This window comes from Moorena sp. SIO1G6 (genome assembly GCF_010672795.1).
Taxonomy (GTDB): domain Bacteria; phylum Cyanobacteriota; class Cyanobacteriia; order Cyanobacteriales; family Coleofasciculaceae; genus Moorena; species Moorena producens.
In genome coordinates this window covers 309,666-367,336 of record NZ_JAAHFZ010000008.1, presented here as the reverse complement: position 1 = coordinate 367,336, position 57,671 = coordinate 309,666, and the positions used below count along the sequence as shown (strand labels likewise).

Here is a 57,671-nt window from a genome sequence, read left to right as displayed (position 1 = left end):
TGATCCCGTTTTTTTATCAATAAGCCACAGCTTATTGATTCTTGCGCTTACCCTGCTAAAGCCACCTAGTAAGCTAACCGTGATGAGGATCGTTAATGTACCTTTGAATGGTTTCAGTACTTACTTTCCCCGCTGCCCTTAAAAAAATAACTGTTTGTCCAGAAAGATGGAAGTTTATTAAGATCGGTAAACTCTTTTATTAAGTAGTTAGCACTTCTCCCTTTCAAATCTACCTTTCAAAGCTATGACTACCTGGTGAATCGCATTTTTATGATATATTTATACAGATAAATTTTTAATATTTTTCTACTTACAATTACCATATATTTCTGTAAATAATTTTGAAAAAATGTGGCTAAATTATCTTTATTTTTGCAGATAAATACTTTATCCAAAAGTTTTATTTTCTAGGACAAATGGACTATATAAGTAAATTTTAAGTTTAATTTTTATAGCTTTTTTAAAAAAAAACAAGTTTATCGGAATTTAATGTCGCTACCAGTGTAGATTCTAATCGATATAACGAGAATAATTAACGATATATAATGGCTCAAGCTAATAAGAGCATAGGAGTACAGCAAATAATGCTGTACCCGGATAAAGAAACAAAGGCAATCTTGGAATATTTATGTGAACAGTCAGGAAAGCTTTATAATATGGGGGTGTATTTTGCTCGTAAAACATTTTTCAAGACAGGTTTAATATTGACTGGAAAATTTGACTTAATCTATGAACCAAGTGTAGGAAAAACAAAGATATCTAAGTCACTTCCTTCGACTCCAGCCCAACAAACACTATTAAGTGTCACGGAAGCATTTAAGTCTTACAAAAAACTAAGAGACCTATGGTTCAAGGGAAAGTTGCAACATAGACCAAAACCTCCCAGCTACTTAAAAGGCTCAAAGATGTTCAAGGTTACTTATCCAAATTCAGGTGGTCAAAAGCCAAAACTAGTTAATGGACAGGTTAAATTTTATCTTGGTTTGACTGTTAGGCGCTGGTTTGGGATTAAGAATTTTACCTTGCCTTTTCCAAGTAATTTAAAAGGAAGAAAAATAAAGGAATGGACTATACTCCCCAAAAATGGCGTCTTCTATCTAGAAGTGTCTTATGAAATCCCAGTTCAGAACAACCAGAGAAATTTAGCCAGCAATGAAGCATTAGGTATAGATGTTGGAACCGCTGATAATTTAGCAGCGTGTGTTGACACCCTAGGCAATTCGTTTTTGATTGATGCCCGTGCAATGAAGGCTTTTAACCAATACTGGAACAAGCAGGTGTCAACCAGAAAAGAGGGTAAACCACAAGGCTATTGGGATAGTTGGCTTGATCGAGTAACTCGGAAGCGTAACCACCGCATTAAGGACGGCATCAATAAAGCAGCTAAGCTAATTATCAATCACTGTTTAAAATACGGTATAAAGACGATTGTCTTGGGATGGAACGAAGGTTTAAAAAGTAATGCTAATATGGGGCGATTGAATAACCAAAATTTTGTTCAAATACCTCTTGGCAAACTCAAAGACAGATTAAGACAATTGTGTGAAATCCATGGGATTCGATTAGAAGTAACTGAAGAAGCTTACACAAGTAAAGCTAGTTACCTTGATGGAGACTCCCTGCCTAAATTTGGCGAAAAACCAAATGGGTGGAAAGCATCAGGAAAGCGTATTAAGCGTGGTCTTTACCGTAGTGGCGATAATTCAGTTGTAAATGCGGATCTAAATGGTAGTGCAAATATTTTAAGAAAAGTAGCCAGTAAGCTAGGTATAGACTTAAGCCGACTGGGTAGACGGTCTTTGACAACCGTAGCGAGAATTAGGTTGTGGGCGCTACCACAGTCTAATCTGTCAGCAGAATCCCCGCGTCTAATGATCGGGGAGTGTCAAGTCTTCTTAAACTCATACAAAAACCATACAGAGTCAAACAGATAGATGAACCATAGCATAAACCTGGGGTTGAGACAATGGACAAATAAAGACAAATAAAAGCGATGCAGAGGTGCGACCCATGGCGAATTTAATTACGGGTCAAGCGCACCTAAGCGGTCTTGGGGTAAACCCCCACTCGCGCTTTGCATCAAGACAGGCAAACGTTTTACTTAATCAATGTCAAGGGTATGATTAATGCCAGCAGCATGCAAGAAAAAAGAAGATCACCTCGCCAACAGACTTCCATTTCTTATCGATTGGCTGGTCTCTTCTCAGCTCGTCAGCCAGTCGTTAATATTAGTCGAGGAGGTTGCACCATTTACAGTGAAAAAGCTATCCCAGTCGGTCAAGTTATAAAAATACAATTTTTTTGGCCACAAAATTACACAGTGAATGCTACAGTTAAAGTCATGTGGTGCCAAGAATCTAGAGGAAATTCCCTAGCAAACTATAGAGCTGGTTTACAGTTTACAACAGTCTCACCAGAAAGTATAGATTGTCTTTTGGGTCTGCCAGCAACACCTATTTCAACGCCTCAACTTCAGCTGAATAAGTTACTAAAAAATTATCCGGCTAAGACTTCTAACACCTGCTCTACCTAATCCTCATACTAAATTGCGCTTCCAGAAAAGATATTACCATTTGAACAGATGACGGGTGATGGGGTTAATGATTAATAGGGTAAGCAGTTACTACTGATTAATTTTAAGTATTAATTTTAAGTATTAATTTTAATTCAACTTGGTATAAGTTGCAATCAAAGATAGTTGATGTCTTGATGCAGTGGCTGATGGAAGTCCCCCCCCATGAGCCACTGCATCGCTTTGTCAAGTTGCTGATCAGGAGTGAACATCAAGAACAGTCAACCTTCAACTATTATACCATTTTCAGTGATTGAGGCTAAAGATGATTTACTGGTAATTGGGAAGAAGGAAATTGGGAATTGACCAAGGAATTACCGATTAGCTATTACCACGAAACAGTATGTATAGCAATTATCATAGCTATGAGGTACACAATTTAGGTATTTTAGGTAATAGGTAATAGGTAATAGGTAATAGGTAATAGGTAATAGGTAATAGGTAATAGGTAATAGGTAATAGGTAATAGGTAATAGGTAATAGGGATGCGCTGCATCTTCAGGTGCGACCCGTGGCGAATTTAATTCGCCAAGGTCAAGCGCACCTAACAGGGAATCAGCTTCAAAGAATACTGTACCTCATAACTGTGATAAACGCTATATTTATAACAAGCCTACACAGAAATTGGAATTATCTGATTAGTTATTTATACTTATTAACCTAGAGGGGCGCTTGTCGCCCCTCTAGTATCCAATAAGTTAACTGCCATGGACTTTGTCAAGGTTCATGGCAGTTTTAATGGACTTTAAATTTTGTTTTTAATGAGTAATTATAACATTTTTTGGATGCTCATATACCAAAAAAAAAAAGTATACATAAACATACATAAATCCTACTAAATCAAACCTGAACGCAAACCTAAACGCAAACCTATGCTCGAAAGAATAGATTTATACACAGCAGGATCGGTAATCTTACCATCTGCTATCATTTCAGCACTTCACCTAGCACAACTTCCTTAGGAGTTGCTAAAGTGAAGTAAACCCTTTGCTTAGCTGCATCTACCTTTATATAGATAGATTTATGAGTACTGAACAATTAAATCAAGTTATAGAAGCAATTATTTCTGGCAAGTATTCCTGGGCTTGTGTATTGATATTACGGTTTTCTGGCTACAATCCTTTGCAATATATGCCCTATCGAACTTACAATCGGTTAATCAAACAAAACTATAACTTAGGCAACCGGAATAAAACTGCATCCTCTCAACCATCAAAAATTCTCAAAAGGTGTTAATCATCAAGACAACCAAAATAAAAAATTACTAAAAAATCCTAGATCCTAGGCTCTAGACTCTAGGTATTAGGTATTAACCATCAGGCATTAAGTACTAAAACCATTACTCATTAACCATTAACCATTAACCAAACACCAAACACCGGGTGCATCTCAATGCATGCAAAAACACTCAGGACAATAGAAGACTAATATCATGTTATGACAATTACCCTTAATAAAAATCCCCCTATCTCCCCCTCTCCCCACCCTCCCCACACTTCCCGCGCCTGGGTCCCACACTTCCTTTAGTTATAGATTTACAAGTAACAGATGCACCCCAAACACCAAACCCCTAACCCCTAACTCCTAACTCCTAACACCTATCTTTCAGGAGATTAATTTGACTAACACTCATTTACCTGGGGGGGCGACATGAGAGCTAAAAAGTAGACTGTATAAGCTTCATAGCTCTCATACCTCGTAAATAATTATCGAGCTTATGACGACTTAAACGCATCAAAGCATAAACTAATTCCCAACATTTATACAATCCTTTCTAATGTGGAGGTACCAATGAAAGTGTGTTCCTATCATGAGGAGCCGTATGACGGGAAACTGTCACGTACGGTTTTGGAGACGAGTCGCAGAGGTAACTCTGCGGCTTAGTTTAATATTCCCAAGTACTTCAGGATGCTGTCAAAAGGGTTAAGTTAGCTTTTGATCGATTCATCAAGGGAGACAAAAACGGAAATAAAAGCGGCAGACCCAGATTCAAAAAGAGACACCGTTATCGCACCTTTACTTATCCCCAAATGAAAGAGGGGTGCTTGCAAGGTGAATTGATTGATTTGCCTAAAATAGGAAAAGTCAAAATTGTCTTACACCGCACCATTCCTGATGGGTTCAAAATAAAAACAGCCTCAGTCACTAAAAAGTGTGATGGCTACTATTTGGTTTTGTCCCTAGAAGACAAAACAATTCCTGAAACCAAGGCTGACCTTAATCCTAGCTCAATCATCGGTATTGACGTTGGACTTAAAGAATTTTTAACTACTTCCGAAGGGGAAACCATTAAGACTCCTCAATATTACCGAAAAGCGCAAAAACGCTTAAAAGTAATACAAAAACGAGTATCTCGAAGGAAGAAGGGAGGAAAAAATCGGCTCAAGGCTATTAAGCAACTTGGAATACAACACAAAAAAGTTGCTGACAAGCGGAAAGACTTCCATTTTAAAACCGCCAAATATTTGTTGTCAAAATATGATGTAATTGCTCACGAAAAATTAAACGTCAAGGGACTAAATAAAACCCGATTGGCTAAGTCTGTGTTAGACGCCGGGTGGTCAAGCTTTCTGACAATCCTATCAAGCAAAGCCTTAAATGCTGGCTTGTTAACGATCCCAGTAAGTGCCCGAAATACTTCGCAGAATTGTTCCAGTTGCGGCAAAAAAGTACCTAAAAAGCTGCATATCCGTTGGCATGATTGTCCCCATTGTGGATGCAGTCTTGATTCGCCGAAGGCGACGCTACGCGAACGTGATCACAATGCGGCAATAAACATAAAAAATAGAGCGGAAGGGCAGTCCGTTCTTAAAGCCCAGCGCCTCCTAAGGGATACCCGGATTGGCTGGGAAGCCTACACTGACCTTACAGGTTCACTGTAGGAGCTGTCACGTGGAGAAGTTGCCAGTTAAGCAACTGTCTATCGAAAGAACGACCTATCACCTTAGGCATAGCAGGCTCCAATAATAGACAGAGCTAGGATTAGAGCCAAATATTGCCAAGACCCTAACTACCACGGGATTGTGTACAGGTTTAAATAGTGGCATGGGATACCTCACCAGGCTTTAGATAACGAAAGTAGAGTTTAAAGGTAAGGTAAAGCTCAGGGAGCAGGCAGCAAATGGAATCAACTAAAAACCCCACCATGGAAGAGATGAACCTATTCTCAGAGCCTGGCACTGGCAAGGTAGAAAAGACAATTACTCCTCATAAGCCAGGACGAGTCAAGTATAAAGCAACTTACTGGCCAGCAGAAGTATGCTCCGATTTTCAAGTCACCCTTGAACCTGAAGACCCAGTTACAGTTGTTGGTCGGCGGGGCATTACCCTGATTGTGGTACCAGTGGGTTATATTTTTCCCGACGATTCCCAAGAGTCGAGCCAAAACCTAGCCACAGGGATTGTCTCACGCTTGTTGAGTTGGACTCAACGATTAGCTTGAGTGTTTACAGTATTTTCACATTAAACCAAACTAATTAACTTCAGAAGCCCAATACTGTCCACGGGTCAGTATTGGGCTTCTGGGTTTACTTGAACTTTGGCACTAATAGCAAAGGGAATAGGGAACAGCGGATCTCGGAGTAGAAAACAAAAATTATCACAATTCCTACACTGATCCCTAAAGATCACTTTTTGACGGACTTAGAAAATAAGGCGTTGCTTAATTTTTAATAGTTTTGTGGAATGGGCATGTTTGCGTGGAACTGGCATCTTGTGTAGAACTGGCATCTTGTGTAGAACTGGCATCTTGCCAGTTTCATGCTTATTGTCGGGCGGGCAGGATGCCCACTCTACTCCTATTCAGCGCGAAGACTGACGCAACGCCAAAAATAACTCTACCGCTAAAGTTAGTTATTAATAATCATCCTACTTTATAAGTGAGTTTACTAGAACTTTGACAATAAGGTAACTTTTTAAGTTATAATAGTTTTATCGGTATAGTTTTTGGAGACAACTATGAATAAGTGCGTTTGTACTACTGAAGCCGCATCTCTTTTAGGTATTTCTCCTCGGCGATTGCGCCAACTCCTTGAAAAGGGTCGCGTCCGGGGTGCCTATAAAAGTGGGAAATTCTGGATTATTCCCCTGTTCAACAATCTGCCCCAAATCATTAAAGGTACTAGAGGACCAAAAGGAAAATGGCGTACCAGTCGTACTCCAGGTCTAGCCAAGATTAATGTCAACCGCAATCACATTGGCTCCAATATCCACAAAAGTCCGGAAGAGCGCAAGCCAGTGATTTCAGTAAAACGAAGTGGCAACAATTTATACGGCAACCAAGTAGAAATCCTTGGTCCTTGCCGGATTACGTATCAGCCGGATAACCCACTGCCTTGTGGCGCTCGTCTGTGGATCGAAACCTTCAGTGATGTTCACTTTATTTCTTGATGCAGTCGCTCATGGGGGAAACCCCCAAGACCGCTTAGGTGCGCTTTCCGTTGGCGAATTAAATTCGCCACGGGTCGCACCTCTGCATCGCTGGTGGTAGTTTTTCTGCTCGTGGTTGAAGCAAAAGTTGCTAGTTATCGACAGCAGAACAGAGGTATCAACGTTTGTCGAGAATGGCAACAACTGATCACAAAATTGTGATCACAAAGCTATGGAAAGCCCCCGAATTTTATCCGTGGCCATTGACTTGATGCAAAAACTTTTCCAAGCGATCCATCCCCTTCTCAATGGAAGCCATATCCGTAGCATAGGAAAGACGGATACAATCATCAGCACCAAAGGCAATACCAGGAATTGCAGCAACTTGCTCGGAACTGAGTAAGCGATCGCAAAATTCCAAAGAGCTTAAACCCGTTTGACTAATGTTAGGGAATAAGTAGAAAGCAGCGTCTGGCTTCAGACAAGTCAGTCCAGCCATGGCCGTGAGCCGCTCTAACATCACCTGTCGCCGTTGGGCAAAGGCTTGGCGCATCTGTTCTACACAGTCAAGGGAACCTTCCAAAGCTGCGATCGCACCATACTGAGCAAAGGTACAAACATTGGAGGTGCTATGACTTTGAATCGTGGTCATTGCTTTAATTAGCTCTACTGGACCTGCTATATAACCGATACGCCAGCCAGTCATAGCAAAAGCTTTAGCAAACCCATTACTAATGATAGTGCGCTTGAATATTTCTGAGCTTACTTCCCCAATACTAAGGTGTTGAGCCCCATCGTACCGAATTTTCTCGTAAATTTCGTCAGAAACCACCAGAATATCTTGCTCTACCACTACTTCCGCCAAGGCTTTTAGTTCTGCGGGAGTATAAACCATACCGGTGGGATTAGACGGAGAGTTGAGAATAAATAATTTAGTTTGGGGTGTAATGGATGAACGGAGCTGAGCCGGTGTAATTTTGTACCCTTGAGTGGCATCTGTAGGAACAATCACAGGTTTACCACCAGCCAGCTTCACCATTTCTGGATAGGAAAGCCAGTAGGGAGCAGGAATAATCACCTCATCTCCCACTTCAATCAGAGCCAGCATCAAGTTGAATAGGGATTGCTTACCGCCATTGGTGACAATAACGTTCTGTGTATCGTAATTGAGGTTATTCTGATGGCGCAGTTTATTTGCGATCGCAGCTCTTAGCTTCGGTTCCCCAGCGGCTGGACCATACTTAGTCTTTCCTTCATCCAGGGCTTGCTTACTGGCTGCTTTAATATGAGCGGGAGTGTCAAAATCCGGTTCTCCAGCGCTAAAACTACAAACATCAATCCCATCTGCCTTCATGGCTTTGGCTTTAGCAGCAATGGCTAAAGTTAAGGAAGGGGTAACTTGACCAACTCTTGATGCCAGCTTCATTCTCACAAATAATAACTGAGGAATTGTTAATGCGATTGCCTTGACAATCTTATAATTATCCCATAATGCATAGCCATTTTGGACTAATTTTAGATTTATTTTAGATTTATTTTAATATTTATTTTATTTTTCAGCCTTGTCCCTTTGTTACCTAATCAGGGCTAATCAGGGCTAATCAAGGCTGTAGAGGTTTGCTGTCAAACCATGAACTTACGTTAACTAAAGACTAGAAACTATATATTTCTTAAATTGATGTGTTTTTTTGCTGCAATTGACTGGCAATTAATTCAGACTTAAATTTATTGTTTACTTGACTAACTAGCAGGGCAAACGCATCTAAATTCTAGAAGCCTTACTCAGAAAAGATTGTCAAATTAATAAGCAAAATTACTTATCAAATCACTCTTATATCGAGTAAGCATTTCAAAACAAGATGTGTTTACCCTGCACTAAGTAGGTAGCTATAAAAGAAAAAGTTTGTTAGTTCTAAGTGTCAAAGTCCTGAGTTTTTTAGTTAGGAACTGACTCAAGGGTTTTGATCACAGCGTGAAATTTGCCCCGACAAGTTTGTTTGGGCTTCTTTGTGTCTACTAATTGATTTTCCTGTCACTGTCGGAAGAGGATATTGTAAATGTTAGAGGTAGAGAAATACTACAGAATCCTGGAGCTGGAGCCTGGAGCTTCACAGGAGGAGATTCACCAGGGCTACCTCGATTTGACCTGGGTATGGCATCCTGACCGTTTTTCTGGTAATCCCCGGCTACAACAGAAAGCTCACTGCAAGCTGCAACAAATCAATGAAGCTCATGCCCAATTGCGGTCTTTACAAAGAACTCTCGGTTGGAAAAATAGACACCCCAAGCCTAAACCCCAGAAGCAATCACCATTAAAGAACCAATATCGTAAGTCAGACTTATATAAACGGGAAGTTAATCCTGTAACCACCGAAGCTAGTGAAAGTAAAACTGGGAGTCAGAATCAGGGAAGTCCAAAGTCTAGGCGTGTCTATCGCAGCCAGAAAATCGATGATTGGTTAGATTAACTAACTGGTGATTACTTGTGATCACTTGATCGCTGCTTTAATTGCTTAACGTTTCTATATCCTGTCGGTAGGCAATTAAAGCGTGACGCTTCCGGTATTCGGCTATAGCACGCAGAATTGCATCAGACACTTCCCGGGATACGATCGTCTTAATTTCAACATTGGTGTTGTAGCCCGGAATATCTCCTAGGCGTTTGCCGTGACCCCCCTCTCCCCGTACATCACTAACAGTATAACCAGTAGCCCCGTGGCTTTTGATGAGCTTCACAAGGCTTTCTCGAATTACTGATTCACCAATGATGGTGACTAAGACAGCACTATTGATGGGAGCATCTTCTGTAGACATAGGAAATTCCTTAATTCCTGATATCTATTAGTCTATAAGCATCTAGTATAGACTTTTATAGTTGTCAATGGTTAGTTGTCAACGGGGTTGCCGGTAGATCAGGCTACGAGATTAACCTATGGTCACGCTAAGCGAACCCATTGACAACTAAGCTCAACTATACCGATTAGTGGGTAATTTCAAATCCCTGCAAACCTTCCGGTGTCTCATTCTTAACCACCACATTGTCAACCACAGCATTTAACGGTCCGGTATGACACCAACGCACCATAGCTTCTACTGCTGCGGTATTCCCTTCAAACACCGCTTCCACACGCTTATCAAGAAGATTTCTCACCCAGCCATTCACCCCTAGATGCTTAGCTTGAAGCATTGTGGAGTAACGATAACCAACTCCTTGAACTCTTCCGGAAATGAAAACATGGGTGCGGATTTGCTTGTGTGGTGTTGATGAGTTTTGCATTTAGCAGTTTGCTGTTGACTACATCAAGTTAATGTTGAAGGTTGTTCGCCTTAAGCATCCTTTGTCGGCGAGGTTGACTGTAACACTTTGGCTTAGGGTCAACCTTCAACCAACCTTCAACATACTTACCCCAAAGCATGGAAATTGATCGTATTGTTTAGCTACAGCGCACCAGCGGCTGTTTTATCCAATACACCTCCAGATAGGTGTGTGGTGATATTCATCGCTTGCAATACTGGGGCTTTGTCTAAGCCTTGGGGATAATCAATTACGCTGACAGCCCCATTTCCCTGCTTGATATTCCAAATTAATGCTGGACTCAAGCCAAGAATGTCACAAAGTACTACTTTATTGATAGCATCATGAGCCACCACTAAGCCAGTCTGAAATCCTGAACCAGATGCCGTAGCCGATTGAACCATCCCATTCCAGGATGGCACTGCTCTTTCCAAAACATCCTGTAGGTTCTCTCCTTCTGGCATTTGTACCGTTTCTGGGGCAACTTTCCACTGATTGAGCAATTCACCATACTCTTGGGAAATCTCTGATTCTAATTTGCCCTCCCATAAGCCATGACTGATTTCCCGGAGTCCATCATCAAGTTGCAAATTGACATTGGGGTGAGACTGAAGAATGATTTCAGCAGTTTCCTTAGGACGCAGCATGGGGCTACTCACTGCAAAATCAATGGGGATATCTTTTAGAAACTCACCCGCCTGCTGTCCTTGTTTACGACCATTGTCATTTAAAGGAACATCAATCTGTCCCTGAAAGCGAGACTCACGATTCCAATCGGTTTCACCGTGGCGCACCAACAACAGACGCAACCCTTGGTCAATATCTCCCCTTCTTGGCAGTGTTTCCCCCAAGTGGGAGGTTTGATTGAGGGATTCCAATTGTACGGTTTCTCCCCAACCACCAGTGAAATTTAGCACATTGATGCCACAATTGGATTGCCTGATACTATGGTAACGAGCAGGAGTTACCGCAATGGCACTGCTAATTAAGCAGCGATTGATACCATTATGGGCTACGATTAAAATCGTACCTCCTTGATAGAGGGGGATAACCTCTTGCCAAAACTGCTCTGCTTGTTTGTATAGTTCAAGCACAGGAAAATGTTCTTTTGACCCGACCGCTGTGGGAATCACCATGGAAAATTCATGGGGGCGTTCTTTCCAGCGCTGGTAGTCTTCTGGGAATTTTTCCTTAACTTCGTTCTTTTGCAGATTTTGCCAAAGGGGTAAATCGATTTCCATCAGCTGATCTGATAGCTGTAACCGGGGAGCGTTTGGCAAATAGGATAGGATAGTCTCTGCAGTTTGCTTTGCCCGTTGTAAAGGGGAGCAGTAGATGGCATCAAAGCTGAGGCTACTCAGGGCAGTACCAACCTTTTGGGCATCAGCACGACCAATGTCTGTCAAGACTGACTGATCACTGCGTCCTTGAATGATCTGCTGAGTGTTGTAAGTACTTTGACCGTGACGGACAATAACGACGCGGGTAGCCAATCTCTTATTCCTCCATGAGCAGGTATGTGGTTCAGCCGGGTCAGCTAGGGTGACAAATGTATACTGGGTATACTCAGATGATTCCGAATCATCAAGGTCATTGTAACCTAGCTAGATCATCCCTAAACTGGCAGTGTAAAGTTGGTGACTAGTTATTGGTTAGTAGTCCATTGAGCAGCAACAAATAACTAGTAACTAATGAGCAAAATGCTTGTGTGTTGGGGGGTTCGATGACTATAAAACGGTTGGTTTTAATTGTACTGACGATTTTTGCGATCGCTAGAATTGGCCTTTCTCTGGTAGAAAGCTGGGGTCAGCCCCAGATTCAAACTAATCTGGAACTTCGCCAAACCAATCTAGTACTTCATGGCTGGGAGTGGCAGAACACAAACCCTGATTCTGCTACATCTGAGCAGTCGAATCAGGAGTCTAAGGTAGATTGGACTGCGGCTCGTAATGCTTTGATTGGTGCTGAGCCGTTTCAATCTGCTCAAAAACAGTATGAAACAGCCCGTCAATTGGCTCAGACCAATCAGTCAAAGGTCCTGACCAAGCTCCAAAAATTTTCCATAGGGAAGGTAACCACACCGAACGATAGGGCGCAATCACAATCACCAGTCAGTCCCCTGACCCAAAACTCCTATCCCTCCGAGCAACAGCAATTGCAACAGTCATTGTCTGACATCGAACAGCTTATTGCTAAGCTGGATTTGCGTATTGGAATTCTCCAAGCTCAACAAGGAAAAACCGATGCTGCTATTCAAACCTGGGATGCACAGACATACCCTAATGGCTTATTGGAAACTGCTGGGGTATTAATGGGTCTATGGAGTGACCCACCTCTGGTAATACCAGATGCTGAGCAAACAATTGAACAAAACTTAGATAATTGGTTCCGCTATCGCGCGTTGAGTCAGCTGTATCAAGTGCAGCAGCGCCAAAGTGACCTATTGTCACTCCAAACCCAAGAACAAGAAACGGCGGAACAAGCAATTGTCAAATTATTCGTTATTGCTGTCATCCCAGGATTTAATACCCTATTGGGTTTAGTAATCTTAGTGTGCTTGGTTGGTCAGTTGTTGTTTCAAGGTCAGCAATCCCTTCTAGCAACCAATCATAATCTCCCATGGAAAACAGCTTGGGATGGGGAAATTATTTGGCAAGTGCTGATTTTTGGTTTTTTCGCCATCGGTCAACTCCTGTTACCGCTTTTAATTGGGCTCTCACTGGGGATTGTTGGGATTAACCCAGCCAATTTTACGGTACAGATGAGTGCTTTCTATGTGTTGCTAACTTACCTAATCATGGCATTTGGGGGCTTGTTAGTGATGTACCTTTCCATTAAGCCCTTTTTGCCCCTGCCACAGGATTGGTTTCGTTTCAAGTGGCGCAGCAACTGGATTGTATGGGGAGTCGGTGGCTATTTGATAGCACTCCCCTTGGTGATTGTGGTATCTCTGATTAACCAACAGTTATGGCAAGGAAATGGCGGTAGTAACCCACTGTTGCCCCTAGCTTTGGAGGGACAGGACAGCATAGCTTTGACGATATTTTTTCTGACAGCAGCTGTGGCAGCACCAGTGTTTGAGGAGATAATCTTTCGAGGGTTCTTGTTACCCTCTTTGACTCGTTATCTACCAGTTTGGGGAGCGATCGCATTAAGTAGTCTGATTTTTGCGATCGCTCATTTGAGTCTCTCAGAAGTCCTACCCCTAGCCACATTGGGAATTGTCTTGGGATTCGTTTACACGCGATCGCGTAATCTCCTAGCTCCCATGCTGCTCCATAGTCTCTGGAATAGTGGTACGCTTCTGAGTTTGTTTGTGTTAGGGAGTAGTTAACAATTATAGCAATTCTACTACTTGTGAGGTACACAATTTCTAGATTTTAGGGAACAGGGAAGAGATAAGAGGGAACAGGGACCCACCCCTAACCCCTCCCAGGAGGGGAAGAGATAAGAGGGAATAGCGATGCGCTGCATTAAAACAGGGAATCAACGTCAAAGAAGACTGTACCTCATGAGTCCTAGAAACGCTATAAGTTAAACGTGTGAAGTATTAATGGTGAAGTATGACGTATTACATCCTTCACCCTTCAAAAAACACCATAAAGCTGTTTAATAAGTACCATAATCTGATTACCGTACTCCAAATCTGGATTCCAACGTCTGCCTAAGTCATAAACTGAAGGAGCAACACCCCTGGGCACATACTCAAAACGAGGGTCTACTATCGGGAGCTGGTTAATCATATCAGTACTGGCATATGCCTTTAGGTGCTCAATGTGAGCTTTAACTCCTGTTTTCGGGTCAGGAAATGTAGCACCAGCAGCACTAGCCTCAACAGTACCCAATCCACAGAAGTTATTCTGCTCAGGTTTGACCTTCCCTCCAAAGCGTAAATAATCGGTTTCCAGACACATTTGACAGAAGGCAACATCGTGGTTAACTAACTCATTTTCCGCTTCTTCTATGTAAAGTCTGGGTAAGTCAGGAAATTGTTTTAAACCGTCTTCATTGTTTTTCTCAAGAAAGCTTTTCAATTGGCTTTCCGTGGCATTTCCCATCCCCATAATTTGGTCACCATCTTCCAGTAAGGTGCGGGGAAGTGAATTTAAAATTACAGTTTTTGTCTGATTTTCCCAGGATGCAGCTATATTAAACTCTTGTAAGTCTACCGCTTTGACATATACCACATTTCCGTAACTGATTTGCCGAATATCTTCCCGATCAGTTAGGCTAATCCCGAGCATTTCCACTAAATCAACGGGAATAAAGGCATTGCTATTAATTAAAATACCTTTTTCGTCATACTTCTGTTGTTTAATAAAGATATTGATAGTAGGAAATTCAGGAGTTTTTGGAGTCTGACCGCTCCATTGAATTAACCCTTGAGCAATCCCTTTGGCAAATTTTTCCCGCTGATTTTGCAGTAACTCTAGGTCTTGAGGATTGTCGATAAAACACAACTGCATGAGTACCGAAGAGACTGCTACCTGACGACAAAAGGATAAGCCACGCCGATTTGGAGAGTGGATATCGGGTTGAACGCCACGACTGGGAAGTTCAGGAATTTCTTGGAGTAAGGCATTCAGTAAGAGCTGAGCATCCAGCTGCCTTTCATCGTTACCATAGATGTAAAAAGCTTGAGCCCCTCGCAGGGAACCGTTAAAGGCATTACCATGGATTTCCAAGGCTACGTCACCAGGCACAGCATTGGTATTGATCCATCGAATCGTGTCTCGACGACTGAGAGAGTCAGGAACAACAATACAATCTACTCCCCGTAATTCAAGCTCTTTAACAATTTCATTACGGGTAAGTATCATTTCCCGAGATTCTGTTGTGCCTAAAGCCACTACTCCCGGGTCTTTGAGGTCATGACCAGCGGAAATTAGAATACGTGCCATGGGTTGGTCTCTTCTCCTTAGTTTACCGTTTTTTGGTCGGAAAATAATTCGGTAGATAGCTTTAAAAAGTCGTGCTAATAGCTTACGCATTTCGCATTTAAATTGTCAGTTACGGAGAAACAATCAATGAAACAATCAATGATGACTTAGGAATGATGAATACCTCTGGAACTTGTGAATGAATGATACATTGTTTTGCCATTGACCATTGGGTTAGGGTCAATGGTTCTCGATTAAAGTCCCATCTTGGCACGGGTTGCTGGGCCGACAACTCCATCTACATCTAAGCCGTTTTGTTCTTGGAACTGCTTTACAACTCCCTCACTACCTGGTCCATAGACACCATCCGGCTCCAGACTATAGCCTGCTTTGGCCAAGGCTTGTTGAATAGCACGTACGTCTTCTCCCTTCATGTAAGGTCGGCTGAGGCGCAGTACCCGAAATTGTATAGACTTCTCAGATTCTTTCTTGGAGGGTACCGAGATCGAAAACCCTTCTGAAAAACTATTGTTTAGTCGTCTCTCGGTTGATGGTCCGTAGGAACCATCTTCGGCAATCCGGTCATTGATATTATAGCGGTTCCAAACTCGCTGGAATGCCCGCACTGCTAGGGAGCGAATGTCTCGGGTACGTCCGCCTACGTAGTCGAAATGAACTGGGTCCCCCCAACCGAGCCATCGCCAGCCGTACTTCTGGAGGTAAGGTCGCCAGCTCAGGTAATCTGAAATATCAATGGCTAGACCACTTTGGTGATTACTTCGAGACGGACGGGCAGCAATGGGAATACCGCAACGGCGATTTCTGTAGTGGTTATATAACACTAATTGCTGGGCAATGGTGCGATAGGCTGAATTGATTACCATGGGAACGCCCCGGTCTTGAATAGCACGTTCGAGGGCTCTTTTGGCAGCGGGTTGCAGCATAGCCCAGACAGCAGGACCTAGTTCCACATCTAAATCATCAAAACTGATTAGTACATTCGGGATGAGTCGGTTCATTTCATCAATAATCTGTTTGTCTAGCCCCCGAACCACTTCTGTGGAGCAGGAGGTAACATTCCTGACCTTGATGGATATTTTCTTAGGGAACAACTGCTTGTCGTCATCCCAAACTTCCACATGGGGTTCGTAGACGTACCAGGTATTCTTGCCATTAAATTCATCTTTGGTCAAAGCAACCCGCAGGTAAGACTTCTCTTCTTTGAGGTCTACCCAGCTGTGCAGCTCTAGTTCCCTGCCTTTTTTGACCCAAACTTTATCCTCTTCATTTTCGATCTTCTGGCTGGGTACGGGTTGCTGTTTTAGGAAGGTATCATGTACGATTTTCAAAGATAAGACCATCAGTTTCCCTCATAGATGAAATGGTGGCAGTAGTCGTGATTGGTGAGTCGTGATTGGTGAGTGGTAATTGGTGTTTGTCACTTAAAGTAAACTCCTGCCTAGGAGGAGTGATTAGGACGTTTCAAGCTAGCTGTTGTTAGCCCTACCAAACTCAAGACTCTTCCACTATATATTCATATTCAATACTAGAGCCTGGGATTACGGCCAAATGTTTGACAAAATTGGGCAGAATCCTCCGCTTATAACAGTTAGAGTCAAGAGGATATTAATGTCCTTGGTTAGTTCGACAGGAAACAGCTAATGACTGGGTTACCATGCCCAATCCCTGTTAATGCAATCAGCATCTCACCCTTAAGTCATATTATGTCTGCTTTAACAATTCCTCGGAAAGGTATAGTAAAATCAGAGGGTAAAAATTTTTTTCGCTTGTGCCACTTTAATAACTGGCATATTATTTAGTAACAAATTACTAATTTGTGATACTCAGCAACTATTATAATAGTTAGGGCGCACGTTTGTGCGCCCTAAAAATAGCTTTAATTTTCTGATGCAAGCGCTGTCTGTTGTTTACAGCGCTTCACTTCCCATCGATTAAGATTGTTCCATGATCTCAAACATAGCGATCTGCGAGAATTTCCAAAGCACGGTCTGAGCATCCCATTAACCACAGGTTTGACATCCCAGTTTTCTCCCCTAGCAAAATTCGCCGTCTACAGCGGAAGGTTTCTTCCTCCAAGTAGGCTCCTAGCAACCTTCGTTTCAGGGAAGGACTCCAGATACCGGTACGTCCATGGAGCACTCGCCAGTTGTCAACTACTAACACCTGTCCGGAAGTCAGTAGAAATTCGGCATTATAGTCAGGATCTTGTAACAGTTCGGAAAATCTTTGGTAGGCTGCCAATAGGTCTTGAATCTTATCGTAGGAAACTTCTAGAGGTATCCTGGTGTTGTGGTTATACCGAATCTGATAAACTTCTCCATTTTCATCTAAGTTAATTAGATGATTACGTCGATAAGCTTCCCATTCGTATTTTCGGGGGCTGAAATCATTTTCGGATAGTTTCTCCTCTACAGAGAGTCGCCGACGACCTGCTGGTATATATTCTGTGGTAAGTAGCTCAAAGAAGTAGGGGTTTTCTGTTTTGATTACCTCTGCTAATTTGAAACCATCAACGACAGTGGAATAGGCTTGTCTGTCGTTATCCGGGTTATCGTAGAGGGTACATTGCAGAAATTGGATTCCAGTGGGAATATCGTAGGCAGTAACGTCTGTATGATTTCTTAAACGCCCCAATTGATAGGAATGTTGGATAGCCTGAGCAACTGCGTTCTTTCTATCCATAGTGAAGACATTGGTCGGATGATAACGTTGCCGTAAAGGCCCCACTCGTTCCACCAATGCCCGAAAGCTTTGTTCGTCATTTGGAGCATTCTCAATTACTGCTACCCCTAGTTCGACGAGCTTATTCAGGTAGGACAATAAAACTTCGTCATCATTCATCACCTCATGATAATCAAAATAGGAGATAGACACCGATGCATCCCAAAGTTGAGGTTTTGATTTTTGTTTAAGGGCTGGGTCATCGTAACAATGAACTCGTAGCCAGGAAGGATCGAATACACTGTGATGCCCTGTTTCCTGACCACCCCAGACAATATCCAAATTGCCTTCAGGATCAATTGTCACCTTTTCAGTAGTTGGGTTTAAAGGAATTTTGAGGAGGTCATGTCCGCTATTGAGGCTTAAGGTATCTCGCTGAAAGCATTCAGGACAGCGACAGCTATCTAGGAGCCAGAGATTATGGTAAAAGCTTTGATGGCCATCTTTCCAAGTGATCTCTACGCCATTGTCACTGGTTGCCATGGATTCGATGCAAAAAGCGGGTTTGAGTTGTCTAAGTAGGGTGGTCATGTTAATTTCAAGCTCCTATGTATCAAGCTCTTATGTATCTCGTTTCTTTAGATTGTGGTGCGGTCTGCCAGAATTTCTAAAGCACGGTCTGAGCATCCCATTAACCAGATATCTGACATACCACTTTTCTTGCCAAGTAACAGTCGCCGTCTGCTACGGAATGTTTCTGGCTTCATGTAGGCTCCCAGTAAAACTCGTCGCAGCTGAGGATTGTGAATGGCGGTACGCCCGTGGAGTAATCGCCAGTTGTCGTTAACTAATACCTGTCCCGGAGCGATCAAAAATTCGGCGTTATATTCAGGAGCTTCAGCTAGGGCTGTAAATGCTTGGTAGGCTGCATATAAGTCTTGAATCTTATCAGGAGAAACCTCTAGTGGCACTCGGTCTGTTTCATGGTGACGAATCTGGTAGACTTCACCCGTTTCATCCAAATTAATTACATGCTGACGATGATAAGTTTCCCATTGGTACTTCTTGGTGCCAATTTCATGCTTAGATACTTTTTCTTCCACACCCAGGCGACGGCGACCTGTTGGCACATACTCTGTGGTCAGCAACTCGAAGAATTTTGGCTGTTGGGTTCTGAGAACTTGGGCAATTTTAAATCCATCCACTAACGTGGAATATGCCTGTTTGTCATTGTCTGGGTTGTCGTATTGGATACATCCGAGAAATTGCAGTCTGGGAGGAACGTTGTAAGACACATGGTCTGTGTGATTATGTAAACGTTGCATATACTGATAGGCGTGGTGAATATTCCCTGCCAGTTTGTTTGCTGTATCCAACGTAAAGATATGGGTGGGATGATATCGTTCTTGGATCGGTCCAATCCGCTCTATCAGTGCCTGAAAACTCTCTCGATTCTTGGGCACGTTGTCAATGATGACTACTCCCAATTCCAGCATCTTGTCCAACCACAGCAACAGTGCCCAATCGTCTTTCATCACTTCGTGGTAATCGAAATGAGGGATGGACACTGATGAATCCCACAGTTGGGGTTTTCGTCGCTGTTTGAGGGCGGGGTCTGTTTGACAGTGAACTCGCAGCCAAGATGGATCGAATACACTGTGATGTCCAGGTTCTTGACCGCCCCAGACTATATCCAAATTGCCTTCACGATCAATCTTGACCGCTTCAGTGATGGGATTGAGTGGCATTTTCAGGGGGTCATGTCCTTCCCCTTCTGAGCTGTTAAGGCTCAATGTATCCCGCTGAAAGCATTCGGGACAGTGGCAAGCATCCCGCAGCCAGAGGTTATGGTAAAAGCTATGATGACCATCTTTCCAAGTGACTTGTACACCGTTGTTGGTCACTGCAACTGATTCAATCCGAAAAGCGGCTTTGAGTTGCCGAACTAGAGTTGTCATGTTTCACCTTCATCTTTTGTTTTACTTGGTTTCCATGTATTTGAGGACTAAGCTTCAGCCCCCACCATTACCCTTGACTTAGACGTCAATTGTTTGCCGTTAGTGGTTTGATAGCCGTTGTATTCCAGTTTCTCTCCATTAGGGGTGAGAGTAGGGGTCAGAGTCTGGTAAAAAACTTCTTGACAGCAGTTGTTTTCGTCAGCAATCAGTACCCGCGCTTGGTGTCCGCTACTCAAAATTTCAGCGCGATCGCATTGCTCGTTTGCCCAGATAATCAAGGTATCTCCCTCTTTGCACAGTAGCGCTCCCCCTCCATTGGGACAAATTTTTCCTGAACCTGCTTCTCCTGGCAACACATAGGTTGACCAGCGATTGCCATTGTCAATGTTGACAATTTCTACTTCTTCAAGAGGTAGGATCCCTACCTGTGCCAGCAAGTCGGAGTCAATCGTGACACTGCCCACATAGTGGCGGTTTGCCTCAGTTACACGCACTCGATGTAGCTTGGCGTGCATTAGTTTGATGGTCGCCATGATTTATCCTCCGTTGAGTTGAATGAATTTAAATTCAATTGACTTGAACGAGCCTATTTCTCGACTTAGCCATTGGCATTTGACAATCTCTGTTTGAGATTGCTATACCATCGCTCCACTAATCACCAAAAACCTAATTAATTTCGGTTAATCAGTGATTTATGAGTCTCGAAATACGGATTTTTTATCGTCTGCCATGATTACTAAATAGGCGATTTTTAGCAGCTATTCAGTAATAGAAGTTGACACATTTGTCTTGATGCAGTCGCTCATGGTTTGAATTTACCGTAAGATAGTGGAGCCTTGTCTTGATGCAGTCGCTCATGGGGGAAACCCCCAAGACCGCGCTGCATCGCTATTAAAAAATATTTAACCCTTTTCTGCATAACCTGCTAACTATAAAGGCTCCACAATAAACAGGTTTTGTCTCCGGGGGAAACCCCCAAGACCGTAATGGTGCGTTTTCCGTGATGGCGAGCAATCCCTCGCCATCACGGGTCGCACCTCTGCATCGCTTTTTGATACATCACTTTTGATAAAATACATCGATTTACCTTTCTCCCTCCCGCCCTATCCCTTTCTATCCATTGCTAAAATAGCCAGTTTAACAGTTACTTAACTGGCGCTCTAGCTCCTTTAAAAGCGGCTAGGGAAAATACTTGCACTTCAAATTATATAAAATCATCTGTTTCTATCGATTCCGTGCTGTGTTGGCTATCTATATTGTCAGTCTTCTTGAGGTTTACGAAGGGGAATCTTTAGACAAGTATCTTGCTCCTTCAACAATAGACAATCTACTGTAGCATAGATACTGCCTTGTTTATTTTTATAGACTACCTCTCCAGACAGTGGTAAGGGAGCTGTGTGCCATACTCCAGGATGAATTGATATGCCGTAACTACCATCGGAGTAAAGCGCTACAAAATCTTCTGGTTTGACATTGTCCCCAGGAGGAGCTAATAAAAAAATGCTAGGTTCACCATTTTTAGGAATAAAAGCCTCTCCTGCATCTAGATGGGCGCTAAGCCAATTCACTAGCACATAGTTAGAGTTAGTTTCAGGATCAACTACAGCCTTTCCTGCTGCCCCACCGCGAGCATTTTTATGGTCAGCGGAAAGCACGGTAGAACCACGCCAATATACTTTGAACTCGTCTTCAATAAATGTACCATAACCCCCCCTAGCAATAAGAGGTCGTTTTCCTGGGTTTGGCCATTTACACAACTCTATTTCAACATCTTCAAAATCCGTGAATACAGTTCCTAATCCTTCAGCATTTTTTGAGTTCAGCTTTTTTAATGGAACGTCATAGTATTTGCATGGTGTAGCCATGATTTTTCCTTAAACTATCAGCAATTAGTGCTTTTTCAGCACTAGAGCAACCATTGGTTCTGATTCAAAGATGTTAAATTCTACTCGATCGAGTATACTCCATGAAAGCTCTTCGAGAATCTCTTGTAATGAATCGTTGCTTTCGTAGTAGTCAACTCGCAGGGTTAGGACAAAATATCCTCCAGACTTCAATAGTTTGAATAAGTTTCGCAACCCTTTAGGATGGGCGTGACCAAAGGTGAATACCCCCAACACCACAATCCCGTCGAACGCCTCAGGAGTAGAGAAGGTTAGAGGTTCTGCCACGTTCCCTTGGTGCAAGGCAGTGTAAACTTGCTTCTTCCTAGCTACCTCCAGCATTTCCTCGGAGAAGTCAACTGCTGTAATGTTGGTGTATCCTAGCTCTGCCAAAGCCTCACCCACCATTCCTGTACCTGCTCCAACATCAAGAATGCTTGCTGCTTTATTTGGCAGTACCTTTGCCAGAGCCCTAGCGGATAGAACGGGAGAGCAGCGATAGGTCTCGTCTAAGTCAGCATCGTAAATGGTCGCCCAAGCATTGTACTTATCTTGTAACGTTTTTTCATCATTGGTTCCGTAGATCCACGACACGCGATCGCTTACCTTTTGACAGCGATAGAAACTCCATCCAAGTTCCCGAGCTGCGATCGCCTCGCACATCTTATCATAGGAAGCGCTAAGTTTCGGATACTTGCTCAGAGCTAGCTCTGACAAGAGTTGGTAGCTCTTATTGAGGTGTTCGCTCAAGTCTTTAGCCTCCAACACCATCAAGCCAATTTCACTGAGTGTTTTTGCGTAGGACTCATAGCTAAATGTTGGTTCAAACAGTAGTCGTTGATAAACGTGCTTTTGGCCTTCTGGGCTGATCTCGGACACTGGAGTGATCAGATCATCGAACAGGAAGATGCCTCGTTCCTGAAGAACACGGTAAATCTCCTTCAGAGCTAGCTCCCGCTGGTGGACATGGTAAAGGGTGGCTTGGCTCCAGACATGGGTAAAGGAATTGTCTGAGAAAGGTAGGCTAGTTACTGATGCTTTCTGAAAGGACAGGCGTAGGGACGGATACTCCTGAGCTAATGCCTTGGCATTGCCAACCCGGACTGTACTGATGTCAATGCCGACAACTTCACATCCTGTCTGCTGGGCTAGCCAGATAGCGGTGTTGCCGTTGCCGCAACCGATATCAAGTACCCTAGATTCAGTAGTCAGCCCACTGCAGGCGAGCATATATTCATTCCAACGGTGGCAAGCTCGGACAAAGTCTTGAGCACGAGCGTCAGCTAAGTTGTCAAAATAGCCCCAATGTAAACTGCCTTCAGAATCCCAGAAGCTACGATACATGCTGTCTTCGTGATCGTAAAACGCTTCTGTGTCTGCTTCTGTATATTTCTGTGTCATTTGCTCCGTCTAAGTTGAGACTTACAAGTGAGACTTACTAGATTTTCAGGGAAGTTCCCTTCATGACAGTAAAATCATAAGTGCTCGTTTCTTGAAATACTTCATATTTACTTCATATTTCCTTGATATTCTCCTTCATAATTCCTGGCCTTTTGGCCTTTAGGCCAAGGTCAATCGGAATTTCAAGACTAAGCTACTGGCACAGTTAATCTATTTAGGGCTTTTTTTTACTATTCACAGGTTCAAAACTTTTCGAAACCCTTAAGTTATTGCTATCTCGATTATCTAAGCTGGATCAGCTTTTTTTTCCAAGTCTCCTGTTGTCCTCATTGACATAAAAAAAATAATGATAACCATTATAAAATTAACTGTAGCCTAGTTGACGAGCTGTTAGCTTAAGCTGGAAATTAGAGGAATGTGTTGCTCTTAATCCTCTAGGCATTGCCACTATTACTAAAGCTGTTGACCAAATCTATGCCAAAATCTATCCCAACTTCCGCCAAGACTACCTTAACCCAACCAGCTTTGCCTGTAGAAACGATCACATTAGATGTAACTGGCATGAAATGTGCTGGTTGTGTTGGTGTAGTGGAACGGCAACTGAGCAGTAAGCCTGGGGTATCGAAAGCCTGTGTCAATCTGGTAACTGGGGTAGCTGTGGTGGAGTATCAAGCTGGTGAGGTGGAACCAACTGTCCTAGCTGAGCTGCTTACATCAAAAGGGTTTCCTAGTCAACCCCGTTTACCTGAAACTGAACAGGGAACTAAGAGCCAGGATAGGTTAACACCAGCCCAGAGACATCAGCAAGAAGCTAGAGCATACCGCCAGCAACTAGTGATTGCTGCTGTGCTGATTGTCTTCTCTACAGTAGGACATATCGGTCATTGGTTCCATGGACCAATGCTGCCAGTATTGAGTACTTTGTGGTTCCATTGGGGACTGGCAACTCTAGCGCTATTACTTCCGGGACGCTCTATTATCGTAGAGGGTGGGCGCGGTTTGTGGCAGGGTGCTCCCAATATGAATACGTTGATCGGACTGGGGGCGGTGACAGCTTACACGACTAGCTGTGTGGCATTACTATTCCCTAATCTGGGATGGGAATGTTTCTTTGATGAGCCAGTGATGTTGCTGGGTTTTATTCTTTTAGGTCGGACCTTAGAACAGGGGGCACGATATCAAGCTACTGCTGATTTTGAGTCTTTGCTATCCCTACAGCCTCAGGTAGCCCGGTTAATTGGAACATTAGAAAGTAAAGAAGGTGATCAAACGGGTATCGAAATTCCTGTGGAGCAAGTCCGGGTGGGAGAATGCTTAAGGATATTACCTGGGGAAAAAGTTCCTGTAGATGGGGAAGTGATTACGGGAGTCTCATCAATTGATGAGTCAATGCTAACCGGGGAATCGCTACCAGTATTCAAGGAACCAGGGGACATGGTTACTGGTGGTACGTTGAATCAATCGGGAGTGCTGGTGGTAAAGGCAACCCGTACTGGTAAAGAAACTACTCTGGCACAAATTGTAGCACTAGTGGAGGAAGCGCAAACTCGGAAAGCGCCAGTACAGCAGTTAGCGGATTTGGTAGCAGGGTATTTTACCTACGGGGTGATGGCGATCGCATTTTTAACCTTCCTATTTTGGTACGTGGCTGGGACTAAAATCTGGCCAGAGGTCTGGTCAACCATGGCGGCTTCTGAGTTACTGTTGAGTTTGAAATTAGCGATCGCAGTTTTAGTGATTGCTTGTCCCTGTGCCTTGGGTCTAGCCACACCTACCGCCATTCTAGTGGGTACCAGCCTAGGGGCAAAGCGGGGCTTATTAATCAAAGGCGGTGACATTTTAGAACAGGTGCATCGGCTGGATACTGTGGTTTTTGACAAAACTGGTACCCTAACTCAGGGTGAACCGACAGTTACCGATTGCGTGCTGATTCAACCTGACACAGAGCATGACCAACAGAGGGCTATTGGTACGAAAACCATTGCTGTATCTTCTGCTAGCCAATTGCTGCAACTGGCAGCAGCAGCTGAAAGTGGCACATCCCATCCCTTAGGTAGCGCGATTGTTACCGAAGCTCAACAGCAACAGTTACCGATGTTAGGGGCTCAAGATTTTTACACAGAACCAGGATTGGGAGTATCAGCTTTAGTAGAAAAGCAACTGGTAGTGCTTGGCAGTGCAGACTGGTTGAGTAAGCAGGGTATTACGATTAGTGATACTGCTCAAGGGGAAGTCAAGGCTTTGGCAGATGGGGGTAAAACAGTAGTTTACGTAGCTGTTGATGGGCTACTAGTTGGATTAATTGCTGTGAATGATATTCCGAGAGTTGAGGCTAAACAAACAGTAGAACACCTCAAAGACCTAGGATTGCGGGTGATGATGCTAACTGGTGATAGACCGGTAGTGGCGGCTGCTGTGGCCAAAACTTTGTCAATAGAGCCAGAGGATGTTATTGCTGGGGTGCTTCCTGATGGCAAAGCTAATGCGATCGCAAACCTTCAAGACCAAGGACACTGTGTCGCTATGGTGGGAGATGGCATCAATGACAGTCCAGCTCTAGCACAAGCTGATGTTGGGATTGCCTTGCATGGGGGAACCGATGTGGCAGCGGAAACAGCAGGAATTATTCTGATCAGAAATAACTTGCTCGATGTGGTCAAGTCCATAGACCTATCACGAGCCACCTTCAACAAAATCCGCCAGAATCTGTTTTGGGCATTAGGTTACAATATATTGGGTATTCCCATGGCCGCTGGTGGGCTACTACCAGGATTTGGGATGGTACTTTCTCCTGCTGCTGCTGGTGCCTTAATGGCTTTCAGCTCAGTTAGTGTTGTCACAAATTCACTGTTGCTAACCCGTTTACGGAATTAGATCAAGTCCAGTTGAATACCTATAATAGACCATCAGAGCAGCAAGGTTTCACAAGGCTATACTTCTTTTGGTAGTTGGAAGGAACCACCTTAGGGTAAGCTTGGTGTCTGGTAGTTTACTTTTTATTGATTCAAGGGATAATCAGGTAATGCTGAGCACTCAGGAGAGTTTTATAAGTAAATCAGTCCTTAAGTCACTCGCAAGCTGGTTGAGAGCTGTGCCAATGTAAGTAAATAAGAGCATTGTTTTCAACCAATTACCCTTTTGATCACGAGCGATTCATGGCTACACAATCTGACCACAACCATTTACTGATTATTGAGGATGACAAGGGAAGCAAGCAGATTCCCTTGGAAGAGGAGGTATATTCTATTGGTAGAGATCCAGAGTCTGATATCCGCCTGTTTTCAAAGTTTGTGTCTCGCCGACATGCGACCTTAGTCAGGCGTAGACGTTCTGATGGCAGTCCCTACTACCGAATTTTTGATGGTAACCTCAAAGGGAAGGCTAGTTCCAATGGCATTTTAATCAATGGTCGTAAGCTTCAAGCCCATGATCTCGAAGATGAAGATGAGGTAATTTTTGCCCCTAAGGTCAGTGCTAAATATTATCTACTCAAGCGAGAGAATACCCCAACTGATCCAGTAGATCAAATGGATGAGTATGATATTACTCTAATTAATCCCGGCATGATTGATGATCCGGAAGAATGGGATAATTAGTAAGGAAATGACCGCTAAGTTAACCTTAAAATTATAATTTTTAAGGTTATAGTTTGAGCGGTTAGCTATCAGCTATTCATGATTTTTGTTACTAACAAAACCGACCCAAAAAACGCGCATCACCACAGCATCGCCCAGATACAAAAGCTATAGTGCTGGGTGCAGCGCTATAGTTATCACTCTTAGTTAGCACTTGCTGAAGGAATTTTTACAGAAGGCTGGAACACTTATATATTAAAGTCTACCAGTCGCAACGGGAGAATAGAACACTCAGAAAAGACTTGCGCCAAGGAGTCACTGGGGGGTCTCCTCCCCGGAAAGTCTCAGTACGATTATCCTTGGTGTTCCACGGTGCCAAGGGTAAGTGACCTTCCTCGGCTTTGTTTTTGTTGAAAATTTCTGCAAACCAGTTTACTTTTTCCCACCACTCGTACCATGTTTCATCTAATAATTTATCATACTCTCCCTTGGGTAAGCCACGCTCAGCAATAATTTTGTCCAAGATCTGCTTTTGTACACTGAAGCCAAACTTGCCATCTGAGTGTTTGACCCAAAGGGTGTTAAGAGTACGTAGCTTTTGGCAGGAGCATTGTTCAATATGTTCGACATTGAGCCAACCTTCTTTTTCTCGATCAGCGATGTAAAGCATGATACGAACATTTTTTAGGTCAGCATCTTTCCAATTTTCCGACTTCATAAAGAAGTGAATTTCAGCTAGGAAGTGATTGAAAAGAGAGTTTTTGACCATTTGATAGTCTTGACCGTTTTCAGATAGTAACTCAATGTATTCCCGATGCAAATTTTCTACGGCATTCGTTGAGAGGATGGACTGTTGTTGAGGAAGAAAGCTAGGTATAGGAATTTCTGTATCGAGATCAACGTTTGGAAACTTTTTCCAAGCAGTATCAAGTCTATCAAAGGCTTGCTTGTAAGCTTGTAATGCTTCCTCTATATTCCCTTCTTTCCTCAGTATACTCCCCTGGACTCTTTTGACATGAACATAAATTGCCCATTCTTCGGGGACATCTGGATTTGGTTGTGAGGGTAAGAGATTTTTTTCTTCTATCTGTTCAATTTTTTGTGTAGCCTCATTCCACCGTTCGATTGCTTTACTATTCTGTTTGATATCTTGATACTTCTGACTAAGTTGCTGATTAGCTAAAGAAATCGAAGCTAGGAGCATGGCTTGCTTGATATTGCGTTTGTCTTCTTGGATTAGTGTAGACTGACTGACTTGAAACCATGCCTCTTGTGCTTCAGAATACAGCCCCTTTTGTTGGAGTTCTGTAGCAAGTTCAGAGAGCCTATTAATGGTTTGGATATCTTCTTTGATTTTTTTATGAGCAGCTTTAGCTTCCGCTACCATGATCACTTCTTTTGCTGCCACTAATCCTGAAACAATTGCTCCCAACACAGCTATACTGAGCACCACAGCGCCAATCTGAATCCGCCGTTGAGCCTTCCGATTCGCCTCAGTTAGTACCTGATTTCTCTTCTGGGTCGCTTCCCGATCCTTCCTCTCTCTGTCTAATTGAGCAATTTGCTCCTCAATCCCCTTCTTTTCACTGGCCGCCAAAAACTGCTGATCCAAATAACTTAAATTCTTTCTTTTCGCCCAAGCCTGAGCATCCTTGAGAGCCTTCCCCCGCAACAATAGCGATTCATCCTGACATCCCGACGCCACCCAAGCCCTAAACCCTTCTGAATAGGGACGTAATGCAGCTAATTCTTGTTCAATCCAGTCTTGATTAAAGACTTGATGGTAGATACGGTTATATACTTTAAGAACTGGAAAAGCTCCAACTCTCTGCTTAACCACTAATCCAGATAACTGTAACTTACCTTCCTCAAAACTGTTATTAGCAACAACTTCCCCCTGTTGCCACACCTGCTGATACAATTCCAACAAGTAGGCAGAGCGTTGCTCATTACTCAAGATGCGATCGCGTATGGTCTTCAAATGTTCTGGCTCATCGGTAGCTTCCCAGTTCGAGATCACATGGGATCGCACCAATTTCTCAATCCATTCCTTCTCCCCCTTTTTTAAGGGATCGAAAACCGAGGCAGAACTAACCACCAACTGACACAGCTTTTGGGTAAGAAAGGGCTGTCCTCCTGTCCAGTCTAATATTTCCTGGATAACAGCCTGGGGGTTGCTGACTTGTCCCGCCAATCCCCTGACTAACGGCTCAACTTCATCTCTTTGAAAGCCATGTAACTCTACCGCCCGTCCAATATTAAAAGGAGTTCGGTCTTTATCACCAATCAAATCCCCTGGTGTAGCCACCCCCAACAGCACAAAACTAAGGCGATTATAGGCAGAATTTTCCGCCCGTTTGTTGTAACAAGCTCGAATTAGGGCAAAGAAGTCATCTTTGAAACTTAATTGCAGAACGCTATCGATTTCATCAATAAAAATAACAATTGGTTGAGCAATATATTCAAACAATACCTCTTTGAGAAACTTACCAAAGCACTGCACCGGAGAAATTTTTTGGTGCTGTTGAAGCCAATGGTATTCATCAAACCTGTCGTAGAGTTCCAACTCAGACACCAACCCACTAATCAAACCGCCATACCATTCCCGTGGGGGAATCTGTTGCGACCCCAGCATGGTAATATCAATAGAAGCACAAACAATTTCTTCTTGTTGCAACCGTTTTACTGTTTGAACTTTCAAGGAAGATTTGCCCATCTGACGGGAATTTAAGACATAACAAAATTCCCCTGCTTTTAGGTATTTATACAACTCCTCATCGGCCTGACGTTTGACATAACTGCTAGCATTAAGGGGTAATGCGCCGCCTACTTGATAGATTTGCATAGTCTGGGTTTTCATCATGGGGTCTCCTGGAATCGCGCTTGAAAATACTCCCGATACAACTGACAACGGAGAGTTACTTGATGTCCTTGTAAATTCACTAATCCCATACTGTGTAGTTTGTAAGCTGATCGGGATTCTAAGGGAATCGGACAACTGGCCTCAATCACGTCTTTAAAGGCATCAGCCAAAGCTTGATGTTGCTGTAGCATCTGCCAGAGGTGTCGTAAATGATTGCGATAAATCCCAGCTTCGGTGGCGGCATTGGTTAATACCTGCTCAAGGTAACCAGTACCATTAAATTTGAGATGGTTAAAGCATTCGCCAATTAAATAGGGATGTCCCCCTACTAACCCCTGCAATTGCTCAACCTCAGATGCTGTACAATCAAGTTGGTATTGTTGGGCTAATTGAAGAATTTGCTCTTGGGTCAATTCCGGTAACTCAATCGGAACACCAACATTAAACGGGGATTCGTTAAGGTTCAGGGGAATATAAACTTCTGTGGAATGAACTACCACTAATCGGAGGCGTTCTAAACGTTTACCCATCTTGGCTTTCTCATGCCAAGCCCTTAGCATTCCTAAAAAGTCTGATGCCACATCACGGTGAGGAAAAACTCGGTCAACTTCATCCAAACATAGGACTACTGGCCTGTTAACCTGCCTTAGCAAATACCGTTCAAAGTAGTTGGTACAAGCCATTTTACTGGTCGATAATCCTTCGTACCAGTAATCAGCTAATCGATTAGCTAATCCTAAACTCTCACTGACACAGAAGCTAAACCACTTTAGTAATGAATTAAGATTGGCAAGGTCAGCGTGGTTAGCCAGGTGCAGGTTAATATACACAGTTTGATAGCCCTGCTGGGCAACCAACTTTCTCAGCACTCTAGCTATCAGTAAGGTCTTCCCCATTAGACTTGGTGCTTTAATTCTCACCAAGGCACCGGGACGTAAAAGTGTTTGATAACAAGTGGTTTCAATGGGAGGACGTTCAACATAATAGTCAACGTCAGGGATAGACTCGTCCTGATCTAAATCCGGTTTCCACGGATCTCGATTAACGTTGCTATTGCTTGGTGTGCTTTCTTGATCTAGAAGAGCGATCGCTTTCCAGTCTTGTCCCAATTTTTCACTAATTTCTTGAAAATTCAGGTTATCGACAGGTCGGCCATTGAGGTAATTATTGAGGGTTGATAGAGATATCTCCAATTCCTCAGCTAAGTCTTTCTGGCGAGGATAACCGTTGCGCTTAAGGGCTAATTTAACCTGGTCAATATACTCGGGATGAACTCTGAGTGAGCGAGACATAGGTTCGGTCTGATCAACTACTCAAACTATAACTATCTTTTATAGTCACTCAGCCCAACTCAGGTACAACTCAGGTACAAGTCGGCAATGAATTATAAGTTGGCCATAACTCACGTCAGCTCAACAGCTTCCAAGGTTTGAACTGCTTTAGCCCCAGGGTTTGATGAAATTGTAGTTCACCTGAAACAATTTTCATGAACAATCTCGAAAGCTTCCAAACCCTTCTGGAAATTGTGTTACTAGTTCTAACCCTCTCTACTGAATCTCCATTGTTAGGTATTGTTGCTGCTATTTGTGCATTGTTGTATTTCTTGAGCGACTCTGATGATTCAGATAACGGTGAGGAGTGAAGCGGTTGTCTAGCTCCGGAGATGGGAAGATAGGGAGATAGGGATATGGGGAGATAGGGATATGAAATTGATCTTTAGTCCTAATTTCCAGCATTGGTATCAAAATACCGGCGTTCCTAATTCTGGGTATGGTTTCGCCCCCCTAGCCCCCCAATTCTGGGGGGAACAAAACTTTCTTGCGTCCCCCAGAATTGGGGGATTTAGGGGGCTTTAACAAAAACAGATGATCGCGCATTCATTCCTTAATTCAGCAATGCCAAGATACCAACTTAATCGATAACTACTTCATGCAAAAGTACCGATTCCCGATTCCCTGGGCTATAGTCATTAGTTGTTAAACTATCTAAACAAATTATACTACAAATTTTGCCGATTCACTAACTGAATTTTATTGACAAAATAAGCTTCGCGATGCTGCAATGACTCAGCTAAGTCTAGCCCCTTTTGAAATGCTGCTAAGGCTTGAGGATAATTGTTCATATCCAGATAAATTTGACCAATGTTGTCGTAAGTATTCATCAAGCCATAGTAATTATAGGACTGTTGTTCAACTTGCAGCAAAACCTCATAAACTTGCAAGGCAAACTCTGGCTGCTTAGAGGTAAGGTAAAGTTGTGCTAGAGGTTGTAGTGCTTCGCTAGCATGGGCAAACTGCTGTAGAGACCAGGCTAAGGCATAGGCTTCCTGATAGGTTTGACTAGCTTTTTCTGGTTGATTGAGGCTGTTGTAGTCAGATGCGATCGCAATTTTCAGGGCTGGAATCTGGGTATCATTACCTTGATTTAGGTAAATGTCCACTAATTGCTGCTTTTTGGGCAATGCCTGGTCCGGTTGTTGGTCTTGGTCGTAGATATAAGCTAGCTCTTGTAAATAAGCCACTTCTTCATTTATGCGTTCGCGAAGCGGTTCCAAAGGAACATCGGTCTGAACTTGAGCCAGTAATTCCTCATAGGTTTCTGCTGCTTTGGGATAATCAAACCAAGCCATGTGCAATTCACCCATGGTCTTCAAGGTAGCCTCAACCGCTGCCATATCGCCCTGGTTTCGAGCATCAGCGAGAATTTGCTCATAGACTGTCAAAGCTTGTCCTGGCAATCGAATCTGTTCATAAGCCTTACCCAAAGCTTTTAACAGTGGCAGATTGATCGAGTCTTCTGCTTCATTTTCCTGCTGAATCTCTTCCAAGCGTGCCGTAATTAGTTGTACTGACTGCTTATTGTTTTCATTCCAGGCAACTCCTCCTACTCTGCCCAAGGTTTGCACTTCTGCCACGGGATCCCCTAGCACTCGCCGCAGCCGGATTTCCCGATACCAGATGTCAAAGGCTTTGGATTGATTACCAGCTTTGAATTCAGCTTCAGCTTCAGCATTCAGTTCATCCAACGCTTGCTTGAGTCTAGAACGTTCGGAGGGGTTGAGAGGTTCGTCTGGGGATAAGGAAGGAAGGAGGGGATCAGGAGCAGTCAGTTCCAATGGATTGGGATTATCATTATCACTTGATTGGGACAAGGTCACACTAGCAAAACATAACGGGAGTATAGCAGCGGATAATGCTATGATCATCCACTTGCTTAGTTTGGGTCCGAGAAGATGTAAGCGCAAGGTAGCCATAAGGAAACTAAAGAAGGTTACTACCAGTTAGACTAGCGATTTTAGGTTCAAACTGACATCTGGCCCTATTCTGCAGTAAGCCACCTGATCCGCCTGGGGAGTTATACCAATTCTTAGGGCTTACACACCTACACATCAATTTCATCTGGCCATCTCCCCATCTGGCCATCGGGTGCATCTTAATGCATGCAATTAGGCAAAAATTCTAATAAAATCTCCACACTTCCCGCGCCCGGGCCCCGCGCCCGGGCCCCACACTTCCCGTCTTTTTTACAAATATGAGATGCACCCTGGCCATCTGCATCTGTAGTCCTACTTTGAAGAATTGGTATTATTTCTGCCTGCCTGCACTAGTCTGACCGCTTCCGGGACGAAGTTTGTTCCTGCCACCAAGATTTAGGACTGCTAGATGATATCATAACGCCTTCTGCTCCAGGTCAGAGAATAACTCCAGCAGTCCTTTAGTATAAGGAAGCAATAGGTACATCTGATCTGACTCTATACGAGCGTTTAGTTCATCCACCAGCAACTGCAACATTTTTTCCGCCAGCTTCCAACTTACGTCTACGCTAGGAAATACCAGTAAACACAACGGCAACAGTTCCTGTTCTATTGATGTCATATTCCCCTCCAAAGCACATAGCCATAGGTAACCCTGGAACATTTCTAAATCTCTGATAGTCGAAGCCTTAATTCCTGGATCGTCCAACCCTCCCCGACGGCTAAAATGACCAGAGTGCAATTCCTCTGTGCGTTGGTAGACAGTCTGAGCAATATCCTGACTAACAGGTAAGAGTTGCTCCACTAAGGCTAAGGTAGGTGAGTTAAAATCATGCAAAGCCGCTGCATTACAGATTCGTTGCCAGGGGATAGAAACTTGCTCCTCCACAAACTTAAAGTAGGGACTGAGCAAAATTTGTTCTGGCAATGTCAGCCGATTGAGTACTAACTGAGTGCTGAAGTGAAACTGTGTGGTAACAAAACCAATGGCTCTACGGTCTTTTGCTGATATATGTTGCTCCCGCAGTTGCCGCAATACAGGTTCGAGAGAGGTGGTTAGCTTTTCTATGGCTGGTAACTCTAGCGCTATCATTGTCCACGGGCTAGAGAAATCTGTGAAGAAATTAATTGTCTCTCCTAGTCGTATTGCTGCCATTAAACTAGGATTCGGGGATTGCTCCTCGTAAATTTCCAGTACCTTTTCGTAAACGGAGCAAACAAATTGAGCAATTCGCTTAGCCTCGGTCAAATTAACCACATTAGGAATATAGGAGAACATAGCATCTGTTTTAATTCCCGCACACTCACAGTTAATCTGGATTAAACGCTTTAACTTGGTAACGGTTTTATTGCGCCCCTTTCGGGAAGCAAATTGTAGCAAATCAGAAACCTTTAAAACACCATTTTTGTAAGCGATAATTGATAAATCTGGTACATAGCGAGTTGCCCAAAAATTGACTAATCGCTCAACCGATGTTTTGTTGAATCTTGGAGTGTTGATCAGCAAAGCTTTTTCCTCGGATGTCTAAAAAAATATTTCTGTAATCCCGTTACTTGCTCCTCCAATTGTGGCATTAAAACCAACAATTTTAATACGTATCAGAAACCCTATAGATCACCCCCTGACAACTAATACCAATTCTCCGGTAGGGTCACAACAAAGAAATCCTACCTTTTGGTAATTAGTCAGGACTTACGCAGTTAAGTGGATTGTGCCCCCTAGCAACCACATCTGGGGGGTACTGCTTATAAATTCCACCAAGTTTAGTGGATGGAGGGGGCAAATGGGTCAGTACTGTTAGTAATGGGTAAATGGTAATTAGTAATTGGTAATGGATAATAAGTAATTGGTAATTGGAGTAGGTGCATCCCATTGTTAGAGAAATAAAATATTGTCAGAGGAGGTCAGGAAGATTGCGGAGGTTGCAACCGATCAGTAAAATCTCCGCGACTTTCATCTTCCCTATCTTCCCCATCTTCCTCATCTTCCGCAAACAGATTCCCTTGAATTGCCCTCACTTATTTAGTGTTTGTATTATTTATACACATGATAAACGTGATTCATGATAATTCTGTAAAGATTTATTGAAGTTTAGTTAAAAAAACCAATACAATGAAATATAGCGTTTCTAAATGAGTCGTGAACGCAAAACTAGCTGAAATTATTAGTTAAAGACAGTGCTTGTTTCCAGGGCTATAACATTTCTGAAAATGCGCTCTTTGTGTGTCTAGTCCAAACTGGCACCGTCTTTGAGCCTGAGCCATATTTGAAAAGTCATGAGAACGATAGATATTTAGAGCAAAGTTACGAGCAACGGCAAAGATTTGAGGTAACTGATGCATGGGAATACGTGAAGCATCTTCACCCTGAGTAACCGAAGCGCACATAATCAACCTTGTTCTCTACACCCCAATATCCAAGGGATGCCCTGGGCAAAGGACTCAGCAGACAAGGGCGTAAGAAGCAACATAGTAGCGTGTTTCCTTTTCCAGACGGTGTTGCCTCCCCTTTTTGAATTGTCGAACACTTTCCACTCGAATCAGAGTCTAATGCCCTGGCCAGGGCTGGATGTTGTCGAGTTGGTTGCAGATGCGTGCCAGCCTATGTCACTTATGCTAAAGAATCTGAGGGCTTTTGCGAGTTAGCACAATTGTTACTGCTGAAGACCTTTACTGGATAAGTGGTTTGGGTTGCACAGCTTTGCTGATTAATGGAATGATTGAGGGTAATTGGTAATTGGTAATTGGTAATTGGTAATTGGTAATTGGTAACAGGTAACAGGTAATTAGTAAATTGTAAAAGGTAATTAGTAACATTTTACAATTAATTATTAACAGGTTATTTGTAATTATTAAGTGGTAATTTATAACCAGACATAATATCAGTTGTTAATTTTGCTATAGCGTTTCGATTTGATGTGTGAAACAAGCCAGGGCTGATCAAAAACTGGGTTCAACTATTGATGCTGACTGCCACTTGGCATAATCGCTTTGCTAAGTTTAGCTTCACGCAGGTTAGCCTGATTCAGATTAGCATCAATTAAAACAGCTTCAATCAATATTGCCTCGCTAAGATTCGACCAACACAGGTTAGCTCGGTATAAATTAGCCTTGGTGAGATTAGCACCATGGAGAATTGTCCAACTCATCCTTGCTCCTCTGAGATTCGCATCCGTTAGGATAGTGTTTCTCATGGTGCAGCCACTTGCTATTGCACCACTCAAGTCTGCTTGATTGAGATTGGCCTTAGTCAAGTTGGCTCCACTGAGCAGGGTATGGGACAAATTTGCCCCAATCAGATTCGCTTCGATCAGAATACAATTGTTGAGGGATGCTCCCTCCAAAATCGCTCCGTCCAAGAGGGCTTGGGAAAGCTTGGCTCGGTTCAAGGATGTGCTAATCAGTTTTGCGTGACTCAAGTTAGCATTCTGGAGAATTGCCTCACTCAGAATTGCTTCACTCAGATTAGCTTTACTGAGGTTGACTCCAATCAGGCGGCAACTGCGTAGATTAGCATTACTCAAGTTAGCCTTAGTTAGATTTGCCTGACTCAGGTTACTAACAATAAGGTTGGCTTCACACAGGTCACTTCCCTGTAGATTAGCACCAGATAAATTCGCTTCTCGCAGATTGACACCTTTAAGAATAGCGCCCTTGAGACAACTCTGGCTGAGATTAGCACGTCGTAGGTTAGCTTGGCTCAGGTTTACTCCCGCCAGAGATACTCCCTGTAGATTAGCTTCTGGAAAGTCCCGTTCTCCAGCAGCATATCGCTTCAGTAATTCTTCCCCATCCATCATCATTCCTGTAACCTTGACAACTAATAAGCTAGGTGGTATTGCTCTATGGCATCTAATATGAATTATTATTGCTAGACTATGCTACTTTTATTTGCCAAAGTGCCAGCAAAAAGCGCAATGATAGTGTAATCGTGTATTGGTCAGACAATTATGAAATATTAGGGAATCGGGAATCGGGAATCGGGAATCGGGAATTTGGACGGGGGAATCACTAGAGTGTGTTTGTGTTAACCAAGAGATAAAGGTGCGATTGGTTCCGGTGTCTTCCTCCTCTTTCGGTTTCTTCTTAATCTCACCACTTACTTATCTAAATTTGCTATATAGACCAAAATTATATTATAATGGTTAGTTAACTCCTCACTAAAATTTGGTGTTCATGGCAGACTTAACTGGCACTTGGCTCGGAACTTACTGGCAAGGGGGAGTACCCACCCGGTTTGAAGCAACTCTGGTTCAAAGCAAGAATACAATCACTGGGAATATTTTGGACGACGGTTACTTAGGAGAAGCCCAGCTAAGTGGAGAGGTAATCGGACGGCGCATCCAATTTACTAAGCGATACATCACTAGCTCATCGACTCCAATCCAGTACATTGGTACCTTGGCTGAGTCAGAAGACTTGATGAATGGGCAATGGATAATCGATCAGTATAACACTGGTCCTTGGCAAGCTCGTCGTAGTGGCAATGACCTACTTGCAGACCTAAACACTCGTCTGAGTGAGCGGATGCCTGTGGCAGTTCCATGAGCCCAGAACATAGGAGTTACTTTATGCTGGTATGTAGAGCTATGGAAGGTCTCAGATAAGGAAAATGTGATGCTATCAGGTTGGCGAGTTGGCTCTCTATTCGGAATCCCACTGTTTCTAGACCCATCGTGGTTTTTCATCTTGCTACTGGTAACGATGATTAATGCGCGAGAGTTCGACTCTAGCCTAGGGTCGATTTTAGCTTGGGTAGCTGGATTGGCGATGGCACTGTTGTTATTTAGTTCTGTACTTTTACATGAATTAGGTCACAGTCTAGCTGCCCTCTCTCAGGGTATCAAAGTTAATTCGATTACCCTATTTATATTTGGCGGGATTGCGTCGATTGACCGAGAATCGAAGACTCCAGGAGAAGCCTTTCAAGTAGCGATCGCAGGACCATTAGTGAGCTTCATCCTCTTTGGTCTGTTTTATGTCCTAACTCTGACATTACCCACCTCGGCTTGGGCATATACTATCGCCAATGAGATAGCGAGAATCAACCTAGTCTTGGCATTATTTAACCTAATTCCTGGTCTACCTTTAGATGGTGGACAAGTGTTGAAAGCAGCAGTCTGGAAACTAACTGGAGATCTGTTTACAGGTGTGCGTTGGGCTGCCAGAACGGGTAAGGGGTTTGGGCTGATAGCCCTATCCCTAGGATTAGGCATGACTCTGCTGACCGGTACCTTGGCATTCATTTGGCCAACTCTGATTGGCTGGTTTATTTTTCGCAATGCCAGTGCCTATGACCAGCTAACCACCTTGCAAGAAGTCTTACTTAAGCTGATGGCATCTAATGCCATGACCCGTGACTTTCGGGTGGTGGAAGCCAACCAGACCTTACGTTCTTTTGCTGATGAGTATATCTTAACCGATAGGCAAAACCCAATGCCCTACTACGCTGCAACTAATGGACGCTATCGTGGGCTAGTGAAAATTGAGGATTTACATTTTGTGGAGCGTAGTCGTTGGGACACTGAGACCTTGGAAACTATAGTGCGCCCTTTATCAGAAATTCCCACAGTGCAAGAGAAAACACCTTTGGTGGAGGTGATTAACAGCTTAGAGGAGCTTAACATTAAGCGTGTAAGCGTACTTTCTCCCGCAGAAACTGTGGCAGGTGTCATTGACCGGGGTGATATAGTCAGAGCTGTTGCTAGAAAGCTAAATTTGGCTATCCCACCGGCTGCTATCCAGCGCATCAAAGCTGAGGGGGTTTATCCTCCTGGGTTTCAGCTGGTAGAGATTGCTAAAACTCTAAGTTCGGTGACAAACACTTGAGGATATAGCGCTACCCGCAAGGGCAAAAGGCAAAAGGCAAAAGTTTACTATGAATAGCTTTTCAGCCCAGAACTGCTTGTAATCGTTGCAATGTACGAGTATTCTCCTCAGGAGAGCCCACAGTGATCCGCAATCCTCCTCCAGTATGACGTATTAGGGTGCCTTGATCTTTCATGGCCTGAGTTACCTGAGTCAGGTCTTTGCTAGTAGACTCGTTGCCGGATTGTCGTAGACGCAGGTAGATGAAGTTGGCAGCACTTGGCCAAACCTGTAAGGCTGGATGTTCTGATAGGGCTTTTAGTAACTTATCTCGCTCGGCGATAACCTGGGGAATTGATGCTAGCAGAGTTTGTCTGTGATTGAGAGCGACTATGGCAGCAGCTTGAGAAAAGCTGGGTAAGTTGTAGGGTAAGCGCATTTTTTCGAGAGCAGCAATTAGTTCTGGGTCAGCGATGCTATAACCAACACGGTGAGTGGCTAAACGAAATGCTTTGGAAAATGTCCTCAATATTACCCAGTTGGGATGGTCGGCTAATTCTTGGACTACTGAGGCTTGGCTGAATTCAAAGTAGGCTTCATCAATAACTACTAAAATATTCTCTGGTAGACCACGCAACCAGTCTAATTCCTGGGGAGTCAAGGGGTTGGCGGTGGGAGAGTTAGGATGAACTACAAATACTACTCGTATTGCTGCTCGTTGGGTCGAGGTTTCTGTGAGGGTCTGTTCAATGGCTGCTTGGGCATCGTCGATCTTGATTTCAAAGTTTTCTTCCCGACGCCCTACACTCACTACTGGTATTCCTAAGGTCTGTGCCAGTATCGAATACATGGAGAAGGTGGGATTAGCGATTAGGATCGAGCCTTCTCCTCCTAAGCAGGTGGCAATTAAGATAGAACGAATTAGTTCATCGGAACCGTTGCCTACGGAAATCTGGTTTGCTGTTACTCGGTCGTCTAGGGCAGCAGATTCGTTAACGTATTCTGCGATCGCATTTTTGAGTTTCCCCTGTCCGCCATCGGGATATCGATTAGCTTGAATCAGCTGTTGATAGCTCCAAGCTAATTTTTCCTTTAACTCTCCTGGTAAGTCAAAGGGGCATTCATTCGTATCCAGGCGATCTAGGGGAACCGTTGATTCTGGTGTTTTCCCTTCCTCGCCCCCAGGATGAGGTGTGTAGGCCGTTAATGCGGATAGATCAGACCGGATGAATTCTAGCATTATCAGTTCTCTGTTGTCGGTTTGCCTTTATCTAAGCATTCAGCCGTCAGCTGTCAGCCGTCAGCTTAAAATAAACCTATGCAGGCCTATGGCCACGCTAGGCGAACGGGACAATTTAATAATTCGAGATTAATGAGAATTGGAAGTCTGGGGATTTGCCCATCAGCCAAAGACTATGAATCCCATCGCAGCTTCCGGTAACTCAGCATTATTCCAATCCTTACCTGTTTTATTCAAAAGCTGTTCGCCTAGCGTGGGCGTAGCGCATCAGCTGATTGCTGATAGCTGATTGCTGAATGCTTACGCCTTTATACCTTTTACCTTATTCTTTCTCAAGAGGTGGATAGTGTATGGCTAGAAATGCTTTAGCATCAGCCTGATCCTGAATCACCCTGTCTAGGGTTGCCTCTAAGAGTGCATCCAGAATTTCCCGATAGTGTGCTCCTGGCTTATAGCCTAACTTTCTGAGATCATTGCCATCCAGTGGCGCTTTAACATTCCTCCAAGTGGTGAGATACTGCCAAATTTTACGTCGGATCGCTCTAGGACTATACACCCCAATCAATACTAAGGTAGGTAATTTATACTCGCGCAACATGTGGACGATTTGACTGTTTAGCTGGCATGTTGGTAGAGATTCTAGGAAATCCCCTTGCCATCCCTCAAGTTTTTGAAGACGCTCAACACTGTCTACGGGCAACTGTAAATTCTTGGCTACCTTAACCCGTTCGTCTGGTGCTAGATCAGCAATCAATACTTCCAAACGCATCTGCCAGTGTCTTAAGGTTTGCTTTGGGTCAAATCTCTGTAGCCAGCGCCCAACCAAACGCACTCGCCACCATAATGGTTTATCTAGGGTCAGGGTAGGATGAAGACACCGCAACGCTCCTAATGATGACAATAACTGCAATGCTGGTTGCCAGTAGGGGGCTTGCAACATATAGTTAAGTTCTGCTTTGAGTCGGGTTTGGAGTGCTGGGACTTTGGTGTTTTCCGCTTTAGTACGCTCATATACCCCACTCTGAATGGCATAGTGGATATATTCCCTGGTTTGGGGTTCAATTTCAAATCCCAATCGCACCGCAAACCTTACCGCTCGATAGATTCGGGTTGGGTCTTCAATAAAGCTATTGGCGTGTAGGACTCGAATTTTTTGCGATCGCAAATCTAACATACCCCCAAAGAAGTCCAACAGGGGCAATTGAGCTTGGGGATTAACCTTTGTCAGCCTTGCTGCCATGGCGTTGATGGTAAAGTCTCGGCGGTAAAGGTCTTGACGAATGGAACTAGCTTCGACTTGAGGATTAGCAGCGGGATAAGGATAGAACTCGGTACGAGCAGTGGCAATATCTACACAAAGGGAGCCAAATTTCGGGTCATTATGCCATAGCAAGGCAGCGGTTTGAAAAGACCCGTGTACTTCCAAGCGCACCTTACGGTAAATTTTACGGAGTTCCTTGGCCAGGGTGACTCCTGCGATCGCATCCGCTGAGCGGTGAAAGCCATCTACGACCAAGTCTATATCATTTAGCAGTAGTGGCTTGTTCCCATCCGCTAGTAACAAGTCTCTGACAGCTCCTCCAACTACGTACAGATGCCAACCCCGCTCCTGAGCTTTTTCGGCAGCTATGGTCAAAAGTTCCCACAGGCTCGAAGCCAACAGAGGCTTGATGTTAGCTGGTTTAAGGTTCGCCGGTTTCAGGTTTGACCCGTCAACCTTCAACTGCTTAACATTCAACTCTTCCTGAAACAGTTGCCGCAATACATCAGTGCGGGTCACTATCCCCATTAGTTGCCCATCCTCTAGAACGGGTAAACGCCCAATATCGTAAGTCACCATCAAGGACTGAATGTCTGCCATTGAGGTTTCCGGAGTAATGGTCTTAATATCCTTCGTCATGTAGCCCTTGACTGGAGCATGACCAAAACCGTGGTGCAAGGCTAAATCCAGGTCTCGTCGGGAGATAATTCCTACCAGCTGGTCAATTTGATCTACTACTGAAAGCCCCGAATGACCATAGCGCAACAAAATTCTCTGGGCTTCCTTAATCTTGGTATTGGGGCGAATGGTGCGCACGGGGGATGACATTAAATCCCGAGCCGTCAGAGGTTGGGGAATTTGGTCTTTTAGTTGGTTAACCAGCTGCTCTAGGATTGTCTGGGCATCACAGTCTCGTAAGGTAACGGCAGCGGCTTGGGAATGTCCACCCCCTCCTAGGGGTTGCAACAACTGGTTCAAATCCGTCCCCTCAATTCGGGTCCGCCCAATTATGGTTAGCTTTGTTGAGGTTGTTTCTGTAGCGTGGCCTTTTGGCCAAGGTTGTTCACCCTTGGCGTTGGAGTTGGGTAGGTTAGTATCGGTGGAAGGTTGCAGGTTAGTGTCGGGGGAAGGTTGGAGGTTATAAGGTTGAAAGTTAGTCTGGGTTTGAGTTTCAAGGTTTTTTTTGCTTGGAGGTTGTATTTTTGAATTTTGCCGGTTATAATGTTGATCAGAACCTTCAACCGTTAAACCGCCAACCGGAAACGGTGAATAACCTTCAACCTGAAACCTTGCAACTGGTAAATCTGCCGGTTGTAAGGTTTCTCCTTTGGACTTTCGTTGATACTCAGCCCCCAAAAGCAGGGCATCGCTTTCAGTTACTTCTAGTAAGCGTGATGCCAAACTCGATAAGCCAGGCACATGCCCAGGAGTGTTTAGGAATACCCAAGAAATGGTGTAACCCAAGTGGGTTTGTCCCTGCAAAAGGTCTAGAGATTGCCTAAATAATTTTTCCAATTGAGGAGATAGCCCTGGATCAACATACTGAGCTATCTGACGCAGATTAGCTCCTTGCTCCATTAACCAGGTCAAAGCCGCCCCATCTCTTGGTGTTGTCTGGTCAAAGGTCAGGGAACCTGTATCTACATGGATTGCCAATGCCATCACCGTGGCTTCAGCAGTAGTTAACTGGATTTGGGATTGCTGTAATTGCTCCACAATTAAGGTGGTGGTTGCTCCCACAGGTTCAATCTGTGTATAGGTAGCCGGGATATCAGTTTGGGGTACGGGATGATGGTCGTAAATTTCAATGGCATTTAACTGTGGTAAGTCTAACCACTCACCTGCTTTGCCTAAGCGATCGCGTTTTTGAGTATCTACAATAATTACGGAATTAATCTGAGCCAATTGTACAGAGCGGCGCTCGATCAGGGCATACTCATCCCGATGCAGTGCCAAAAAATCTCTTACAGCCGGATGAGTCCCCCCAGTTAGTACCGCTTTGGCTCCTGGCTTGAGGCGAGTCAGTCCTACAGCTGCTCCTAGGGCATCAAAGTCAACGGTGGTATGACACAAAATCAGATCCATAGTGATTAGTCTACCAATTCTGGAAATTAAGGCTACACATCAATTTCATCTGGCCATCTCTCCATTTTTCCCTATTGACTTTATTGATGCTATTAATAGTTTACACTACTTTGACCTTTTAATCCCTATAATCCCTTTTATGGCACTCCCCGCGCCCCCGCCCCGCGCCCGCGCCCCACACTCATCACCTGCATGGGAAAGTTAAAAGGGCATTGATTGCAACAAATTTTGGCAGAAAAGGTAAAACCATCTGGTAAAATCTATAGTGCTTAGCTAGGCATTAGCCTGTTTTAAACAAGTTTTAGGAAAGTTTAGCGTCAAGGTATCAGCACAGAAAATGACTATTATATTCCAACTATTACTCACTGCCCTAGTCCTATTGTCATTTGTCTTGGTAGTCGGTGTACCAGTAGCTTATGCCACACCTCAGAACTGGGAGCAATCAAAACGCTTACTTTGGCTTGGTTCAGGGGTCTGGGTGCTTCTCGTCCTTCTAGTCGGTGCCCTCAACTTTTTGGTGGTTTAGGTTATAATTTCCCTGAGCTAGACCTAAATTATTACTGTAATCAGCCTTTAGAACGATAGTCATGGCAGTTTTCGAGGGAAATTTTACATCATCTACCTCCCTGAGGTTTGCGATTATCATTGGTCGGTTTAATGACCTAGTGACAGGTAAACTCTTAAACGGGTGTAAAGATTGCTTAAAACGCCATGGCATTGATCCCAATCCCCAAGGTACTCAAGTTGACTATATTTGGGTACCGGGTAGCTTTGAAATTTCATTGATGGCTCGCCAAGCTGCTCTTAGCGGTCGTTATGATGCAGTGATTTGCTTGGGCTCAGTGATTCGGGGTCAAACTCCCCATTTTGATTATGTGTCTGCTGAAGTAGCCAAGGGCATTGCTGCTGCTGGTTTTCAAACCGGGGTACCTGTTATTTTTGGTATTTTAACTGTAGATACCATGCAGCAAGCTCTAGAACGGGCGGGAATCAAGAGCAATAAAGGTTGGGAATATGCCATGAATGCCATAGAAATGGCTAACCTGATCCGGAGTTTTCGGGGTCAAGAGTCAATATTAGGCTATGAAGAGTCTGAACAGGGAACTTTAAGCCAACAAACTCTACCATTCTCGACAAATTGGACAATTGCTTCAGAATCTGACCCTGATTCCTAACATATGAGTTAATCTTGGGAGATTTTCCTAATTTTCTTGAATCTGAAAGCTTATGTAAAAGGGGTTGACAAATTTTGGCTGATCTGACATACTAGAAAGAGATAAGTTGAGGTGCGGGTATAGCTCAGTGGTAGAGCGTCACCTTGCCAAGGTGAATGTCGCGCGTTCGAATCGCGTTACCCGCTTACTGATAGTCAATAAACCTGTCATAGCTGAAGTAATACAACTTTGGGCATGCTGCCTTCAGCTCAAGTATCCAACTTGATGCAAACCGTGGCAGTGTCCATCAATAACCTTAAAGAATAAGCTTATTATAATAGATGGGGACACCATACGCTTTATAGTGTCCCAATATTTAAATAATCATGCAGCACTACCAATTCAAGGTTTTTTGATAAACCTAACCAGATGTCTTTTGGTTTTTAATAACGCTTGTGCAATCTCAAAAAGGTCAAAAGATTGACTTAAACTCTGAGTATCCCTGCCCTTGTCGGCGTCGGGGTCATTTAGTGCCAATTACACTGACCGAAGCCCTTGGCTGCAATCGCTGTCAGCAAATTTTTGTGGTAGACGAAAGTGGTTATGTGATTGAGCAACTATCCACCCACTACCCCTATAAAAAAGCTTGGCTTTGGACAGGACATCGTTGGAATACAATCCATGGTAGTCTTGGGGAAAGCTACTTACCTGTAGCGTTGGGTATTGTCTTAGTTCTGCTGATTGTCTGGTTGCCTTTGGCACTTCACTCCCAAAAAGGGCCAGGTATCATAGTATGGGCATTACTGGCAGTACTGCTAGCAGTACTTCCGGCTATGATGGTTTGGCTAGCTTACCGGCGTTAACTAACAATGAACACAGACTCTGGGAGCAAGGCCTCGAAGTTACATGATTTAATGGCCAGTGTCCACCATGCTTCTCGGGCATTGGCAAACACCAAGGGAGAAGAGCGCTCTCGTGGCATCGAGGCCATGGCTCAAGCAATGGGAAACTCCTTTGATGATATTTTGGAAGCTAACACCCTAGATCTGGAAACCAGTAGGGACATGGCAGTGCCAGACCTAATTTTGGACTGGCTGAAGCTAACACCAGAAAGGCTACAGATGGCTATCGGGATCCTGGAAAGGATTGGAAATTTATCTGATCCAATCCGGCGGGTGATGAACGCTTCCTATCAAACTGACCAATCTCAGACCTACTGTCAGCTAATGCCGTTGGGAGTGATTGCTCTAATTTATGAGGCATTCCCTGAACTAGGTGCAATTGCCGCAGGCTTTTGTCTCAAAACTGGTAACTCCCTGATTCTCAAAGGCAGTAGCGAAGCCAGTCAATCTAACCAGGTGATTGCTCAAGCGTTGCAAAATGCTTTGGATGAGGTCGGTTTGCCAACGGGATGTCTGGAACTATTCCCCTCTGGACAGGGAGCTTCGATTCGGGATTTGGTCACTCAAAATCCATATCTGAATTTGGTAATTCCCCACGGACGACCAACCCTGCTCAAGCAGGTGATCCAGCAATCAACTGCACCAGTTTTGCAATCGGCCATTGGTAACTGCTACCTTTACTGGTCTGCTAATGGTAACGTCGATCTGCTTAGGCATATGGTTTTAGATAGCCACGCCAGTCAGCCGGATCCGGTCAATGCTATTGAAAAAATTCTGATTAACCAGAATCAAAAAACCTCTGCCTTAGTTACCCTGTTGAACAACCTCAAGGAAAACGGTTTTGAACTCAGAGGTGATGCCCATCTAGTGGCTAAGTTTCCTGAACAATTGACCTTAGCAGCAGAATCCGAGTGGGGTCAAGCCTATTTGAGCAAAACTATTGCGTTGAAAGTGGTAGATTGCATAGAGTCAGGGATTGCTTGGATTAATCAATATAGCAGCGGTCATGCTGACTGCCTGGTGACAGATTCTTATCAGGAAAGCCGTCAGTTTGCCTTAGGTGTAGATAGTGCATCGGTTTACATTAATTCTTCACCAAGATTTTCACGGAATCCGCAACCAGGAGACTCCGTGTTTCTAGGTATGTCTAACCAAAAAGGACATCATAGCGGCATGATTAGCCTGGAGACTCTCACTACCCTTAAACACGTAGTTCAGGGTAATGGGCAGTTTTAGGCGTTGGTCATTTGACCATTAGCTGCTCTCAACCGGGAGGGGATAAATCGATCCATCCAGTATTCCAAATACGCTCGATTTTCCTCAAGTTCAGCAGGATCCGTGGTATCCATGGGATGAGGGGCTAGCCCCAAAATCGCAGCTGTAGTTACACAAAACATAGATTTCTGGAAGGTTTGGCAAATTCTAACCCGCAAGTCAATTTCACCCCGATGCGATCGCATATAAAAATCTCTGAGATAGTTGGGTAGATAATGCCTCATATCCTGCATCAGCAATGTCGGTGGAATTCCAGAACCACCAATAGGCAATGGGTCAGCATACAACGCGCCATAGGTAAATCGAGTTTGATCTGGGGAAATCTGGTACGCTTGGGCATTCATAGATACTGTGCCCAGAAAGGGTGTTCCCCGGAAGAAAATTGCCTCTACATAGGGTATTCCTGTATCAGACAGGAAGGTCAAACCAACCGATTCGGGAATAATCTCATACCTTTTATCCCCAATCTTAGGGGCATAGGTAATGGGTTTGTTTGCTGCTGCGACTAACCCTGCTTTAATATGGTCTACCACTTGGGGAATCGACTTAATTTCCCCTTGGTCATAGCCCTGAGATAGGGACATAAATATATCACTCATCACCCGCCAGAATTGCCCTAATCCACTGTAATAGGCAAGCATTCGCACTTGTTCGGGCAAGAATTCAGGAAATAGCTTGTTCATTCCCAGCATCAGGGGATTGGTCTTAAACTTTGCCTGAATTGCTTTGGCACATAGTTGCTCAAATTCATCGGTGTCGAGATAAGTATCTAAGCCTCCACCACCGTGCCATAACATCGAGCGCATACAGTATTCAGCGTACTCAAAGTTAATTCGGTCGTGCCACCAATGACGTAAAAGCTTTGATAAGGAAATCTCCCCATTAAAGTATTTAAAGAAGGGAAAAAACACTAAAAATTGATGATCGGCAGTGTAGATAAGATTGCGGGAGTAAGCATCTAAAACAATGCCGTAGCTGTGAAGTATACCGACTACTTCCATCAGGTTTTGTGGAGAATCTGATAGGAGGGCACTACCAGTTTGTAGTCGCTTGATATACTCCTCTAGAGGATGTTTTTGTTTGGTTTTCTGGCTAACTACCATAATAATTAGGTTGACGATTGTTTGGTTGAAGGTTGAAGGTTTTATGTCAGAATTTAGAATGCAGAATGCAGAATGCTAAATGCTAAATGCTAAATTCTACATTCTAAATGCTAAATTCTACATTCTAAATGCTAAATTCTACATTTCGGCGACGCTACGTGAGCAACGGGCTAACCTTCAACTATTAGTTGATACCTTCACAGCTACATTCGGTGGTGTCGTTACCAACGTTGCTGTGATCGGTTCACTTAAATTAAGTAACCATCCTGGCTGTAGTCCCAGAAACACAATCAATAGGGCTAAAACCAGCCCTGGTAATTGTTCTGTGAACTTAACTGTCGGTAAATCAGTTAAATTGGTAGCGAGACGACCAAAGAAGGCTCCACCAACTAGTTGTAAAAAGTAAACAACCGTTAAACCGGTGCTGAGCATGCATAGGATAGTTGGGATTGGTAACACCTGGAGACTACCCCAGTAGACCAGAAACTCAGAGATAAATCCCACCATGCCAGGGATACCAGCACTAGCCATTACACCAAGCACCATCAAACTACCAACTACTGGCAGACCTCGTTCCGGATTTAATAAACCATTGAGGATAGTGATATCCCGTGAGCCAGTTTTCTTATAAATGATACCGACTAATAAAAACAGTAGCGCTGATATTAACCCGTGACTGATCATATGCAAAACTGAGGCTACCAAGGCTAGCTTAGTGGCAGCAGCAGCAGCTAACAGAATGTATGCCATGTGAGCGACAGAACTATATGCCACCATTTTTTTCATGTCTTTCTGGACAATGGCATTGAACGCTCCGTAAAGGGAACTTACTGCTGCCCAAATTCCCAACCAAGGTGCCAGAATTGTCCAAGGTTCCGGAAACAAACCTAAGCCAAACCGCAACAAACCATAGGTACCTAATTTCAGGAGCACACCAGCTAATAGAATTGAAACTGGGGTTGATGCTTCCACGTGGGCATCTGGCAACCAGGTATGGAATGGCACAAAGGGAATTTTAATCCCGAAGCCAATTAGAACCGCTCCTAAGAGAATTAATTGCTGAGCAACGGGTAGTAATGATGCCAGCTCCCTGGTCTCGGTGTAGCTAAAGCTAGAGGAACCACTCAAAAACACTAAGCCGAGGAATGACGCTAGAACCAAGGCTCCGGAAAGGGCTGTGTAGAGGAGAAACTTGGTTGCAGCATAGCCTCTGCGCTTACCCCCCCAAATGGCAATCAACAAATATAGGGGAATCAGTTCCAGTTCATAGAAGATAAAAAACAGCAGTAAATCCTGAGCTAGGAAGGCACCGGCAACAGCGCCATTCAGCAAGAGCATCAGAGCGTAATACAACCTAGGGCGAATGACCTTGGAATCTGTGCAGTACAGGGCAATTGCGGTTAGCAGACCATTTAGAATAAGTAAGGGCAACGATAGACCATCTACCCCTAAACTATAGGTCAAACCAATTACCTGAATCCAAGGAAGATTTTCCTGAAATTGTAGATTCACGTCACCGGGGTTAAACATGGTCATCAATATTACTGACCAGAGGAAAATACCACCAGTAACCACCAAGGCAACTTGACGAGCTGCTTTAGCACTGACATTCCCGGGCCAAAACCCCACTATAGCGGCACTCAGTATTGGTACCAAAATCAAGGCACTCAACATAAATCGACCAGTCTCCTAATCATTTTTTTTTACTAACTTTTCTTATGGGGTTGTTTGGTTGCAGGTTGTTTGGGGTTGAAGGTTGAAGGTTGTTTGGGGTTGAAGGTTGAAGGTTGTTTGGGGTTGAAGGTTGAAGGTTGTTTGGGGTTGAAGGTTGAAGGTTGTTTGGGGTTGAGGGTTGAAGGTTGTTGAGGGTTAAAGGTTGTTTGGGGTTGAAGCTTCAACAGTCAAAGGGCTAACCTTGGCCTATTGGCCACGCGATCGCGTTCAAACAGCTAACCTTGGCCAAAAGGCCACGCGATCGCGTTCAACCAGCTAACTTTCAACCAGCTAACTTTCAACCAGCTAACTTTCAACCAGCTAACTTTCAAGCAGCTAACCTTGGCCAAAAGGCCACGCGATCGCGTTCAAACAGCTAACCTTCAACCAGCTAACTTTCAACCAGCTAACTTTCAACCAGCTAACTTTCAACCAGCTAACCTTCAACCAGCTAACCTTCAACCAGCTAACCTTCAACCAGCTAACCTTCAACCAGCTAACCTTCAACCAGCTAACCTTCAACCTTTAACTAATGACCTATGAACAATGACCACTGCTCCAAAGACCACTGACTCAAAGACCACTGATTCAAGGGCCAAGTGATGAAGATTGCTAATAAGCTGATTCCTAATAGGATAGTCAGTACATAAAACTGTGATTTACCGGAAACGCTGTATTTTAGGCCTTGACCACTAAATACTGTTCCTAAACCAACCAGATTGACTAACCCATCAACGATATATCTATCGATCCAAGCTGTAATGTTGGAAAATAGGAGAACAGCAAACACGATGGTGTAACGATACAGTTCGTCCAGATAAAAGTCATAGGCGAATAGGTCTTGGAACAATTTCAACGGCATCCGAATTGACCGCGACCAGGTTCTGGGTAGGTAAATTAAAGCCCCTGTAGTGCAACCTACGACACCAGAGATTACCAAGGTTACCTCGGCTAGGGGATTGAGGTACTCCCATTCCGATAGCAATTCCATCGGACGCATTAGCACTGGTACCAGCAATGTCAGTATGGTTAACGCTACCATTGGTAAGGCCATAGCCCACGGTACTTCTGGTGCTCGACGGGTCTTCGCTTGGGGTTTCCCTAGGAAAACTAGCCGAAACACCCGGACTAAACCTAAGGCAGTAACTGCGTTAACGAAGAGAAAGGGTATGACCAGAACAGGGGCATCAAACCAAAAGGCGTTAATCCCTTCACTCATTGCCCAAAAGCCACCCAGGGGGAAAAGTCCAATCAGACCAACGATACCCACTGCAAAGGCAGTGCTAGTAGCGGGCATTTTTGACCCTAAGCCCCCCATTTCAGCTAGATTTTGGTTATTGGTGTTCAAGATTACCCCCCCGATGCTCATAAACATCAGGGCTTTAGCAAAGGCATGGGCAACCAGTAAAATCACACCAATATCAGAGCGCTGCATTCCAACCGCGATAAATACTAAACCAATGTAAGCGCTGGTGGAATGGGAAAGCGATCGCTTAATATCGATTTGTGCGATCGCTACCATTGAGGTGCCTAGTGCTGTGATAGTACCAATAACTACTAACACTGATAAGGTCAACGGTGAGATCATGGTCACAATCGGCACCAGTTTAATCAGCACATAAGTACCACAAGTCACCACCAAGGAATTCCGAAGTACTGAGGCGGGATTCGGTCCCTCCATCGCCTCATCCAACCATAAATTCAAGGGAAATTGGGCACATTTACCAATTGGACCAGCAATCAAAGCCAATCCCAGTAAGTTACCTACGAGTGGCGGTAGATTAGCTGAATAAGCCCAGGTATACAAGTCTGAAAAGGTTAAGCTTCCCGCAAAGGTGGCTAAGGTCACCACCCCAATTAGCAGCAAGATATCTCCTACACGCTTGGTTAGAAAAGCATCTCGGGCAGCTTTGAGTGCCAAAGGCTGAGCATACCAAAAACCCACAATTAACAAAGTACACACCGTGAGCATTTCCAACAGAGCATAGGTCAGGAATAAGGAATTACTCAAGACAATTCCAATCAATGCCCCTTCAAAAAACCCCATCAGGGCAAAGAAGCGAGCTAATCCCCAATCTTTCTCCATATATCCAAGAGCATAGAGTTGAGCCAATAGACTTAGGCTGGTGATAAACTCCATTGCTGCAGTACTCACTGGTGAGACTTCCAGAACAAAGGATATGTCAATATCAGCAACCATTAGCCAGTGAAACTGTATCTCTTGCACGGCTTCTTGTAATGAAGCCTGGAAGATTAGCCAGCCATGAATGCAGGCGAAAAGTGTCATCAACAGGTTAAAGTAAGCCGCTGGTCTTGGTCCTGTACGACGCACTATTCCTGTTGCCCAGGGGATAGTTAAAAATGCCCCAATCCAACTGTAAATAGGAACTACCCAAATAGTCTGAGTAAGGAACTCAGTCATCACGCCTTGACCTCATCATTTCATTGAATCAATTAAATAAAAATCGGGACTAATTAGCCCAAACGAATTTTTAAAGTGACGATTTTCCTCGCTTTACAGCTAATAATGTGGTGATTTGTCTTAAATCATTAGTATTTTTATAACTTTATCAGTTAAGGGTTATCTTGGACATAATCCAGGCAGATTTTTCCAGAATATTTTTTTGATCATTACCATAAAACGTGGTTATTGACATCATGACAAGTAACCTTTATAGAACCGATAACGCTAACTGATTAAAGGTCAAGTCGGGCTTGACAACTGATCAAGCTAATGTATTAAAGCTCAAATCAGGCTTGACAAGCCATCTATCCACCCATCTCTCCTTAGTCAGGTTAGAGCGACCCAGTTCCCCGTGTCGTAACCCAGGAACTCGGTGACCGCACTCAAATTCTGGCGCTTAGTGAGGATTACTTATCTAAAAGTTATAAAAAAATTATAAAACAAAAGCAACCATTCTCCAAAACGGTTAATTTTCGTTAACTAATCTAGCTGACCCCCTCGGAATGTTAAGTTTTGTTAAGGTCTCTCATTAAGAAGTATTATCATATTTTATATTGTCAAATACGCCAAGGTTCTCTATGCTTAGTTTTGGTTGTCCTTTAAACAAAGATGTTGGGGGCATTCCCCGTCTACTATCTTTGTTTGAGCCGGGGTGTTAGCGTAGCTTGGCCGAAAAGCCAGGGAAACAATGACTTTTGGTCAGGCAAACCCACACCCCCCTCCACCCTTTAATCCCCCCCAAACTAACCATGAGGCGGATTAAGCGGGGAGCAAGGGAAGCACAGAAGCACGACCAATACACTTAGCTACCTGATTTAGCTAGGTGAATTAGCTAGGTCAGTTAGCTAGGTCAGTTAGCTACCTGCAATGGGCTTGGTCGGCTCACGTTCTGACGGTGTATCGAAAAGGCCGATTTACCCGGCAACATTGCAGTTACAGGACTTACGCAAGTGCCCCCTAAATCCCCCAATTCTGGGGGACTTTGACATCATTACCCCCCAAGCGAACAATCCCTCGCTTGGGGGGGCAGGGGGGCAAAACCAACTAAACTTCGTAAGTCCTAAGTTATCTGCAATGCCACAGAAACCCTAACTACACTGCCCTAACTACACTGCCAGGTGAGTTAGGGAGCGTTCATCACTATTATTTGACTAATCCACTAGGAGAAAAGCGAAATGCCAATTGCTGTTGGAATGATTGAAACTGAGGGCTTTCCAGCTGTTGTAGAAGCAGCTGATGCGATGGTTAAAGCCGCTCGCGTCACCCTTGTGGGTTATGAAAAAATCGGTAGCGCTCGTGTAACCGTGATTGTGCGGGGAGATGTATCCGAGGTGCAAGCTTCCGTATCAGCTGGGATAGAATCAGCAAACCGGGTGAATGGAGGTAAGGTGGTATCAACCCACATCATCGCTCGTCCCCATGAAAACTTAGAGTATGTCCTACCAATTCGTTACAGCGAAGCTGTGGAACAGTTCCGTAGCTATTAGCCAAGATGCTCCTAAAAACCATAGAGAGTCTAGAGGCAATTGGCACAAGCTTGGGTGCTGAACTGGTTGGTATGCAGTGACTATAGGTTTAGCAAAGAGCGCTTATATGCCGTCACAACCATCCCACGTGTGGTCAGCGCGTGGGTTGATCAAAATCTTGATAAACGTCTAGGAGTAAAATTCATGTCAATTGCTGTGGGAATGGTGGAAACCCTTGGTTTTCCAGCGGTTGTAGAAGCCGCAGATGCTATGGTGAAAGCGGCTCGTGTCACCCTTGTGGGTTATGAAAAAATTGGTAGCGCTCGTGTAACCGTGATTGTGCGGGGAGATGTGTCTGAGGTGCAAGCTTCCGTATCCGCTGGGGTTGATAACGTTAAGCGTGTCAATGGAGGTCAGGTATTATCTACCCATATTATTGCTCGACCTCACGAAAACCTGGAGTATGTTCTACCAATTCGTTATACCGAAGATGTGGAACAGTTCCGGGAGAGTACTAACGCCATCCGTCCGATGAACCGTCCATAATCGTCCGCCAATTTGAGATTCAAGACATGCCGGTGTCAAGTAGGGGATGTGCTTACCATGAGGGGAGAGATTGCTTGATCCACTAGTTTTGGCTTCGCCATATAACTGCTCCCTAATCCATCTCCCCCCAAGTCCTGTCACCCCAAGTCCTGTTATAAGTTAGGTCAATGCAAATTGCCAAGGTCCGAGGCACGGTCGTTAGTACTTATAAAGATCCTAGTCTTAGAGGAACTAAATTCCTTTTCCTGCAATACCTAGATGATGCAGGAGAACCACTCCCCAAGTATGAGGTAGCAGCTGACATAGTCGGTGCTGGTATAAATGAGTGGGTGCTAGTCAGCCGTGGCAGCGCGGCTCGGCAAGTCGGTGAGAGTGACAAGCGTCCCATCGACGCTATGGTGGTGGGGATTATTGACACGGTCAGTGTGGACAATAGCATGCTCTACAGCAAAAAAGACCAGTATTAGTGAGTAGGTTCGGACAATAGTAGCTTTGGGTAGTAGCTTTGGGTAGTAGCTTTGGGTAGTAGCTTATCCCTGGTTATCCATTGCTCGATTCTGACTTGAGCCCTATAGCTTTCCAAAGCAGTTATTTGTAACGATAAGCCATAACGGTAGAGGTTAACTATTAACAATCCAGCAATTTCTGCGTGATTACAATTCCCGAGTGGGAGCAGCAGAAATAACTAACCCCAATCCTCAAGTGTGGGGCTTGACAAAAATCTATTTCATGACAGTGTATCTCAAATAAAAATTAGGAGGAAAACATCTATGGCATTTAGCACCCAGGCAGCTCCCCCAACACCGTGGTCAAGGAATCTGGCCGAACCAAAAATTGATGACACAGCTTATGTGCATTCTTTTTCCAACATTATTGGAGATGTAGAGATTGGGCCAAATGTATTGATTGCCTCGGGAACCTCGATTCGAGCTGATGAAGGGGGACCATTTTACATCGGTGAAGGTACCAATATTCAAGATGGTGTTGTGATTCATGGTCTTGAAGAAGGTCGGGTTGTTGGGGATGACCAGAAAGATTACTCGGTGTGGATTGGCAAGAATGCATCGATTACCCACATGAGCCTGATTCATGGTCCTGCTTATGTTGGGGATGATTGCTTTATTGGCTTTCGCTCTACGGTGTTTAATGCTAGAGTTGGCGAGGGCTGTATTGTGATGATGCATGCCCTTGTTCAGGATGTCGAAATTCCTCCCGGTAAATATGTACCTTCCGGAGCGGTGATTACTAATCAGCAGCAAGCTGACCGACTACCGGATGTAGAAGAGCAAGATAGAAAGTTTGCTAACCATGTGGTGGCAATCAATGATGCATTGCGGGCGGGTTATCAGTGTGCAGAGGATGATTCCTGCATGATGCCCATCCGCAAGGAAATTGCCGAAAATGCTGACTCTAATGGTCATAGCAGCCCTGATAGTTCCCATAAATCTTTCAGATCAATGTCTTCAAATACAGGATTAAGTTCAGAGCTTCAACAACGAGTTCGTCAACTGTTAGGCCAAGGATACCGAATTGGTGCTGAATATGCTGATGAGCGTCGCTTCCGTACTAGTTCCTGGAAGAGTGCTTCCGGAATAGACTCCGATCGTGAATCAGAAGTGCTCCAATCCTTGGGTGATTGTCTGGCAGACCACGCTGGTGAGTATGTCCGACTAATTGGGATTGACCCGAAAGCTAAACGCCGGGTGTGTGAAGAGATTATCCAAAAACCGGGTGGCCAAGTGTCTCGGAGTTCCAGTGGATCTGGTTCAAGCAGCTACAGCCCCTACAGCTCTGCTCCCCAACCTGCTGCGGCTGTATCTAACAATGGCTTAGAGGCATCAGTGGATGATCTAGTTCGTCAACTGTTGTCCCAAGGGTATCGCATTGGTATTGAGTATGCTGATGAGCGTCGCTTCCGGACTAGTTCCTGGAAGAGTGCTCCTGGCATAAACTCCGATAACGTATCACAGGCTGTGGCAGACCTGGGAGCTTGTTTGGCAGACCACGCTGGTGAGTATGTCCGACTGATTGGGATTGACCCGCAAGCTAAGCGCCGGGTGATGGAAAAGATTATTCAAAAACCTGGGGACACTGTCAACCCTGGTGCTAAATCTGCCCCTAGTAGTAGTAGCTATACTCCCCGTTCAACGCAATCCTCAGGATTTAATGGCAGCAGCGCTTCTGGTTCATCCTTGAGTCAAGATATCATTGATAAGATTCGTAACTTGTTGTCCCAAGGTTTTCGCATTGGTACTGAACATGCGGATAAACGTCGATTCCGCACCAGCTCTTGGCAGAGTTGCTCCCCCATTGATTCTACTCAGGTTTCAGACGTGGTTGAAGGTCTAGAAACCTGCTTGGTTGAACATTCGGGTGAGTATGTAAGGTTGATTGGTATTGATCCGAAAGCTAAACGGCGTGTTCTAGAGACGCTGATTCAAAAGCCTTAACTTATAAGTTAAGCACAGGGAATAGGGAAAGAGAGGGGCGGGGGCGCGGGAAGTGTGGGAAGTGTGGGAAGTGTGGGTAGATGGGGGAAAGCCCCAATACCGCACTGCATCCCTTAGAAAACAAACCCTCAAACCCTATCCCCCTAATCCCTTGCTGTAAGAATCATTCAATTTAAATCAAGACCAGCTTATTTATAGGTATTAGACTTCTTGCAACGGTAAAGAAGCCCTCAAAAATGATAGTGCTAGAGTCAAATTTAATCCCAAAACCGTTTACCCAAAATTCTTTACCCCGACAAATGCGGCGAAGTCCATTGTGCCAAAAATTATGCACTTGCCTAAACTTCTATTGAGTAATAATTCTCATATATACGTGGAAGGAAATGTGAGCATTGATCCTAGTGCTGTTATTTCAGCAGGGGTAATTTTGCGAGCAGATCCAGATAGTAAAATAACGATTGCAGCCGGTGTTTGTATCGGTATGGGAGCAATTATTCATGCTCACAAAGGTACTGTGGAGGTGGAATCAGGAGCGAGTTTAGGGGCTGGGGTTCTGGTCGTGGGGAAGGGAAAAATTGGCGCTAATGCTAGTATTGGCTCCCTGACGACAATTTGGAATCATTCTGTAGAATCCTTACAAGTGGTACCATCAGCGTCGGTGTTGGGGGATAAGGGGCGTCCATTACCGGAAGAGTCTCAACCAACTCCTGATAGCTTGGAGCAGAAACCTCAGGAGTTGTCATCAACTGTACCTGATCAAAGCTTTACCACGGAATCTGTAAATGGTCAAGTGCCATCCACCAGTAATACGGTGGCTACAGATACAACAGAAACTAGTACTACTAATACTACAGAGACGAATACTACAGAGACGAATACTACAGAGACGAATACTACAGATACTATTGAAGCTGAGACGACCGCTGAGTCGCAGACAGAATCACCAGCCCCGAAGACTCAACCTACTGTTCATGGGCAGGGGAGCTTGAACCGATTACTGGATACTCTGTTTCCCTATAATCAATCTTTTAATAGTCCTAGCAAAGACACTTAGCAGCTACCTAGACTGATCCCTTTTATGCGATCGCTCTTAGCGGAAGCTTCGCTTCATCGCGAAGCGTGACCAAAGGTCAATCGCCTTTGGCGGGCTCTTCGAGCCATCGCTTTTAGCGTGGTCTACGGCCAATCGCGTAATTTGTGTTCGCTTAGCGGCTCCAAAGGAGCATCGCGTAGCGTGACCAAAGGTCAATCCCGTAGCGTGACCAAAGGTCAATCGCATCACAGCTCCCTAGAAGTATCCCTTACGGTGATGATCACTAAATTTGGTGATCCAATTGTTTGGCATAGCTGAGGTCTGCCTAGGTGACGTTCCTACACTTCCCTATCCGGTAAGTGTAAGCTTCTAGCACTCCTTAGAGCTACTAAAACTTCCTTTGAGGTACTATTAGTTATAGAGCTATTTATAACCGGATTC

General features: G+C 44.1%; 51 protein-coding genes, 1 tRNA gene and 2 pseudogenes (1 of these 54 only partly in view). 28 read left to right on the top strand and 26 right to left on the bottom strand.

Features of this window, described 5'->3' with window-relative positions; all coding sequences use genetic code 11:
- Window positions 1–73: 73 nt before the first annotated feature.
- Window positions 74–224 (bottom strand): annotated as a pseudogene (locus tag F6K63_RS10875) (transposase); the annotation flags it as partial.
- A 321-nt stretch (window positions 225–545) separates the two neighbouring features.
- Between F6K63_RS10875 and F6K63_RS10870 the strand changes: the two are divergent.
- The 8 genes and pseudogenes from F6K63_RS10870 (at window position 546) to F6K63_RS10830 (ending at window position 6,961) form a co-directional block, all read left to right on the top strand.
- On the top strand, window positions 546–1,934 hold the full coding sequence (locus F6K63_RS10870; RefSeq protein ID WP_287312079.1) for an RNA-guided endonuclease InsQ/TnpB family protein: 1,389 nt from the start codon (window positions 546–548) through the stop codon (window positions 1,932–1,934).
- A 203-nt stretch (window positions 1,935–2,137) separates the two neighbouring features.
- Entirely contained in the window at window positions 2,138–2,533 is a 396-nt protein-coding gene (locus tag F6K63_RS10865; RefSeq protein WP_287312077.1) for a PilZ domain-containing protein, read from the top strand.
- Between the two features lie 149 nt (window positions 2,534–2,682).
- A complete protein-coding gene (locus tag F6K63_RS10860) occupies window positions 2,683–2,829 on the top strand; it encodes a hypothetical protein (protein ID WP_154659682.1) in 147 nt (48 codons plus the stop codon).
- 766 nt (window positions 2,830–3,595) lie between these two features.
- A complete protein-coding gene (locus F6K63_RS10855) occupies window positions 3,596–3,808 on the top strand; it encodes a HetP family heterocyst commitment protein (RefSeq protein WP_008179910.1) in 213 nt (70 codons plus the stop codon).
- A 653-nt stretch (window positions 3,809–4,461) separates the two neighbouring features.
- A pseudogene (locus F6K63_RS10845) lies at window positions 4,462–5,454 on the top strand (RNA-guided endonuclease InsQ/TnpB family protein); the annotation flags it as partial.
- Window positions 5,455–5,693: 239 nt separating this feature from the next.
- Window positions 5,694–6,014, top strand: coding sequence for an NfeD family protein (locus F6K63_RS10840; protein ID WP_008188289.1), 321 nt, complete (start codon window positions 5,694–5,696; stop codon window positions 6,012–6,014).
- A gap of 256 nt (window positions 6,015–6,270) precedes the next feature.
- On the top strand, window positions 6,271–6,450 hold the full coding sequence (locus F6K63_RS10835) for a hypothetical protein (RefSeq protein WP_287312075.1): 180 nt from the start codon (window positions 6,271–6,273) through the stop codon (window positions 6,448–6,450).
- Window positions 6,451–6,529: 79 nt separating this feature from the next.
- Window positions 6,530–6,961 (top strand): helix-turn-helix domain-containing protein, encoded by a 432-nt coding sequence (locus F6K63_RS10830; protein ID WP_008188291.1) that lies wholly within the window; start codon window positions 6,530–6,532, stop codon window positions 6,959–6,961.
- A 229-nt stretch (window positions 6,962–7,190) separates the two neighbouring features.
- Here the strand turns inward: F6K63_RS10830 and F6K63_RS10825 are convergent, their stop codons facing one another.
- Window positions 7,191–8,366 carry a pyridoxal phosphate-dependent aminotransferase gene (locus F6K63_RS10825; protein WP_287255692.1) on the bottom strand — a complete coding sequence of 392 codons (1,176 nt, stop codon included), beginning with the start codon at window positions 8,364–8,366 and terminating at the stop codon, window positions 7,191–7,193.
- A gap of 631 nt (window positions 8,367–8,997) precedes the next feature.
- Between F6K63_RS10825 and F6K63_RS10820 the strand changes: the two genes are divergently transcribed.
- Window positions 8,998–9,408 (top strand): J domain-containing protein, encoded by a 411-nt coding sequence (locus F6K63_RS10820; RefSeq protein ID WP_008188298.1) that lies wholly within the window; start codon window positions 8,998–9,000, stop codon window positions 9,406–9,408.
- A 37-nt stretch (window positions 9,409–9,445) separates the two neighbouring features.
- Here F6K63_RS10820 and F6K63_RS10815 read toward each other — a convergent pair whose 3' ends face one another.
- The 3 genes from F6K63_RS10815 to F6K63_RS10805 all read right to left on the bottom strand — a co-directional run bounded on the left by F6K63_RS10815 (window position 9,446) and on the right by F6K63_RS10805 (window position 11,728).
- Window positions 9,446–9,754, bottom strand: a complete 309-nt coding sequence (locus F6K63_RS10815) for a P-II family nitrogen regulator (RefSeq protein ID WP_287265132.1) — start codon at window positions 9,752–9,754, stop codon at window positions 9,446–9,448.
- A gap of 166 nt (window positions 9,755–9,920) precedes the next feature.
- Entirely contained in the window at window positions 9,921–10,217 is a 297-nt protein-coding gene (locus F6K63_RS10810) for an acylphosphatase (protein WP_287265133.1), read from the bottom strand.
- A gap of 161 nt (window positions 10,218–10,378) precedes the next feature.
- Window positions 10,379–11,728 carry a histidine phosphatase family protein gene (locus F6K63_RS10805; protein WP_071106332.1) on the bottom strand — a complete coding sequence of 450 codons (1,350 nt, stop codon included), beginning with the start codon at window positions 11,726–11,728 and terminating at the stop codon, window positions 10,379–10,381.
- A 230-nt stretch (window positions 11,729–11,958) separates the two neighbouring features.
- On the opposite strand from F6K63_RS10805, the gene F6K63_RS10800 reads away from it, so the two are divergent.
- Complete coding sequence (locus F6K63_RS10800; protein ID WP_071106331.1) at window positions 11,959–13,569, top strand: CPBP family intramembrane glutamic endopeptidase; 1,611 nt, start codon at window positions 11,959–11,961, stop codon at window positions 13,567–13,569.
- A gap of 253 nt (window positions 13,570–13,822) precedes the next feature.
- On the opposite strand, the gene tftA is transcribed toward F6K63_RS10800, so the two are convergent.
- The 7 genes from tftA to F6K63_RS10765 all read right to left on the bottom strand — a co-directional run bounded on the left by tftA (window position 13,823) and on the right by F6K63_RS10765 (window position 23,039).
- On the bottom strand, window positions 13,823–15,136 hold the full coding sequence (gene tftA / locus F6K63_RS10795; protein ID WP_287312072.1) for a hormogonium tapered terminus morphoprotein TftA: 1,314 nt from the start codon (window positions 15,134–15,136) through the stop codon (window positions 13,823–13,825).
- A 233-nt stretch (window positions 15,137–15,369) separates the two neighbouring features.
- Complete coding sequence (locus F6K63_RS10790; RefSeq protein WP_229420187.1) at window positions 15,370–16,476, bottom strand: peptidoglycan-binding protein; 1,107 nt, start codon at window positions 16,474–16,476, stop codon at window positions 15,370–15,372.
- Window positions 16,477–17,086: 610 nt separating this feature from the next.
- Entirely contained in the window at window positions 17,087–18,388 is a 1,302-nt protein-coding gene (locus F6K63_RS10785) for a TauD/TfdA family dioxygenase (RefSeq protein WP_071106329.1), read from the bottom strand.
- Window positions 18,389–18,435: 47 nt separating this feature from the next.
- Window positions 18,436–19,755 (bottom strand): TauD/TfdA family dioxygenase, encoded by a 1,320-nt coding sequence (locus F6K63_RS10780; RefSeq protein WP_071106328.1) that lies wholly within the window; start codon window positions 19,753–19,755, stop codon window positions 18,436–18,438.
- A 47-nt stretch (window positions 19,756–19,802) separates the two neighbouring features.
- Entirely contained in the window at window positions 19,803–20,288 is a 486-nt protein-coding gene (panD, locus tag F6K63_RS10775) for an aspartate 1-decarboxylase (protein ID WP_071106327.1), read from the bottom strand.
- Window positions 20,289–21,014: 726 nt separating this feature from the next.
- A complete protein-coding gene (locus F6K63_RS10770; protein ID WP_287312067.1) occupies window positions 21,015–21,620 on the bottom strand; it encodes an ureidoglycolate lyase in 606 nt (201 codons plus the stop codon).
- A 24-nt stretch (window positions 21,621–21,644) separates the two neighbouring features.
- Window positions 21,645–23,039 (bottom strand): methyltransferase domain-containing protein, encoded by a 1,395-nt coding sequence (locus tag F6K63_RS10765; protein WP_287312066.1) that lies wholly within the window; start codon window positions 23,037–23,039, stop codon window positions 21,645–21,647.
- Window positions 23,040–23,513: 474 nt separating this feature from the next.
- Between F6K63_RS10765 and F6K63_RS10760 the strand changes: the two genes are divergently transcribed.
- Window positions 23,514–25,913, top strand: coding sequence for a heavy metal translocating P-type ATPase (locus tag F6K63_RS10760; RefSeq protein ID WP_287312064.1), 2,400 nt, complete (start codon window positions 23,514–23,516; stop codon window positions 25,911–25,913).
- Between the two features lie 281 nt (window positions 25,914–26,194).
- A complete protein-coding gene (locus tag F6K63_RS10755) occupies window positions 26,195–26,635 on the top strand; it encodes an FHA domain-containing protein (RefSeq protein ID WP_287312063.1) in 441 nt (146 codons plus the stop codon).
- Between the two features lie 241 nt (window positions 26,636–26,876).
- Here the strand turns inward: F6K63_RS10755 and F6K63_RS10750 are convergent, their stop codons facing one another.
- Window positions 26,877–29,477, bottom strand: a complete 2,601-nt coding sequence (locus tag F6K63_RS10750; RefSeq protein ID WP_287312061.1) for an AAA-like domain-containing protein — start codon at window positions 29,475–29,477, stop codon at window positions 26,877–26,879.
- Window positions 29,474–30,769, bottom strand: a complete 1,296-nt coding sequence (locus F6K63_RS10745) for an AAA-like domain-containing protein (protein ID WP_287312060.1) — start codon at window positions 30,767–30,769, stop codon at window positions 29,474–29,476. The genes F6K63_RS10750 and F6K63_RS10745 overlap by 4 nt, the downstream gene beginning before the upstream one ends.
- A 194-nt stretch (window positions 30,770–30,963) precedes the next feature.
- Here F6K63_RS10745 and F6K63_RS10740 point away from each other — a divergent pair, with 194 nt between their 5' ends.
- Window positions 30,964–31,119 carry a hypothetical protein gene (locus F6K63_RS10740; protein ID WP_287312058.1) on the top strand — a complete coding sequence of 52 codons (156 nt, stop codon included), beginning with the start codon at window positions 30,964–30,966 and terminating at the stop codon, window positions 31,117–31,119.
- 357 nt (window positions 31,120–31,476) lie between these two features.
- Here the strand turns inward: F6K63_RS10740 and F6K63_RS10735 are convergent, their stop codons facing one another.
- The 4 genes from F6K63_RS10735 to F6K63_RS10720 all read right to left on the bottom strand — a co-directional run bounded on the left by F6K63_RS10735 (window position 31,477) and on the right by F6K63_RS10720 (window position 36,533).
- Window positions 31,477–32,730 carry a tetratricopeptide repeat protein gene (locus F6K63_RS10735; protein ID WP_287312056.1) on the bottom strand — a complete coding sequence of 418 codons (1,254 nt, stop codon included), beginning with the start codon at window positions 32,728–32,730 and terminating at the stop codon, window positions 31,477–31,479.
- Window positions 32,731–33,145: 415 nt separating this feature from the next.
- Entirely contained in the window at window positions 33,146–34,237 is a 1,092-nt protein-coding gene (locus F6K63_RS10730) for a hypothetical protein (protein ID WP_071106320.1), read from the bottom strand.
- Between the two features lie 662 nt (window positions 34,238–34,899).
- The gene (locus F6K63_RS10725) at window positions 34,900–35,118 is read right to left on the bottom strand and encodes a hypothetical protein (RefSeq protein WP_131827195.1); all 219 of its coding nucleotides are present in this window, start codon (window positions 35,116–35,118) and stop codon (window positions 34,900–34,902) included.
- A 569-nt stretch (window positions 35,119–35,687) separates the two neighbouring features.
- Window positions 35,688–36,533, bottom strand: a complete 846-nt coding sequence (locus F6K63_RS10720; protein WP_008188357.1) for a pentapeptide repeat-containing protein — start codon at window positions 36,531–36,533, stop codon at window positions 35,688–35,690.
- A gap of 65 nt (window positions 36,534–36,598) precedes the next feature.
- Between F6K63_RS10720 and F6K63_RS10715 the strand changes: the two genes are divergently transcribed.
- From F6K63_RS10715 to F6K63_RS10705, 3 genes are all read left to right on the top strand, one after another.
- Complete coding sequence (locus tag F6K63_RS10715; protein ID WP_154659917.1) at window positions 36,599–36,745, top strand: hypothetical protein; 147 nt, start codon at window positions 36,599–36,601, stop codon at window positions 36,743–36,745.
- A 161-nt stretch (window positions 36,746–36,906) separates the two neighbouring features.
- Complete coding sequence (locus F6K63_RS10710) at window positions 36,907–37,278, top strand: hypothetical protein (protein WP_008188360.1); 372 nt, start codon at window positions 36,907–36,909, stop codon at window positions 37,276–37,278.
- 69 nt (window positions 37,279–37,347) lie between these two features.
- Complete coding sequence (locus tag F6K63_RS10705) at window positions 37,348–38,559, top strand: site-2 protease family protein (RefSeq protein WP_287312053.1); 1,212 nt, start codon at window positions 37,348–37,350, stop codon at window positions 38,557–38,559.
- A 61-nt stretch (window positions 38,560–38,620) separates the two neighbouring features.
- Here the strand turns inward: F6K63_RS10705 and F6K63_RS10700 are convergent, their stop codons facing one another.
- Window positions 38,621–39,778 carry a histidinol-phosphate transaminase gene (locus F6K63_RS10700; RefSeq protein ID WP_008188364.1) on the bottom strand — a complete coding sequence of 386 codons (1,158 nt, stop codon included), beginning with the start codon at window positions 39,776–39,778 and terminating at the stop codon, window positions 38,621–38,623.
- Window positions 39,779–40,100: 322 nt separating this feature from the next.
- Window positions 40,101–43,124 (bottom strand): CBS domain-containing protein, encoded by a 3,024-nt coding sequence (locus tag F6K63_RS10695; RefSeq protein ID WP_287312051.1) that lies wholly within the window; start codon window positions 43,122–43,124, stop codon window positions 40,101–40,103.
- 337 nt (window positions 43,125–43,461) lie between these two features.
- Between F6K63_RS10695 and psbZ the strand changes: the two genes are divergently transcribed.
- From psbZ to F6K63_RS10670, 5 genes are all read left to right on the top strand, one after another.
- Window positions 43,462–43,650 (top strand): photosystem II reaction center protein PsbZ, encoded by a 189-nt coding sequence (gene psbZ, locus F6K63_RS10690; protein ID WP_070394766.1) that lies wholly within the window; start codon window positions 43,462–43,464, stop codon window positions 43,648–43,650.
- Window positions 43,651–43,711: 61 nt separating this feature from the next.
- The gene (gene ribH, locus F6K63_RS10685) at window positions 43,712–44,299 is read left to right on the top strand and encodes a 6,7-dimethyl-8-ribityllumazine synthase (RefSeq protein ID WP_287247641.1); all 588 of its coding nucleotides are present in this window, start codon (window positions 43,712–43,714) and stop codon (window positions 44,297–44,299) included.
- A 113-nt stretch (window positions 44,300–44,412) separates the two neighbouring features.
- A tRNA-Gly gene (locus F6K63_RS10680) sits at window positions 44,413–44,484 on the top strand.
- Window positions 44,485–44,733: 249 nt separating this feature from the next.
- Entirely contained in the window at window positions 44,734–45,141 is a 408-nt protein-coding gene (locus F6K63_RS10675) for a hypothetical protein (protein WP_287247643.1), read from the top strand.
- A gap of 6 nt (window positions 45,142–45,147) precedes the next feature.
- Entirely contained in the window at window positions 45,148–46,416 is a 1,269-nt protein-coding gene (locus F6K63_RS10670) for a glutamate-5-semialdehyde dehydrogenase (RefSeq protein WP_287247645.1), read from the top strand.
- On the opposite strand, the gene F6K63_RS10665 is transcribed toward F6K63_RS10670, so the two are convergent.
- From F6K63_RS10665 to F6K63_RS10655, 3 genes are all read right to left on the bottom strand, one after another.
- The gene (locus F6K63_RS10665) at window positions 46,413–47,558 is read right to left on the bottom strand and encodes a CO2 hydration protein (RefSeq protein WP_287312049.1); all 1,146 of its coding nucleotides are present in this window, start codon (window positions 47,556–47,558) and stop codon (window positions 46,413–46,415) included. The two genes, F6K63_RS10670 and F6K63_RS10665, sit on opposite strands and share 4 nt — an antisense overlap.
- Window positions 47,559–47,735: 177 nt before the next feature.
- The gene (locus F6K63_RS10660) at window positions 47,736–49,232 is read right to left on the bottom strand and encodes an NADH-quinone oxidoreductase subunit M (RefSeq protein WP_287312047.1); all 1,497 of its coding nucleotides are present in this window, start codon (window positions 49,230–49,232) and stop codon (window positions 47,736–47,738) included.
- A gap of 32 nt (window positions 49,233–49,264) precedes the next feature.
- Complete coding sequence (locus F6K63_RS10655; RefSeq protein ID WP_287312046.1) at window positions 49,265–49,456, bottom strand: hypothetical protein; 192 nt, start codon at window positions 49,454–49,456, stop codon at window positions 49,265–49,267.
- Window positions 49,457–49,513: 57 nt separating this feature from the next.
- Between F6K63_RS10655 and F6K63_RS37745 the strand changes: the two genes are divergently transcribed.
- Together F6K63_RS37745 and F6K63_RS10650 are read left to right on the top strand one after the other, a co-directional pair.
- Complete coding sequence (locus F6K63_RS37745) at window positions 49,514–49,651, top strand: hypothetical protein (RefSeq protein ID WP_502708296.1); 138 nt, start codon at window positions 49,514–49,516, stop codon at window positions 49,649–49,651.
- Window positions 49,614–49,814 carry a pentapeptide repeat-containing protein gene (locus tag F6K63_RS10650; protein ID WP_071106306.1) on the top strand — a complete coding sequence of 67 codons (201 nt, stop codon included), beginning with the start codon at window positions 49,614–49,616 and terminating at the stop codon, window positions 49,812–49,814. The genes F6K63_RS37745 and F6K63_RS10650 overlap by 38 nt, the downstream gene beginning before the upstream one ends.
- On the opposite strand, the gene F6K63_RS10645 is transcribed toward F6K63_RS10650, so the two are convergent.
- Window positions 49,801–51,693 carry an NAD(P)H-quinone oxidoreductase subunit F gene (locus tag F6K63_RS10645; protein WP_287312044.1) on the bottom strand — a complete coding sequence of 631 codons (1,893 nt, stop codon included), beginning with the start codon at window positions 51,691–51,693 and terminating at the stop codon, window positions 49,801–49,803. The two genes, F6K63_RS10650 and F6K63_RS10645, sit on opposite strands and share 14 nt — an antisense overlap.
- 1,217 nt (window positions 51,694–52,910) lie before the next feature.
- Between F6K63_RS10645 and F6K63_RS10640 the strand changes: the two genes are divergently transcribed.
- From F6K63_RS10640 to ccmN, 5 genes are all read left to right on the top strand, one after another.
- Window positions 52,911–53,222 carry a carbon dioxide-concentrating mechanism protein CcmK gene (locus F6K63_RS10640; RefSeq protein ID WP_008185070.1) on the top strand — a complete coding sequence of 104 codons (312 nt, stop codon included), beginning with the start codon at window positions 52,911–52,913 and terminating at the stop codon, window positions 53,220–53,222.
- A gap of 183 nt (window positions 53,223–53,405) precedes the next feature.
- Window positions 53,406–53,747, top strand: coding sequence for a carbon dioxide-concentrating mechanism protein CcmK (locus F6K63_RS10635; RefSeq protein WP_044493402.1), 342 nt, complete (start codon window positions 53,406–53,408; stop codon window positions 53,745–53,747).
- 167 nt (window positions 53,748–53,914) lie between these two features.
- Window positions 53,915–54,214 (top strand): beta-carboxysome shell vertex protein CcmL, encoded by a 300-nt coding sequence (gene ccmL, locus F6K63_RS10630; protein ID WP_008185074.1) that lies wholly within the window; start codon window positions 53,915–53,917, stop codon window positions 54,212–54,214.
- A gap of 303 nt (window positions 54,215–54,517) precedes the next feature.
- Window positions 54,518–56,197, top strand: a complete 1,680-nt coding sequence (gene ccmM, locus F6K63_RS10625; protein WP_287312041.1) for a beta-carboxysome scaffolding protein CcmM — start codon at window positions 54,518–54,520, stop codon at window positions 56,195–56,197.
- Window positions 56,198–56,513: 316 nt separating this feature from the next.
- Window positions 56,514–57,251 carry a beta-carboxysome scaffolding protein CcmN gene (gene ccmN, locus F6K63_RS10620; RefSeq protein WP_287312039.1) on the top strand — a complete coding sequence of 246 codons (738 nt, stop codon included), beginning with the start codon at window positions 56,514–56,516 and terminating at the stop codon, window positions 57,249–57,251.
- A gap of 36 nt (window positions 57,252–57,287) precedes the next feature.
- On the opposite strand, the gene F6K63_RS10615 is transcribed toward ccmN, so the two are convergent.
- A complete protein-coding gene (locus tag F6K63_RS10615; protein ID WP_287255921.1) occupies window positions 57,288–57,476 on the bottom strand; it encodes a hypothetical protein in 189 nt (62 codons plus the stop codon).
- Between the two features lie 92 nt (window positions 57,477–57,568).
- Window positions 57,569–57,671, bottom strand: the final stretch of a protein-coding gene (locus F6K63_RS10610; protein ID WP_287255919.1) for an RNA-guided endonuclease InsQ/TnpB family protein. The gene runs 1,295 nt beyond the window's last position; 103 of the gene's 1,398 nt are visible here — the last part of the coding sequence; its start codon lies beyond the right edge, outside the window — the gene reads right to left on this strand; its stop codon occupies window positions 57,569–57,571.

Bases quoted from the DNA above. Each gene is read 5' to 3' on its own strand.
- F6K63_RS10725 (WP_131827195.1), bottom strand. From the start codon at position 35,118: ATGTGCGCTTCGGTTACTCAGGGTGAAGATGCTTCACGTATTCCCATG.
- F6K63_RS10830 (WP_008188291.1), top strand. From the start codon at position 6,530: ATGAATAAGTGCGTTTGTACTACTGAAGCCGCATCTCTTTTAGGTATT.
- F6K63_RS10665 (WP_287312049.1), bottom strand. From the start codon at position 47,558: ATGGTAGTTAGCCAGAAAACCAAACAAAAACATCCTCTAGAGGAGTAT.
- F6K63_RS10640 (WP_008185070.1), top strand. From the start codon at position 52,911: ATGCCAATTGCTGTTGGAATGATTGAAACTGAGGGCTTTCCAGCTGTT.
- F6K63_RS10660 (WP_287312047.1), bottom strand. From the start codon at position 49,232: ATGTTGAGTGCCTTGATTTTGGTACCAATACTGAGTGCCGCTATAGTG.
- F6K63_RS10700 (WP_008188364.1), bottom strand. From the start codon at position 39,778: ATGCTAGAATTCATCCGGTCTGATCTATCCGCATTAACGGCCTACACA.
- F6K63_RS10750 (WP_287312061.1), bottom strand. From the start codon at position 29,477: ATGATGAAAACCCAGACTATGCAAATCTATCAAGTAGGCGGCGCATTA.
- F6K63_RS10815 (WP_287265132.1), bottom strand. From the start codon at position 9,754: ATGTCTACAGAAGATGCTCCCATCAATAGTGCTGTCTTAGTCACCATC.
- ccmL (WP_008185074.1), top strand. From the start codon at position 53,915: ATGCAAATTGCCAAGGTCCGAGGCACGGTCGTTAGTACTTATAAAGAT.
- F6K63_RS10800 (WP_071106331.1), top strand. From the start codon at position 11,959: ATGACTATAAAACGGTTGGTTTTAATTGTACTGACGATTTTTGCGATC.
- F6K63_RS10840 (WP_008188289.1), top strand. From the start codon at position 5,694: ATGGAATCAACTAAAAACCCCACCATGGAAGAGATGAACCTATTCTCA.
- F6K63_RS10820 (WP_008188298.1), top strand. From the start codon at position 8,998: ATGTTAGAGGTAGAGAAATACTACAGAATCCTGGAGCTGGAGCCTGGA.
- panD (WP_071106327.1), bottom strand. From the start codon at position 20,288: ATGGCGACCATCAAACTAATGCACGCCAAGCTACATCGAGTGCGTGTA.
- F6K63_RS10705 (WP_287312053.1), top strand. From the start codon at position 37,348: ATGCTATCAGGTTGGCGAGTTGGCTCTCTATTCGGAATCCCACTGTTT.
- F6K63_RS10745 (WP_287312060.1), bottom strand. From the start codon at position 30,769: ATGTCTCGCTCACTCAGAGTTCATCCCGAGTATATTGACCAGGTTAAA.
- ribH (WP_287247641.1), top strand. From the start codon at position 43,712: ATGGCAGTTTTCGAGGGAAATTTTACATCATCTACCTCCCTGAGGTTT.
- F6K63_RS10615 (WP_287255921.1), bottom strand. From the start codon at position 57,476: ATGCGATTGACCTTTGGTCACGCTACGGGATTGACCTTTGGTCACGCT.
- F6K63_RS10780 (WP_071106328.1), bottom strand. From the start codon at position 19,755: ATGACAACTCTAGTTCGGCAACTCAAAGCCGCTTTTCGGATTGAATCA.
- F6K63_RS10735 (WP_287312056.1), bottom strand. From the start codon at position 32,730: ATGGCTACCTTGCGCTTACATCTTCTCGGACCCAAACTAAGCAAGTGG.
- F6K63_RS10865 (WP_287312077.1), top strand. From the start codon at position 2,138: ATGCAAGAAAAAAGAAGATCACCTCGCCAACAGACTTCCATTTCTTAT.
- F6K63_RS10645 (WP_287312044.1), bottom strand. From the start codon at position 51,693: ATGACTGAGTTCCTTACTCAGACTATTTGGGTAGTTCCTATTTACAGT.
- F6K63_RS10770 (WP_287312067.1), bottom strand. From the start codon at position 21,620: ATGGCTACACCATGCAAATACTATGACGTTCCATTAAAAAAGCTGAAC.
- F6K63_RS10695 (WP_287312051.1), bottom strand. From the start codon at position 43,124: ATGGATCTGATTTTGTGTCATACCACCGTTGACTTTGATGCCCTAGGA.
- tftA (WP_287312072.1), bottom strand. From the start codon at position 15,136: ATGGCACGTATTCTAATTTCCGCTGGTCATGACCTCAAAGACCCGGGA.
- F6K63_RS10635 (WP_044493402.1), top strand. From the start codon at position 53,406: ATGTCAATTGCTGTGGGAATGGTGGAAACCCTTGGTTTTCCAGCGGTT.
- F6K63_RS10855 (WP_008179910.1), top strand. From the start codon at position 3,596: ATGAGTACTGAACAATTAAATCAAGTTATAGAAGCAATTATTTCTGGC.
- psbZ (WP_070394766.1), top strand. From the start codon at position 43,462: ATGACTATTATATTCCAACTATTACTCACTGCCCTAGTCCTATTGTCA.
- F6K63_RS10755 (WP_287312063.1), top strand. From the start codon at position 26,195: ATGGCTACACAATCTGACCACAACCATTTACTGATTATTGAGGATGAC.
- F6K63_RS10870 (WP_287312079.1), top strand. From the start codon at position 546: ATGGCTCAAGCTAATAAGAGCATAGGAGTACAGCAAATAATGCTGTAC.
- F6K63_RS10710 (WP_008188360.1), top strand. From the start codon at position 36,907: ATGGCAGACTTAACTGGCACTTGGCTCGGAACTTACTGGCAAGGGGGA.
- F6K63_RS10810 (WP_287265133.1), bottom strand. From the start codon at position 10,217: ATGCAAAACTCATCAACACCACACAAGCAAATCCGCACCCATGTTTTC.
- F6K63_RS10720 (WP_008188357.1), bottom strand. From the start codon at position 36,533: ATGATGATGGATGGGGAAGAATTACTGAAGCGATATGCTGCTGGAGAA.
- F6K63_RS10740 (WP_287312058.1), top strand. From the start codon at position 30,964: ATGAACAATCTCGAAAGCTTCCAAACCCTTCTGGAAATTGTGTTACTA.
- F6K63_RS10765 (WP_287312066.1), bottom strand. From the start codon at position 23,039: ATGACACAGAAATATACAGAAGCAGACACAGAAGCGTTTTACGATCAC.
- F6K63_RS10785 (WP_071106329.1), bottom strand. From the start codon at position 18,388: ATGACCACCCTACTTAGACAACTCAAACCCGCTTTTTGCATCGAATCC.
- F6K63_RS10760 (WP_287312064.1), top strand. From the start codon at position 23,514: ATGCCAAAATCTATCCCAACTTCCGCCAAGACTACCTTAACCCAACCA.
- F6K63_RS10825 (WP_287255692.1), bottom strand. From the start codon at position 8,366: ATGAAGCTGGCATCAAGAGTTGGTCAAGTTACCCCTTCCTTAACTTTA.
- F6K63_RS10670 (WP_287247645.1), top strand. From the start codon at position 45,148: ATGAACACAGACTCTGGGAGCAAGGCCTCGAAGTTACATGATTTAATG.
- F6K63_RS10790 (WP_229420187.1), bottom strand. From the start codon at position 16,476: ATGGTCTTATCTTTGAAAATCGTACATGATACCTTCCTAAAACAGCAA.
- ccmM (WP_287312041.1), top strand. From the start codon at position 54,518: ATGGCATTTAGCACCCAGGCAGCTCCCCCAACACCGTGGTCAAGGAAT.